The sequence below is a fragment of the Streptomyces sp. NPDC093097 genome (assembly GCF_044754325.1).
Taxonomy (GTDB): Bacteria; Actinomycetota; Actinomycetes; order Streptomycetales; family Streptomycetaceae; genus Streptomyces.
The window spans coordinates 1-55,398 of sequence record NZ_JBIVOW010000029.1 but is presented as its reverse complement, the minus strand read 5'-3'; the positions used below and the strand labels follow the sequence as shown (position 1 = coordinate 55,398).

Genomic DNA, 55,398 nt, shown 5'->3' with positions numbered 1-55,398 from the left:
CGGTGATCCGGGAAGTTGCTGAGGAGACCGGCTGCTCCGCGGTGGTCGAGCGTTTGCTGGGCGTGGACTCCAGGGTGATCCCCGCAGCCGTCGCGCGTGCGGGAATCGAGCACCAGAACGTCGGCATCTTCTATCAGGTGCGTATCACTGGCGGTCAGCTCCGGCCTGAGCCGAGCGGCGAAACCGTTGAGTCGGTTTGGACTCCGATCCCCGAGGTTGCTTGCCTCCGCCGATCATCGCTGGTCGACATCGGCCTCGCCCTGGCGCGGACGGTTCCGGCAACCGGCCACGTCGCTCCTGTCCCAGTTGGCGGCCTGATCCAGCACTGAGGCGCCCCCGACGTCTTTATGGCCCGCTCGGCTGTCGTCTGGCCCAGATGATCGACGGGCCACCTCGGCTGCGGGCATCTGTGTGCAGAGGTCGAGCAGGGCCGCGCATCGTCCGGCCTCGGTGGGAAGTCCGATGTCGCGCAGACGCCGGGCGAGTTGCTTGCTGGTCACGGGCCGACCGGGCATCTGCACCGAGGGGAAGAGCCAGGGTGCGTTGGGCTCGTTCAACATCACCGTGCGTTCGTGGTCGTGGGCGATGTCGACGAGCTGGAGGACCAGGCCGTCGAGGGGCGGTGGCAGCTTCAGCGGGGTCCTGTTGAGGCGGAGGGCGACGCCGTTCTCGTCGTGGATGACGTGCGCCGTGGTCAGGCGGCATGTCCTCGCAGGGAACTGGCCATAGAGCAGGACCATCAGCCCGGCGACGCGGTCCCTGGTCTCGATGGAGTCGTCGTTCAAGAGCCGCCGGGCGGTCGCCCAGCGTTCGTCGGCGTCGAGCGGGCGGTGGAAGATCCGCCGCGGCCGGGCCGGGATGCTGATCTCGGAGGCGAACTTGCCGCGGACCGCCCATCGGATGAACGGCCTTGCCGCGTAAGGGCCTTGGTTTTTCTCCGAAGTGAGCCAGAGGTCGACGAGGGGCTGTCGGCAGGTCGCCAGGGTCTCCCCTTGGTCCTTGATCCAGGCCAGGAAGGTGACGGCCTTGGCAATCTGCATCTGGGCGATGTCGCTGGTGTTGGCGGAGATCGGCTTGCCGCGGGCCCGCCGACGGATGTGGGCGATGCGGTCCCAGCGGGCGTAAGCGATGATCAGGCGGCGGTCTTCGGGATCTTCGATGGCCGCAGTCTTGTGCTCGATCCATCGCTCCAGCCGGACCATGTACTCATCGCGGACCGGCAGGACTGCCATGTCCTTCTGGCTGGTCATGCGGGCGTCCAGAGCCTCGTGGGTGAGCTCGCATGTCCCGGCGGCCAGGTCCGTGACCAGACGGGTGGCCGTGGGGGATTCCCGCAGATAGAGCAGGGTCCTGCGGGGGGTGAGATTCAACAGGGCATCGGCGACCTTGTTGAGCTCGGGACGGTGCTTGCCGTCCGGCGGCATCAGCAGCAACCGCAGTTGGCGGTCGGCGGCGCATCGCCGGCAGAGACCGAAGTGGAACAGTCGCTCGACCGCGCCGCACTGCTTGCAGGGCTTGTGTGCCTCCGGGGCCCTCTCCCAGCAGTTCTCGCAGATGGGCCCGCGTGCTGTCCGGGCGACGACGCGCGAGGGGCGTCCGCAGTCGGTGCAGGGAAGACCGGCTCCTGTCCGGGCAGATCCCACCTGGCGGCGCCTGCGACGCCAAGACGCTCGCCCGCGAGGCCGGGATCTCCCGCGCGTCTCTCTATCGAACCTGGAGCCACCTCAAGGACGAGTTCGAACAGCGGCGGGCGGCCGCCAGGGCGGCGGGCCAGCAGCCCGATCCGAAAGAAGTCCGGATCGCCCGACTGCGTGAGCTCAACCAGCGGCTCACCGGAATACTCGCCCGCACCAACACCGAGTTCACCGTTCTCAAGGAGCATCACCGGCTGCTGCTGTCCGTCCTGGCGACCAAGGACGACGAACTTGAACGGTTCCGGCGCGAGCTGAGTACGTTCGCCGGTAGGCATGCCGTCCCCGCTCACAACCACGAGCCGGGGGACGACGCTCGTGGCGTCGTCCCCCTGGCCCGCCGCTGATGTCACACCAGCGTGATCAGCAAGGCCGAGACCAGCAGCGCAGTCTGGTGAAGAGCCTGATCAGTGAGATACATGCCGTTCATCCCGGCCGCCTTCAGCTCCGCGAAGTCCGGGGAACCGGTGTGCTGCAACAGCCAGCGCACCGGCCACCGGCGATCGAGGAACGCGTGCGTCACGACCGAGACGGCGAGCCCCGCCGCCAGGCCGGTGAAGGACATCTGAAGCGGCAGGACGGCCCAGACCAGAGCCAGCATCACAGCCATGACCAGGTGGTACTGGGCAACGTGCTCCAGGCAAGCACCCCAGCCCCGCCGCGGGCTCGCGCCGTCGGCGACCTCGGCCGCCGACGGCGCCCCCTTGTTCGCGGCCTGACGGTCGCTCTGACCGAACACGTGGTCCGCGAGGTTGTGGCCCACCGCGAGGACGGCCCACACTGCGCCGAACGTCGCCAGGGTGGCGACCTGATCCAGGTTCGTCATCGTGCCCCCTCGTCCTCGGCGCCTTTGCGGATCGCGCGGGCCATTCCCTCGAAGGCATCGAGCGCGCGGGAGTCGAAGCGTCCGTGCCGGCCCTGGATGTCCTTGCCGAGTTGGTCGTAGAGGTGGGCCGCTTTGCGGTAACTGCCCTGCTCTTCGGCTCGCGCGGCGTCAGCCATCCGGCGCTCAATCTCTGCTTCTGTGAGGTCCTGGTGGCTCATCGAGGTCATCGACGACCTTCCTTCCAGCAGTCGGGGCAGAGGTCACGTCCGGGACGAGGTCGCCGCCACCCGCGCTCGTCCCGGAGCAGGCGGCGCAGTTCGGAGTGGTTCTCGACGCGCACGGGCCAACTGCCCTCGGACCCGCAGCGTCCGTCGCTCTCGGTGGGCTTGTCCGCGTCGCAGCGGATCACCAGATATGCGTCAGCCGTCACTGCGGGTCTCCTCGTCGGGATCGGCGACGCCGGCGCACTTGCGGCACAAGTAGCGGCTGTCCGGGCCGAAGACGGGCTTGGTCACGCTCAGGGTGGTGGGGGTGAGGTCCCCGCACTCCTGGCACGGCTCGCCGAGCATGTTCAGCAGACGAGTCAGCTGCCCAGCGAACATCTTCCGCTCGTGCGGAAGCAGATCGGCGATGATCCGGCGCGCCTTCGGGAAGTCGTCGTCCATGACGGCGAACAGGGCGGACGTCTCCGCGAAAGTGGTGACGGATTCATGGGTGGCGTTCATGGCAGGGCTCGCTTCCGTGTCACAGGTGGGGTTCATCAGACGTTGGCGATCAGCCAACTGCCACCGGCAAGGGTGAACTTCACGTCGACGCTCGACGACCGCGACACCGCTGCCTGGCCCGCGGTTCGTCCTGGACGACAACTTCGTGCTGCGCACCGAGACACTGGGGAAGGTGGACACGGCCTTCGCCGCGTTAACCCAGTAGTCGCCGACCGCGCTGGCGGCGCGGGTCAGCCCGAGCAGGGCGGCGAAGACGGCGGGACGGTGCATGCTGGGGTCTCCTGATCTCGAATTCGGGTAGGGAGCGGGGTGGCCGGTCCTTTGCCGATGCGCGGCCACCCGGCGGGCCGACCCCGGCTACGCCTGCCGGGGTCGGGTCGTTCAGAACGGGGGTTCGTCCGGCCAGGCGGGGACGGGCAAGAGCCGGACGCGCAGCTCTGGCCGGTTCGCCCAGCAGCCGCACGCCTCCATCTCCGGGTTCGCGCCGCCGACCCACCAGCCGCCTGCGCCTTGGCAGTCGGGGCAGGAGCGGCAGGGCTGGGGCGTCAGATTGATGCGGTGCCGGTCGGCGTACAGCCGCCAGTGGCCGGCCCGGAGCGCGACGGCGGCCGTCGCCGCGGCGAGCGGGACGGCTGCGGCGACCAGCAGGGCGGCACGGAGACGGCAGGCGGTCGCCTGGCGGGATGGCCGCGGCAGTTGGCTGCCGCCGACCGTGATGGCCCGGATCAGCAGGTTCTTGGGGCGGTCCGGTTCGGTGAAGGCGGCGAAGGGGGTGGTGCTCATGGGTGGTAGTCCTCTCGGTTCAGGCTGCAAGCAGGTGCTTGGCTGGGGGCGCGATGTAGGAGGCGTGGTCGGCGGGCGTGCCGTCGAAGCACTCCAGGCAGGACCCCAAGGTCTTGAGCGGGAGGCAGTGGAAGTAGCGCCGGCCACAGGGGCCGGGGCACGTCTGGCGTGCTGCCATCGCTTTGTCGAGCGCGGCTTCCTTCGCGGGGGTCATCGGGAGCTTCGGCTTCGCCAGGTCGATCCCGTATAGCCACGCGAAGCGCCGGCCGCCACGGCATTCGATCCGGGCGACGGGCTCTTGGCCGCCAGGGCGCAGTCCCATCTCCCGCAGCTGGCGGCGGGTGGCGAGGTTTTCGTGCCCGGCTTGCTTCCACTGGAAGACCGGTAAGGAGCCGTCGCCGGGGTCATGCGGGTCGACGTCGACTAGGTCCTGCGGCGCTGAGGCGGCGGGTAGCGGGGTCCGGGGCGCAGCGAGCGGAAGTTCTTCGGCGGGGTGTCGGGGCCGGGTTGGGCCGGGATGTGGATTTCGGGCCGGATGGCGGGGGCGGCGTTGTGGTTGATCACGAGGGGGCGCCGGGTCAGGCCGCGCAGGGCGAGGACGGAGGCGAGGGTGGTGATGCCGGTGGCGACGATGCGTCCGTCGGCCAGGGCGGTGTGCTGGTGAAGAGGTTGTGTTCTGAGCGTGCGATATCCGGTATGAATGCGGCCAGGTTTCCGGGAGTTGCTTCGTGTGCCGTCGCCATGAGCGTTGCCGATAAGTTCCCGAGTCACTCATGGCGGTCGGACCGCTTCGCGAGGCTTGTCATACTTTTCGCATGGAGATGCAAGCGATGGAGGAAGCGCGGCGTTGGCTCGCCGAGCGGGGCGTTGTCGAGGTCGGTGACGGGTGGGTCGACATCGAGGCGGAGCGTCCGCTCACCGCGAATGAGATCGCGCACTCCTGGGCTGGCGAGGTGTTCAGCGATGAGGGTCTGGGCGGGGCCGAGCAGGTGCGACTGGCCTTCGGGATGCTGGATCTCCTCGACGACTACTGGGTGACGTCCGAGATCCGGTTCGCGGACCAAGGGTCGGAGGGGCCTCTGCCCGCCGACGTTCTGTGGGACGGCTATCGCCGACGGCTGGAGGCGGATCGGGATCCGGAGGCCATCACCTACTCGCTCTGGGTCGACTGGTTTGAGGATCACGACACCAGCGCGACGGCTTTCGCCGAGGTGCTTGGGAACGACATCGACCACATTGTGGCGGAGGCATCGGACAGCCTGCTTCGCCGTGCCGGACGAGTTCTGGCCTGCTCAGGCCCCGTGCCCTGGCCCGTTAAGCAGAAGGTGTACGGCGCAGTCGTGCGGCTCCCCGCACTGCATAGACCTCTGTTCAAGGGCCTGCTGGCCAGCTACCACGATGCCTACGGCGACCTGGAGCCGGCAGCCGCGCTGGCTCTGCTCGCGCAACTGGAACTCCCAGCGAACACCCCGTATCTCGCGGAACTCCGGTCCGTGGTCGCCGCGGGGCACGTGAACCACCACCGCAACGTCCACGCCTGGGACGAAGCGGTGCGGGCGTCGACAGACTGAAGATGACCGTCTCCGCCCGCTGTTGGTTGTTGCGGGGTGTGTCGTTGGAGGGCATGGCGGCGGGTTCTCCTTGGTGGGTGGTGAAGGGTGTGGTGCTGGCCGGGTGGCCTGTCCCGTGCCCGACCGGGCGGGTTCGGGCACGAGGCAGGTGGCCCGGAGGGGTTAGAGGCCGCGGGCGTCGGCGTGTTGGGCGGCTTGGCCGAGCATGCGAATGGGGATGCGGCCTGCGCCGAAGGCGTCGTTGAAGGCCGGCACGGAGTCGACGTCGTCGCCGAACTGGCGACGGATAGCGTCCAGTAGCACGTCGAGGGCACTGTCCTCGAGGCGTTGGTCGCCATGGGCTTCGAGGTGGATCGCGCCGAGCAGGCAGCGTGCGCCGTTGTGGTTGGTCAGGACGTTCGTGCACCAGCCGTCGGTGAGCAGGCGTCGGTGGGCGCGCTGTAGTAGGGCGGCGATGGGCGTTGGGGGCTCGTCCGGAGGCTGTGGTGGGAGTCGGCGTGGGGCGGGGGTGGGGGTGGTGTCGAGGTCGTTGGGTTCGGGGTCGGTGGTGAGGTGTGCGGTGTTGACGGCGTAGGCGAGGGCGGCGTGGTCCAGGGCGACGGTCATCGCCGCGTCGGTGAGGGTGAGGCGGTCGTCGAGGGACAGTTCCGGTGGTGTGGTGGCCGTGTTGGGGGTGGGGTGGTCGAGTGCGGGGGAGGTCGGGGTGTGGGGCATCGGGGCTCCTACGGGAACGTGCACGGGCGCGGGTTATGCGTTGCTGAGTTTCTTGATGGCGTCCAGGGCCTGGGCGGCGGTGCTGACGGTCGGCGTCGAGCCGGCGGCCTTGCGGCGGCGGGTGGGTTTGGCGTCGCCGTCCTCGTCGTCGAGTACGGGGCCGAATTCGCCCGGGCGGGGCGGTTCGGTCCAGTCGAACCACAGGTCCCGGGCCTCCAGTTCGCGGATTTCGTGGTCGGTGAGGTGCTCGACGACGTCAGGGAAGCAGTCGTCGATGCCGGCCTTGAAGTCCATGTAGAGGGTGCGCAGGACGTCGGGCTGCTTGCTTTCGACGATCCAGCCGGCGCCGCCGGTGTTGGAGTCGGCGGGCGGCTCGGGCTCGCCGCGCATCACCCGCTCGATCCGCCCTTCCTCCGCCGGGGAGAAGGAGCGGGGCAGAGGCTCGGGGATGTGCTCGGGCGGGACGCCGAGCGCCTTGAACATGTCGGTGATCTTCTTCGGTGCCACCTTCAGCACCACCGGGATGCAGTTCTCGCGCAGGTTCTCGCAGAGCAGCTGCGTGAAGCCGTCCTGGACGTAGATGGACTGGCCGGCGACCTTGATGCCGATGGCGTACTTGCGGCCCTTGACCGACACCCGCTCGGCCAGGTCCATGATCTCCGCGCCGTACAGGCCGTGCCGGGCGGCGGAGAGGAACTCGTCGAGGTAGGCGCTCAGCAGCGAGTAGGGGCAGCCGACTGCGTCGCCGGACCACTCGTGGACCTGGCCGTCGTCCCACGGCATCTCGCCGCGGATCTCCATCAGCGCGTCCAGGGCTCGCAGCAGCCGGATCATGTAGAGCGCGCCGACGCCGTAGCGGTCGACGTGCCGACCGAGCGCGGCGGTCTTCTCGTCCGGGGCCTCGGTGGCCAGCCACACCGCCGCTCCGTAGTTGGCGTCGGCGGCGACGTGCAGGGCCATCAGCTGCGTCTTTCCGCCGCCGGAGGGGGCGACGAAGATGCCGTGGGCGGCGCCGCGGTCGGTGTAGACGCGGTTGCGGGCGGGCTGGCCGTTGCCCAGGTAGCCGGTCACCCACCGGCCTTGGGCGTCGGGGGTGAGCAGTTCACGGGTGGCGGGGAAGACCTGCGCGAGGGGGCTGGAGTCCCACAGGGAGACTAGGACCTTGCTGCTGCCGTCGAGGGTGACGAACACCCGCCCTTCGTCGTACTTGGTCTTCAGCGCGGCGGCCAACGCGTGCAGGTTGACCTGCGGTTCACCGGCTTCGTCCGGGACCCGGGCGATGTAGTGGGTGACCCGGCGCTCATCGTCACGGACCTTGTCGACGAACTCGCTGCCAGCGATCGGGCCGCGCGCCGCGCCGATCTTGTCGGCCCACCACTGGTGGGGGGTGGGGCTCTTGCGGCGCTTCTCGCCCGCGTCGGGGGTCACGTGCGCCTGCTTCCAGCCCGGGCCGCTCTCGCGGCCGTACTGCCGCGCCACCGCCTCGATGCGGACGTCGGAGACCTCAACGGCGAAGACGGCCGCGACGTCGTCGTCGGTCAGGCCGGTGATGGGCCGCCCGGGCTGGGCGGCGCGCAGCAGCACGGTCAGGTCGTGGGGCATGCCCGGGTGGGGGGAGGCCGTGACCACCACGGTGTCGCCGGGGCTGCCGCGGTGCTCCCACAGGCGGCGGACCTCGCGGGTGAACGCGTTGGCGCCGTCGTCGGGCTGGACCACGGGCTGCGGTGCGAGGGCAAGCCGCGGCTCGGGAGACGGGGCGGGGGTCGGGGCGGCGACGGCGGGGCGGTGGTGGCGGCGGGCGTGCCGGGAGAATGGCAGCACCACGCAGCCGAGCGCGGCCCAGGCGGTGGCCAGCACAGCGTCCAGGCCCCAGCCGGTGGTGTTCTTGGACGCGACGTCGACGGCGGCCGCCAGCAGCAGCGGGGAGCAGCGCAGGATCTTGCGGCCGGCGCCCAGCTCACCGTTCTTGGCGGCCATGACCGTGCCGACGGCAGCGCCGGCGCCCGCCAGCACGACGACGGTGTTGATGGGGCTGTCCGGGGCGAGGTTCGGGGCCGCGGCGAGGACCGGCGCGGCCAGGGTGTAGGCGAGGCGTTCGAGCACGACACTGCGCGGCGTGGTCACCGGTGTCACTCCTTCGGAAACTGATGAGGGCGGCCCCGCTGGTGTGCGGGGCCGCCCGGTGAGGGGGGAGAGGGTGGTGGGCAGGTCAGCGGATCAAGAAGCCGGCCTTCGGGGTCTTCTCGGGGCGGTCACGGACTTCGTCGAGCGGCCCGTACATGCGGGCGTGGCCGGCCCTGGCGCTCTCGGCGCTGTTCGAGAGGTCACTGACCATCTGCTGGAGCCTGAAGAGCTCTTGAGATGCGCCGCCCAGTGCGACCGACACCACGTCCTGCATGGCCACGAACTTCGGGTCGAGATCGGCGTCGTCGATGTGGCGCGCCAGGGTCTCGGAGCGGTTGGCGTAGTGCTTCATGCGGACCTGGACGGCGGCGAGGTCGGCGACCGCGCTGTCCAGGGCCTTGGCCAGCGTCTTGAGCTTGTGCTGCACGGCCTTGAAGCGGTTCTCGCCGATGAGATTCGCGACCGGGCGGCTCTGGTAGGGCATGAGTTCGCTCATGGTGTTCCTTCCTGCTCAGTCGTGGTGGGCCGCGGACGACGCGTAGGTCACGCCGCCGGCGTCCATGGCGTTGAGGTCTTCGCTGTAGGTACGGGCGACGCTCACGGCCGCCGTCTGGGCGGTCTCCGCGGCGAGGGCGCACTCGCCTGCGGCCCGTTCGGTTTGGGCCTTCGTGCGGCGAGCGTCGTCGGCCATGTCCGCCAGCTGGTTGGTGACCTCGGTTGCGATGTTGTGATGGCCCATCAGGTCGGTCGCCATGTCCTTGAGGGCGCCGACGACCTTGCCCAGCTCGTTGGCCGTGGCCTCGGCGGATTCCTTCACCTCGCTGGCGCCCAGGGCGATGTTGGCGATCTCCACCAGGTACTCGCCGAAGGTGATGTCGGTGCGGTGCTCGGCGGCGAGTCCGGCCTGGCCCGGCTTGCTGGAGGCGCGGGCCTTGCCGACGCGGGCGGCGGGTTGGTCGGACACGGTGTTCTCCTTCGCTGTGGGACGGCTGGTGCCGGGCCGCTGGGTGTGCGGCTCAGGGGCACGCGGGAGCGCCGCGGGCCCGACGATCTCCGCTTCCGGGTAGTCCTCGTCGGCCTGCGCCTGTGGTGGCCGACGCGGCGTGCGGTCCTCGCGGCCGACCCACGTCCACGCCATGTTGGGCGGCACGCTTTTCGCAGCCCCCTCGGCCGTTTTGAAGGTGCCGGGTTCGTCGCGCGGTGTCTCCTGGCGGGCCCATGTGGCTTTCCACCAGTCCCGCAGCCGTTCGCGCTGTGCTCGCCTCTTCGTCCAAAACTCCGACCACGCGTCTTGCCCTGCCTGCCATCCGCGGGGCGGAGTGGTCTCCTCGTATCCGTCGAACGGCGCCTCGTGGCGGGGGTCGTGGGGAGGGTCGAACTGCTGGTACTGGCGGTAGGCGTTGCCAGAGTCGCTCGGCGGGGAGTAGGCGGCGTCCTCCGCGCCGACGCCCGCCTTCTTCTCGGGCCCCTCAGTCGGGCCTCCAGCGGCCTTTCCGGCCTCCTCCGGCCCGTTGCCGCTGGCGGGGGCTTCGCTGGTGTCAGAGGCGCCGTCAGGGTCTTTCTTGGGCGTCTCCTTGGTCTTCCCGCCCTTGTCCTTCGACAGGTTGACCTTCTCCGGGCCCGACGAGGTCGCGGCAGTGGCTTCGACACCTTCCTCAGGCGCCGAGCCGTCCTTGTCCTCGTCCTTGGTCAGGTCGACCTTCGGCTCAGCGGCAGGGGTCTCGTCGTCGGTGGTCTCCTTGGCCTCGTCCCCGGCCTCGCCCTTCTCGCTGTCCTTGGCGGCCTTGGCCTTCGCCGCTTCGTCCTTCTCGGCCTCGCGGCGCTCTCCCCAACGCCGCTGGGCCTCCTGCATCAGCGCTTCGCCGAGCGTCACCCGGCCGGGATCGACGTCCTCACCCTTCGAGCGCGCCTCGCCCGCCTCACGGTCCTTTCGGTCCTTGCGGTCCTGCTTGGCCTGCTCCTTGCGTGCGGCGCGTTCAGCTTTCGCCTTGCGCCGTTCCTCCCACGTGGTCTGCCTGTTCGCGCGGTCCTGGTCGCGGTCTCGGGTGCGGTCGGCGAGGCCCGCGTCCTGGCGGGTACGGCGACGTTCCAGCCGAGCGGCTTGGCGGGCGCTGGCCCGCTCCTGGCGGCCGCGTGCCCATTCGCCGCCCGCCGCGCCGGAGGTGTTGCGCTGCGACGGGCCGTCGCCGCCCTTCGAGCCGCCTTTGCCTCCGCCGCCTGATCCGTTGCCTTTGGTGCCCCCGCCGGATCCGCCGGCTTTCCCTCCGGTGCCGGGTCCGCCGTTCTTGCCGGGGCTCCCCGCTCCCCCGCCCTTACCGGATCCTCCCGAGCCGCCAGAGCCGTCCTGGCGGCCTTTGGGAGCCTTCGGTGACTCCTTGGGCCCAGCAGGGCCCTTGCGTCCGTCAGGTGACCGCTCAGGGCCCTTCCCGCCCCCCTTGCCGGTTCCGGCCCCGGTCGGCCTCGCGCCTGAACGGTCGCCCCGGTCAGTCGAGTTGGGGCCACCGCGACCCTGACCGCCCCGGGGCCCAGCGCCCGTTCCTCCGCCACCGCGCGACGGGCCGGCCCCGCCACCGGACTTGGAGCGGCCCGAGTCCGACCCCAGGCCCGAGGCGCGCGCCCGCTCGGCGTCGGCCTTTCCGCGCGCCGCCGCCTTATCGCCCTTCGCTTTCATCATCGCGGCCTGGAGCTTTCCGTTGTGCTCCATCATCGCGACTTCCTGCGCGGTGCGGCCCTCCAGCAGCGCCGCCTTTCGTGCTACTTCGGCTTCACGGAACGGCACTTCGCTTTCATGAGCCGCCCGCGCCCTTTCCAGTCGAAATTCAAGCCAGTCGCCGAGACGGTCAGCGAGAGAACGCGGCTGCCGATATTCGCCTTCCTCGTATTCGTCGTCATTTTCATCGGTTTCCGGCGCCGTAATGCCTTCGGAGCGCAGCGCTGTCGCCGGGTCCGGGGCAGCCGGAATCGGCGGAAGTTCCATGGTCGTCTCTTCCGGCGCCTCCGGCGGAGCTGAGCGAATGTTCTGCGGCGGCGGATTGGTGTCGGCGTAATCCGGCATCGGCGGCGGCGTGTAGGAATCACCAGCCCAGGGGCCGCGGAGCAGGATGCCGTTCGGGTCGTCCACATCGGACACGGTGCGCCTCCCTTCTGGGACTTGACAGAGCGTGGGGTCTCGTGTGCACGCGTGTGCACGTGCACGTGTGCACGCCGTTACGCGCGCGATGCCCCGCCGGAGCCCGGCGGGGCCTTCGCTGGTGACGTTCAGTCACGCGGGGGGTGGTGTGCGAGGACCTGCTCCGCGTACTGCAGCAGGTCTCTCCAGATCCGTTCGTCGCCCTCCGCGCGCTTGTCCAACGCGGTGCTGAACAGGCGGCAGACCTGAGCGAATCCGACGTAGACGTCGGATCGTTCGGAGCGTTCGGCTTTGGCGTTCTTGGCGATTCGAGATCGCGTGCGGCGGAGCCAGAATTCCATCTGTCCGCGCTCGCCGCGAGATTCGCGGGCTTTGTTCGCCTCTTCCTTCAACCAGTTTCGTCGTCGCTCTTCGGAGCGTTCGACGCTGGTGAGCGGGCGGTTCACGCCGACTCCCTATCGATGGTGTAAATCGACGTGGGACCACTGTAGCCGGTTTTCGGGCTCTGCGCATCCATCTGCGGCGAGTTGGGAACGGACTGGATCATCGGCGAGTTCTTCTTCTGCTGCTTCTCCCGCTCCTTTTCCTTCCGGTCCTTGGCCGTATTAACAACGACCTCGTCGTGAGCGCGGCGCTTATAGGCGCTCTTTTCCAGGCCCGCCGTGAGGTTGTGCAGGTTCTTGAGCACGTTCCCGAGGGCCTTTTCGACGGGCATCGCGCGCAGCCGGGCGTGGTACCAGCGGTCGCCTTCCACGTGCGTGTCGCGCAGGTGGACGCGGGTCTCGTGCGCGAGAGTCTCCAGGTTCTTGCCGATGTCCAGCAGGACGCGCTGAACGTCGGCCAGGTACCGGGCGGTTGCCTCCGGGCTCTGCGCGACGTCACGCAGAGGGTGGTTGTCGGGGGCGGTTGGGCTCTGCGCGGCACCGCGCGGAGCGGGGTTGTGCGGGTCGGTCGCCACGAGGTCCTCCTGGGGGCGTGCTGGATCTGGTGTTCCGGGGGGGGACTGCCTCTGGCAGTCCCAGTGGGGGCCAGCCCTGGCGGTGAGCTGGGCACTCTTGGTGGTGCCGGGTCTGCTCGTCGGGTCTGCTTCCTGGGTCTGCTCGCTGCTGCGGTCCGGCCGCAGAGCTCACTCGTCAGGTCGCTCGCCGACTCACTCGCCGGTCGTTTTGACTGCTGGGTGCTTCCGGCAGTCGCGGCAGCGGTCAGCCTCCGCGGGAGGCTGACCGCCACTGGTGGTGCCGGACAATGGAGTTCAGGTCAGTGCTGGGCGACGGCGCTCCGAGTCCTTGATGCGGTCGTCCGAAGTAGGTGGTGAAGTGGCTGTTGGGAGGCGCCGCACGGGCTGATCTCGGCGCGTGCGGCAGTTGCGATCAGTTCGTGCGGCAGGATGGTGCGGCGTGCGGCGATGCCGCTGCGCGGTTGTGGGCCCGAGGCGGGTTGAGCGCCTCGGGCCCACAGTCGGTTGCGCCAGAAAGCAGCTGCTCAGCGCCCTAGTGGCGAGGTCCGGCGGGGTGGTCGTCCGCGGCCTCGTCGGTGTCGTCCCCGGCCGGGGTCTCCTCGGCTTCCTCGACCTCGTCGCTGAGGCCCTCGTTCTGCATCAGCGTTCCCCATGCGACGCGGACTCGCTTCTCGCCGCCGACGTAGCCGGCCTGGCGGTAGGCGTCCTGGGCCTGGCGGTAGGACAGCGGCGGGTTCTTTGAGTAGCGCAGGTGGCGCAGGACGACCACGAGCTGCTCGTCGGTCAGCCGCACCCCGGTCTGCGGTGTGGGCACGCCCGCCACGGTCGCGACCTCATCGAGCGTGGGCCCGCCCAGGTGTGACGCGTCGTCGTTCGTGACGGCGTCCTGCGTCACGCTCTGCTCCTTCGTGACAGTCCCGTCCGAGACGCTCGGCTCATCCGTGACGGCCGGGGGCGTCACGGAATCCGTGGCCGTCTCGGTAGGGCGTGACGCCTGCGCCACGGTTCGCGGCTTGACCTGCGCGACTCCCCCCGTCACGGGCGCTGAGGCGTCGTGCTCGAAGGCATCTCGGTTGCCGTCCGCTGTCACGGATGGCGTCACAAGTGCGGGCTGGTCGCCGGTCTCCGTGACACCGTCCGTCGTGGACCCGTTACGGGTTTCGCCAGCGCTCACCGCGGGCGTCACGGACGCGGTGAGGGCGGGGGTTGCCGGCACGGCCAACATGGTCACCAGCGCGTCGCCGGCGATCTCCTTGAGACGCTCCCGCTGGTCCGTCACGAGTTCGCCGCCGAGAGCTTCATCGCCCGCGCCGACCTGCTGGGCGACCCTCCAGGACTTCAGTTCAGCCCTCCGGCGCTGCCGCTCACCCGGGTGCTTGGCAGCCCGGGCCCTGAGGTAGGCCAGCTTCTGCAGAGTGGCGGCGTTGCGGCGGCGCTGCTCGCTGTTGACGCCGGTGCAGTAGATCACGATGCGGCGTGCCACGAGGCCAAGGCCCTCGGCGGCCGCGCACATCGCCATCGGTGTCACGGCGTAGATCAGGGCGCCACGGGAGTTCTGGGCCACCACCGCACCTGTCACGGAGGCGACGGCGGGCAGCGCCCACAGCCCCAGCCGGACGATCGCGGGGGACGACTGGCCCAGCAGCGTCAAGCCGACGTAGACCAGGGCCAGGATCAAGGTGGCGCCCTCCCCGGCCGCGACGACGCCCATCGCAGTCGCCGACTGGTGAGTCACCGCCTCGATGTTGGAGTACGTGGCGTAGCCACCGACGGCACCGATGACGACCATCGGCACGGCAGCCGCGCTCAGGATGACGCGCTGGCCGGTGGTCAACGCCTTCTCGGTCGGTTCTGTCATCTCCTCGCCTCTCTAGGAGTAAGTGGATTGGAAGCGCCCGCTTCTGCGGACCTTCGTGCAGCCGGCTCAGGGCCAGTCGTTGTGCGGGTGGTCGGTGGCGATCTCCTGCCAGCGCCGGCGCTCACCGGCGTTGTTGGTCGTCACGCGGGCGACGAAGGCGCAGCCGGGCTGCTGGCAGCGGTAGGTGGAGCTGAATCCGCCATCGAAGGTCATCTCGACGGCCTGGTGGGCGGCCAGGGCCATGCCGATCTGGCAGAGGAGCGCCAGTGGGCTGGGGACGTGGTAGCCGGCGAGCGCTCCCCCGACGCCGACCCCGACAATGAGTGAGACCGTCACGGGCAAGTGCTTCATCAGCGTCTGCATGGAGCGATGGAGCGGCGGAGCTTCGCGGACATGGGTACCTCCGTTGTGTGCGGTGCGAGATGAGCGGCGCAGTTCGTGTGGTCGCGCTCGTAGTCAGGACCGAGGCGGGTCATTGCTGCTCGTCAGGTGGTGGTCCGGGCTGTCCGGTTGCCTGCGACTCGGCCCGCGCCACCGAGGTCGGTGGCGCGGGCCGGGGAGGCAACCGTCGGAGCGGGCGGTCAGGCTGCTGCGGCGAGCCGATCGCGGTAGCCGCGCACATCGGCGTCGGTGAACCCGTGTGCCTGGGCGGCCTGCTGGTACCGGCCGTAGGTGGCGCTCTTGGCGGCGGTGAGGTGGCCGTCGCGCTCGGCGATTTCGCGTAGCGCAAGCGCTACGGCGGCCCAGTGCAGGACGTCGAGCTGTTGGTCGGTCAGCTGGGGTGCGGTGGTGGCGGTTTGCCGGTGGCGGCGGGGCACGGTGTTCTCCTCAGGACGTGAAGTGGCGGGCGGTCGAGCTGGTGGTCAGACCGAGGGGCGGGGGATCGCGCGGCATTTCTCGGCGTGGGCCTGGGCCCACTTGGCGGCGTCGACGCGGGCGGAGGCGAGCGCCCGCTCGGCGGCCGCCTCGGGGCTGTACTCGCAGTCGAGGTAGTAGGCCTCGTAGTCGACGGGCGTGTGCGTGGTGCCGCAGCCGTTGCAGGCCGCGGTGGCGAACCGGGTGTGGTCGGCGAGGCTCATGTCGACGGTCAGGTTCGGGTCACGCAGGGCCTCGCCGGCGACCGTGAGGAAGCGGATGATGACGCCCTCGGGCCAGGTCTCGGTGGCGGTCATGTGCGCGGACTCCCTTGGGGCGCGGGTGGTTAGTCGGTGAGGGCCAGGGCGTGGTGGGCGGTGGTGGTGGGCGCGAGGTCGACGACGACTTCGCCGTTGGTGGTGCGCCGGCCGGTGACGATCAGGCCGTTGATGGCGGCGCAGGCCAGGGCGGGGTCGTCTCGTTCGATGAGGTGCTCGTACGCTTCGTAGTCGGCAGCAGTCCAGTCGCGGTACGGGCCGTGCGTGGAGCGGAAATGGGCGGGCGTCATCGCATCTCCTCGGCGAGAGCGGAGTGTGTGGAGGACGTGGACGGGGTGGCCGGCCTCCCACAGCGCGCTGGCGGCCACCGCGGCGGCCGCCAGCAACGTTCGGGACAGTGGGTGGCCGGGGCCGTGACGATCCGAGGCCCGCTCCGCGAGGTACAGCGCGGCACGAGCCCGGCGTATGTGAGTGGTGATCAGGGTCGATCCAGAGTCGGAAACGGTCGCGGGAGGGCCGTCGTTCAGCCGTTGTGGCCGCAGGCCGTGCAGGTGTACGTGCCGTTGCAGGTGGTCACGGGCTGGCCGCAGTTCCCGCAGAAGCCTCCGCTGATTTCGCTGGACGCGGCCTGATAGGTCCGGCCCTCGCCGAGGATCTCGTCGAGCTGCTTCTGGGAGTAGTCGCGGTCGAGGTCCTCGTTGAGGTCCTCCTCCGTGGCTCCAGTCAGCGGCTCGGCCATGGTGCTGATGCGTGGCATCGGCCAGATCTCGGCCTCCAACCGGTCGAACAGCCCGACGGCAGTCGTGAGGTCGGCGGTCATGCCGCCACCTCCATCGCAGTGCTCGAGGTCCGACGACGAGCCGCACGCTTCAGCTCACGGCGCTGCCCCTCGGACAGACCGCCCCACACACCATGGGTCTGACGCGTGACCAGCGCCCAGTCGAGGCACTGCCGCACCACAGGACAGCGAGCGCACACGGCCTGCGCCTCCCGGATCTGCAGCACGGCCGGGCCGGTGTCGCCGGCGGGGAAGAACAGGTCGGGGTCTTCGTCGCGGCAGGCCGCGCGGTGAAGCCAGTCCATGCCGCTCACCGTCCTGCGCGGACGCGGCGGAGGGCCTCATCCATGTCGGGATCGGAGTCGGATGGGGTGTGGTGTTGTGCGATGCTGTGGATCATCAGGTCCTCCGATGCAGGTCCTGGTACTGACAGCCTCCGGTTGCGCCCGGGGGCTGTCGCTTTGGCTCCCCGGTGGGGGAGTGGCCGCTCCGTACGAACAGGCCACGGCCCTGGTCGCCCTCATCGGGGCGACCAGGGCCGTGGTCGTTGGTCTGGTACGTCTCAGGCTGTGCCCGCGGAACACCGCGGGCGATACGTCTCGCCGAGTTCGGCTTGGCGCTTCGCGTACCCATCGAGGTCCGCGGGCTCCAGCGGGAGAACGGGGCCCTCGGCCGGGGCCTGCCCGTCGGGCCGCTGCATGCGCCGCGCGTCGGTGTCGCGGACCGCGCGCTGCGTCGACGCCCACCCCATCTCCCGCACCAACCAGAGGGTGCGCCCGTCGCCGTCGTCGTCCGCCTGCTGCTGGGAGGCGATCTGGCTGACTGCCGGGGCGGGTTGCACTTTCGGCTTGCGGAGCACGTTAGTCGGGCGGCGGGACAGTGTGTCCTTGTGCGCATCGGCCAGGGTCTGGTGCCACTCGGGCAGCGTCAGGTCGAACTCGACGAGACGGTTGCTGTTACGGCAGCGGATCGGGGGCTCCTCACCGGCCTTGCCGGTGTGGTGCGGGACGAGCTTTTGCTCCCGCCCCTGCATACCGGTGATGGGGCACCAGGTGTTGCAGTTCCGGCAGTGGAGGACCGCCTTCAACGGGTCCCGCAGGTCGATGTCCGACGGCGGGATCTGGGAGAGCTTGATAGCGGGCAGGTGACTGACCCGCTTCGTGTGGGTCCGCCGCGGCCGCTTCTTGGCTGTGGGCATTGCGGTCGTCGCGGGCATCGCAGAGGTGATGGCCATGGGGAACTCCTCACGTGGGAGGGGATGGGGTGGTCGCGGTGTTCTCTCCGCCCTCCAGGCACGCCGGGGACCCGGCGTGCCTGGGGGATGGACAGCGCATAGCGCTGCGACGTGCACGCAGTGGTCGAGAACCCGGGGGATTTGGTGGTGCTATCAACTCCCGGCCACCCCTGAGGGCGGACGAACCACTGCTTCGGGCGCTTGACCTGTTGGTATAGCTAACGCAATCGAGAGATTTAGCGCCCTAAACTTTCGACTACCGAGACCTTAGGGCTCGCCATGGAGTCGCGTCAACCACCTTGAACCCATGCGGTTTAATGGGGTAAACATGACACTCATGAAGGGAGGCTCGCATGGACCAGCTCAACGACGCCCTGTCGGCGGAAAGAGGGCAGCTCGATGCGACTTTCGATGTCGCGTTGGCCAGGTTGAAGGAGTTGGCGGACCCTCTGGAGCGAGCCAGGTCCGCCCACTCCCTGATCGGCCGCGTCCAGGACTACGGCAACGAGTTCCAGGCCGTGCGGAACGAGGCGATGAACGAGGCGCTGCGCGTAGGCCAACTGAACGCCACCCAGTTGGCAGCCGAACTGGGCATCAGCAAGGGGCGTGTCAGCCAGCTAGCCAAGGGGGCGCCCCCGGAACGCCTGTTCCTTGGATCTGGACGGCTGACCGTCGCGCTCGCCGAGAAGCTCGAAGACGGCAAGCTGCAGGACGGCCGCAGCAAGCCCGTTCAGGGACCGGTCATCGCCACCGAAGACGTGCAGACCTACGAGTGCCTGCGCGACCTGGCCGAAGAGGTCGGCCTTGAGGTCACCTTCGAGCGGATCCCCCTCGGGGGAAACGTACGCCTCAACCGAAACAACCTGATTGTCATCTGTGGCCCACGGCTCTCGCCCTTGATCGAGCAGATCCTGGAGAGCGACCCGCATCTGCGGTTCGGCAAGGATGACGACGGCTGGCATCTCGTCGATCGGAACACTGGTCACGTGTTTCGATCCCCTATGGACCATGGTGGGAACGGCGACGTCGCCTACTTCGGCCGACTCCCGCGGCCAGACGGGCAAGGCACCTTTTTGTACGTCGCTGGCATCCACGCCCGCGGCTCTGGCGGGGTTGTGCACTGGCTGACCAGGGAACTCCCCAATATTCACCGTGAGCTGAAGGCGAAGCGTTTCTCGACCCTGATCTCGAGCGAGTTTCACCCTGACACGCTGGAGATTGTCAGTAGCGAGCGCATCACGCCCTTCTACCGCCCGGAAGGGGCATGACGTGCAGGTATCCATCGCATCGGCTCAAGGCGTGGGAAACGCGAACGAGGACGGCGTCTTCGTCAGCCCCGTAGGAGTCGTGGTATTGGACGGCCTGTCCGCGCCCTCGGACCTACCCATGGGATGCGTCCATGGCACCCCATGGTTCGTGCGTCAGCTCGGCACATGCCTGATCAACTTGATTGGTGACGATACGGTGTCCCTTCGCGAAGCGTTGCGAGGCGCCATCTCCGAGATCAATGAGCGACATCGTGACACCTGTGCGCTGAGCCAGGAGGCCGTTCCCGCTTCAACCGTCGTCATAATTCGGGAGCGGGGGCAGGTTCTCGAGCACCTGGTGCTCTCGGACAACGTTCTCGTCCTGGACCTCGGCAGCGAGGGCATCCGAACCATCACCGACAAGCGGGTCGAGGAGGTGGCAGGTGATGAGATGCGCGCCGCGCTTCGGGGGCCGACTGGCACTTCCGAGCACGCCGCTCGAGTCTCCGAGCTCGTCACCGTCCAACGTCGCCTTCGAAACCAGCCTGGCGGCTACTGGGTGGCATCAACCGACCCCGCTGCAGCCGACGAAGCGATCATTGGGGCCACCGACGTTGCCCAAGTACAACAGGCAGCTCTCCTCACCGACGGCGCGAGTCGTCTTGCGGACACCTTCGACCTCCTGAGCTGGGCGCAGCTCCTCGACCTGCTGCGCCTCGAAGGGCCGGCAGCCCTGATCACGCGCACCAGGGAAACCGAACTCGCTGATCCCGTTGGCGAGCGGTGGCCGCGGTTCAAGCGCTCTGACGATGCGACCGCCGCACACGCGACCCACTTTGGAGAGCGGTGATCGCGGCGTGAGCGCTGCCTGCGCACCAGGCGCGTCACACACACTCTGCTGCCTTCCCATGGGCTGGATTGAGGGCGTTGAGTGCGGCATTGAGCGTCGTAGCGTCCCGCTGCCACCTCTTCGGCGCGATGAGCTTCAGCCGCGGTGCGTCTTCTGGGGGGAGGATCTGGCTCTGGCAGTCGATGACGGGGATAAGCCCGAGGTTGTGGCCATGAAGGAGTACAGGTTTTCGCGCGATGAGCGAGCGCAATTCGAGGCGGGCGATGGGGCCGAGAAGGTAGACGCGGCTGCCGGCCCGCTTCTGCTTGCCGACGATTACAAGGCCGTCGAGTGTGTCAACGAGGTTGTCCCAGTCGTACGGGCGGTCGTTGGTGAAGGTGTTGCGGTAGTGGAGGACCTCAACGCCGTCAGGCAGTTCTTCGGTGATCTGTGCAAGCCAGCTGTCCCACTTCGGGCTGTTCATCGTTCTGGGGGCCGCGCTGACGTAGACGCGCGCCCGGGCTCCGTGGGCTCGGCTGGCAGCGATCCGCTCCATCGCCGCAGCGAAGCGGCGTTGTTGCGCAGGCTTGGCGAAGGTGTCCACGTCCAGAGGGTCGGTCAGCGTCGCATGCATGCTGCTCATCATGCCGGTCCAGGTTCCCAGGACTTCGCGAAGGGCCGGGGCCTCTTCGAGCTGGTGCACCGTCAGGAACGGTCTGTGCAAGGCCGACACAGCATGTGGCGGAGTGTCGTTGGGTGCCGTGAGAGGGGTAGTGTGTCTGCGAATAAGATCAATACAGACATGGCTAAGCCCCGCGAGGCTGCACTCCGGGGCACGGCCGCAGACCAGCATAGGAATGGTCTCGACATGAATGAGGGTACCCGTACCTTCTGTCAGACACACAAGGCACCCACCCCCGTAGTAGCGATGACGTGCACGTCGCTCCGGGGCCGGGTGCCTTCTTCATGCTTCCGCGTCGGTCTGGGCGCGGGCACATCTCACCCCTGGTGGGGGTGGAGATGAGATAGGTCCACTGGGCAGCGCCGCTGCCCTGGCCGCTGGTGTTGGCGCACCGTGCGCGGCCTTCGTGTCATCGGACCGGTTTGGCGACCGGGCCGGGGCCTAGATCGATCGGTTGGCGCCGGGTGATCAAGGCGATTTTTCAGGTTCTGCGGAGAACCAAGCACCACCGAGGTGGGGCTTTGTCGTCCCCGTAAAGGAAGACGTCGGTGACATCTTGCACTACGTTCGTGCCTTCTGCCAGCCCACCCATGCCCGAATGGTGCCAAATGGGCAATTCTTACGGTCCCGCTGGTCGGTTTCAGTCAGCGACTGCGGCCTGTTTCGGCCGCCCACCGAGGCAACGTCGGTCAGGCAACAGCCGACTCATTTGCAGTTGCCGGTCACATTCGGGGACTCATCGGTCCCCTCTCTATATGTGACCTGCTCGTACGTCTTTCAGCATCTCTCCGCTGCGCCGGATCGCGTCGCGTCCACCAACCAGCTCGCTGGCAAGTTCCCTTTCGCCCGCCTGGCGGGATTCATGTGCAGGTCCCTACCGGTCCACTCCCGCCTGACGGGAGCGTTCAGCCGTGGCCGCTCCGTCCACAAGGCATCCAAGTCAGGGTGCCGGATGAAGATTTTTTCGGCGCCTGTCACATCTGGCTCCCACGCCGTCCCCTCTCTGCACGTGACCCCCTTCAAGAGACTTGCCCGCCGTGCGGGAGCGCCGGGGCCGTCGGTGCGTCGTTCGGGCATGGGGGTGTTCCTGTGATGGCGCGGGCGGCAGTCGCCGCCGTGATGGTTCCCGCGCCGCGTTCCGGCGATGGGGGCACGGTCGACGTGCTGCCCTGCCTGTATGTGCCGGAGGCGCGGCAGTGGCTGTCGACGACGTCCGGCCGGGTCGCGGGCGAGGGCTACAGCTGGTTGCAGGCGGTGCACTGGGTGGCCGGGTCCGGGCTGTACCGGCCGCGGCGGCACCGGTCGCACGGGCCGCGCAGCTTCGGGCCGACGACCGTGCGGATCGCGCAGCTGCTCGCGGAGCTGTCGCCGTGCCGTCCGGGGATCGAGTACCTGATGCGCCGCACCGGCCTGTCGGAGCGGTCGGTGGAGTATCACCTGGGGATGCTGCGGGAGGCCGGGCTGCTCGCGTGGATCGTCAAGGGCACCCGGGTGTCCGGCGGCCCGGCGCAGGCCAGCGAGTTCGCGCGGATGATCCCGGTGGAGTTCGACGTCGCGCTGGGGATCCGGACGGTGCAGCGGGACGAGGATGCTCCGGCCTACACGCGGGCGGTGTCCGGGATCGCGGAGGCCGGCCGGGAGCCGATGGCGAAGCTGGCGAAGAAGGCGGCCCAGAGGGTGCGCAAGCCGCGCTCGGAGTCGTCGTCGAAGGCCCCGGCGCGGGGTGCCCGCAAGGGTGCTGAGCAAGGGATTGTGACGGCTGTTTCAGGTGAGGTCCGTTGCACCCCAATGCAGGTCGGTACCTCAGCGTCTTCCACTGCGGGTACTACTTCCTTCCCCCCTGAGAGCAAGCTCGCAAGCGGGGTCAGCAAGTCCCCCACCCCGAAGAAGTCCAGCAGCAAGGCCGGCGGTCGCCGGAAGCTCAACGTCGTCGGGCGCCGCTACCAGCTGGCGCGTGAGCTGATCGGCGAGCTGGACTGGCTGCGCGGCTGCTCGGTGCCGCGGATCGCCTGGGTGGCCCGCGGCGTGGCCGACGCCGGCTGGACCACCGCCGACGTCCACGCCTGGCTGGCGTTCCGCGGTGAGGCGGCACAGGTGCGTCGGGCCTCCGGCCTGCTCGCCACCCTGCTCAAGGACGCCACCCAGATCCTCGACACCCCCGCCAAGCGGGAGTCGGCCCGCCAGCAGTGGCGCGCCGGTCAGGAAGCCGCCCGCCGTGAGCGCATCCAGCAGGTCCGCGCCCGGCACGAGCGGTTCGAGGGTGACTGGAAGCGCCCGGACAGCCCCGCCGTCCAGGCGCAGGTTGATGCCGCGTTCGCCGCTGTCCGGGACATCCTCGCGGGCCACTCCGGCTCTGCCCGGGACGAGGGCTTCGGCGAGGAGCAGCCCGCGGTGCACGGCGGCGTGGACGGCCTGGACGAGGTCGAAATCGCACGGTCCCGCGCAGAGGCCAACCAGCGCCTGGCGCTCGGCGACACCGACTTGATCGAGGACGCGGTCGCCTCGATGGGACCGGAGGCCGCCGAACGGCTCTACGGCCGCACGCTGCTGCACAGGGCCAGGCAGCTGGCCGCGGGCTCCCGCAGCACGCTCATGACCATCGGATACCGGTAGGAGGCCGTGATGACCGAGGTGACCACTCCGGCCCACCAGCCCGACGGCGGGGAGCCGTCCGGCGTCGACCTGGCCCGAGTCGCCCTGCACGCCGCGCGGGAGAACGCGAAGAAGCACCGCGGCGACAGCGCCGCCCCCCGTACCCGCCGCAAGGGAGCCGCCGTCCGGCGCGGCGACGGCCGTGACCCGCAGGGCTTCGGTGCGGTGCTGCAGCGGCTGATGGCGGACCGGGCCTGGGACCTACCCGCCGCCGGCGGCAGCCTCCTGGACCGCTGGCCGGACATCGCGGCCGCCATCGCACCGCAACTGCCGCACCACGTCGCCGCCGTCGCCTTCCACGCGGAGACCGGACAGCTGGAATTGCAGCCCACCTCACCCGCCTACGCCACCCAGCTCCGGCTGATCACCCCGCGCATCATCACCGCCGCGAACCAGGAGACGGGCACCACCACCGTGCGCCGGGTGCGCGTCCTGCCCGCCGGCAACCTCCCGACGCCCACCACGACGACGCAGGCCCCCGTCGCCGAGCCCGTGGAGCCCCCCAGGCCGACCGAGCCGGCCCAGCCCTCCGATGGCTTCCGCCAGGCACTCGCCGCGCACCGGGCCGCATGGTCCGGCCGCCCCGCCGACCCTGCGCTCCAAGAGGCCATCGAGCAGCAGACCCTGGCCCTGCGCCGCATGTCGGCGAGGGCCTTCCCTGACACCGAGCCACAGCTCGAGGAGCAGCCGCAGCCCATCGAGGCGAGTCGCGCTCTGCGGCGCGATGAAGCCACCACGACCCGCGCCCAGGCAGTACGCCGGGCCCGGGCCGAGCGTGCTGCCCGGCAAGGTCAGGCCGCGGACGGAGCGATCGGCAGAGCAGCGGGGGCATCACAGCTGGGGCGTACGGCATGAGCAGAGCCGAAGGTGATCTGGTTGGTGAACTCCACTGGTGGCACGATGAGTTAGCAGGACGGGATGGGGGAGTTAGTGCGGGCTGACAAACGGCGGATCCAGACGGCGGTGCTGGGCAGCGCGGATTCGGAAGAGCCGCTGATGCTGCCGATGGAGGCGATCGAGCTGGACGCCTTCCGCCACCGCTACGAGAGCGACACCTTCTGGTGCGGGACCCTGCTCGGCGGCTGCGGCGGCCAGCTGACCACCAAGCTCTACACCGATAGAGCGTGCCACTTCGCCCATCACCCGGATCCGGACGGACTGCCACACGTGTGCGGACGCCACGCCCGCGGTGTGAACAGTGCAGACCACCTGTACGTGAAGTCCGCGGCCGCGGCATGGCTCGCCGACCGCGGCGAGCAGGCCAGCTTCGAGTACGCCCGCCCCGACGGAGCGCCACTCGGCTCCGTCGTCGACGTCCGCTGGCAGCGCGGTGCCCTGAGGGTGCACCTGGACCAGGCCGTGACTCCCGTGTGGGACAACGGCATCGAGCCGGTGCTGGGCATGGCGGTGCAGGTCGACCGCGACACGCTGATCCGCCGCTGGTACGTGCACCGGATCCGCCTGGACAGCGAGGGCACCGCGCGGCGGGTCCGCATCGGCACCGAGGCATTCGCGCGTCCCACCGAGTGGTTCTCCCTGGACGACTGCGAGATGACCGAACGGGGTCTGTCGACACCAGCGGTCGAACGCATCATTCAGGGACGCACCACAGCCCCTCCACCGCGCCGGCCCGCAGCGAAGACCAAGAAGGAACCGGGCGTGAAGGAACGAGCCCAGGTGCTGCTGCGCCAGCTGACGGATGCCCGCAAGGTGGAGTCCGTCGTCGTGGTGAAACGGGTGTGCCGCGACATTGCTGCGCTGACCGGAGTCACTCCGGCGACGCAGGCCGAGCTGGCCGACGCGATGCAGGAGGCGCACCGGTGGCTGAAGAGCCAAGCCGACGTCCGGCGTGAGCTGTTCGCGCGCCTGGACGAAGCCGCCACTGCCCGCAACACCCAGCACACCCGGGAACTGTTGGTCCGCGCCAACGCGACCGCCGCACACGAACGCACCGAGGCCGAGGAACGGATCGTGGGCGCCGCCGCCGACTTCCTGGCCGCTCGTACCCAAGAAGAGAAGGCCCTGGACGCGGAGCGGGACTCCGAAATGGCCGCAGAGAAGATGGCGGCGCTGACAGCTCTCGCAGCATCCCAAACCGTGCGCCGGATCCTTCGCGATCTGCGACGTCTCCCTCGCCGCCATATGTCGAAGGCGACCTTGCACAGCCAGGTACGGTTGCTCGTCGACGCGGCTGCCGAGGCGGGCAAGCACATCACTCCATTCCAGGCGCAGGAGATCGCCCGATGGAAGAGCCGTGCGGGTCTGGGGCAACCTGTCGCGTCTGCTTCGATGGTTCCGGCGCAGTCCCGGGGCAACCGCACGGCGTCGTCGAAGCAGTCGGCGAACTCGGAGACGGTGGCGGCAGAGCAGTCTGCGATCACGGTCGAGGTGTGGGTGTGGAAGGACCGCTACGGTGGCCTGCGCGCCGCCGCCACACAAACCCGCCCGGAAGCGTCCGTACGGTACGTGCCGTTGCCCCATGACGAGGGCCCGCTGCAGCGCCTCTACGGCAACCTCACCCGCATGATCGCCGAACGGGAGACAGCCGACGGCCCCGTGCACACCAACCGAGCCTCCCTGAGCGTGAGGGTATGGGAGACGGACGACGGACAGCTGGCCGCCACTCTTACGCGCCGCAAGGGCGCCACCGTCGTGACCTTGACGTTGCCAGCCGAACTTGAGCCGCTGCGTCAGTTGCACGAGAAGGTGGTGGCGCAGATGAAGGCCCGCAACATAGCTCGACAGTCGTGGGCGAGCCGACGACCACGGTCGTCAGGGAGAGGACGCTGAGCTCCCCGATGCCCAGCCCTCGGGGCTGCGCGCCAGGAGCTCCTCGTCGTAGGGGAGCTGGTGCAGCTCGTGTCCGGCCTCGGTGGAGCACACGATGTCCAAGCCCGACCAGTGGAGAGGCATCACAGCCGACGGAGTTCCACCACTCGGCGAACGCCGGCTAGGGTCCCGGCTCCCACCAGGCGCCGGGGAACGGCACTGGTGGAAGGGCAGTCCACAGCTGCCAGACGGAGTCCAGGTCACACGAGCGGTGCGCGGATCGCACCACCTGCGCTGAGCCCAGACGGGCGTCACCACAGCTACCGCCAGGCCAACGCCGCCAGCAGAAGACAGCCCCAGCGCTCGATCAAGGGCGGCAGCCTGAGCCGCCTGATGCGTCGGCCGAAGCCAAGCACAGCGGACAGGGCCGGCGGCGACTGTGGGGTCGCCGGAGCCGTCAGTGCCCGTCGCTACCCTCCAGTCCTGAGGGGGGACCATGACCGAGACAGGTATCGAGGCGTCCGGCAAAGCCACGCTCCAGCACATCGTTCTACTCCAGGACAAGCAGCGCAGGCTGGCCGCCGCCCAGGAGCAGGCCGAGCAGCAGCTGCTGCACCGGTACGGCAGCGCCCACCGCGCCGGGGAGATCACCATCACCCAACTGCTCGACTTCTTTCAGGAGTACCGGAAGCTAGACATACCGGGGCGATCACATCGTTGGAACGAGAACGTCGATCTGATCTATCAGACCTGCAGTCTCCTGCAGCCGCCGAACGGTCCGGAAGGCACCTGGGTCGGCGAGTGGCCCTGTGGCGACGCCGATCCGTGTCCGCTGCGCGGCGTGGCCGTGGTGTACGTCCTGTTCGGTCAGGACAACGAGCCCTGCTACGTCGGCAGCACCAACCACTTCCGGACCCGCATGGGCAACCACGTCAAGGCAGGCAAGGTCTTCAGCAGGTGGCAGGCGTACCCGTGGCCCACTCGGGAGGCTGCCTACGTCCTCGAGGAGCGGCTGTTGAATGAGCGCATGCCGAACCTGAACCGCCGCAAGGGACGTTGAGCATTCGTCCGAAGTACTGGGCCGGGGGCGCTGTCGCTGCCAGCGTTGGTGGCATTGAGCGGGCCGGGCGGCGGCTCGGAGGGCATTGTCAGTGGTCGCCGATACGGTATGACCGACGCTGAAAGGAGGGCCGGATGAAGACCGAAGTGCTGCGCGCCTACCGCTTCACCCTGGCCCCCTCTCCTGCCCAGGAGCAGAAGCTGCTGCGCTGGTGCGGCAACGCCCGCCTCGCCTTCAACTACGCGCTCGCCACGAAAAAGGCGGCCCACGAGCGGTGGCGGGCCACGGTCGACGAACTGGTCGCCGACGGCGTGCCGGAGGCAGATGCACGGAAGAAGACCAAGGTCCCGATCCCGTCGAAGCCGGCCATCCAGAAGGCGTTCAACGCCGAGCGCGGCGACACCCGGACCGACGTCGAGGGTGTGTGCCCGTGGTGGCACGAGGTCAACACCTACGTCTTCCAGTCCGCGTTCATCGACGCCGACCGGGCCTGGAAGAACTGGCTCGACTCCTTCTCCGGCAAGCGAGCCGGCCGACGGGTGGGGTACCCGCGGTTCAAAAAGCGCGGCCGCGCCCGGGATTCTTTCCGGCTGCACCACGATGTGAAGAAGCCCGGCATCCGGCTGGCCACCCACCGCCGGCTGCGGCTCGGGTCGTTCGGTGAGGTGCGGATGCACGACTCCGGCAAGCGCCTGTTCCGCCAGGTCGCCCGCGGCGAAGCCGTCGTGCAGTCGGTGACCGTCTCCCGCGGCGGGCACCGCTGGTACGCCTCCGTGCTGTGCAAGGTCACCATGGACATCCCCGACCGCCCGACGCGCCGGCAGGCCGAGCGCGGCAAGGTCGGCGTCGACCTGGGCGTGAAGGTCCTCGCCGGGCTCTCCAAGCCCCTCCCCCCTGACGGGCCCGTCAGGGTCAGCGGGGACGGCCTGCTCGTGGACAATCCGCGGCCACTGCGCGCGGCGATGCAGAGGCTGGTGAAGGCTCAACGGGTTCTGTCGCGGAAGGAGAAGGGTTCCAAGGGGCGGGAGAAGGCCCGGCAACGTGTCGGTCGGCTGCACCACCAGGTCGCCGTCCGCCGCAATGCCGTCCTCCATCAGGTCACCAAGGCCCTCGCTACCCGCTTCGCGGTCGTGGCGGTGGAGAACCTCCACGTCGCCGGAATGACGCGCACGGCCCGCGGGACCGTGGAAGCCCCAGGCCGGCGCGTACGGCAAAAGGCCGGCCTGAACCGGGCGATCCTCGACTCCGCCCCCGGCGAGTTGCGTCGGCAACTCGCCTACAAGACTTCCTGGTACGGCTCACAACTGGCGGTCCTTGACCGCTGGTGGCCGTCCAGCAAGAGCTGCTCGGACTGCGGATGGCAAGACACAAGCCTGACCCTGTCCGACAGGATGTTCCACTGCACCAACTGCGGCCTGACGATGGACCGGGACCTCAATGCGGCCCTCAACATCGAACGGCACACCGAAACACCCAACGTCGCCTCTGATAGAGGGGAGACGCAAAACGCCTGTGGAGCATCCGTAAGACTCCCCGGCCCTCGGGCTGGGAAGCAGGACGCAGTGAAGCGGGAAGACGCTGGTCCATCGGGGCCGGCGCCACCTCGGCGGAGCAATCCGCCGACGCTCCCGACCCCAGCCCACGAACAGGTAAAGCTGTTCTGACGCTGCAGGTCACGAAGGGTCCGGCCCACGGGCGCACGGAGCGATCGATGCCTACAACGAACACCGCACCCCTGACCTCGTCCGGCCCACGGGCGCACGGAGCGATCGAAAAGGACCAGACCAACACGGCCACGGCCGCGTGAAGCAGACGTCTGTGCTACCGGACGCCACTACAAGCTCGTATTGCTCGGGGTTCCCTGGCCGGGACGGGGAAGCCCGGCAGCCGACGCTGCGGCGCGATCCGCGCGACCTGTGGCCCGATGGCCTCGTCGCCGAGTGAGGCTATCCCGGCCACAGGACCACCCCGCCGGCCCACCCGACGACTCGTCAAGGTGAACCTGACGGAGCGCCTGCGCGCGATCTTTTGTCAGGGATACCTTGACGGGTATGGCGACCGACACCCCCGCCAGCGCCCTCGCCGCCGGCCCCCGTCACCTCTCCCCCCGGGACGAAGCTCGCGTCACCCTCGCCCGCGCCGCCTGGGCGCTCGCAGGCGAGGCCCACGCCCTCATCCCCGTCGACCCCGACGCTCCCGCCGGCGACCTGCTCCGCCAGGCGCTCGCCTTTCAGAACAAGGCCCAGCGCCTCGTGGAACACGCCGTCGTCGCGGAGCGGGAGCGGGGCACCACCTGGGAACAGATCGCCGGCGCCGCCGGCAACACCAAGCAGGCCGCCCACGAGCGCTGGTCCGGCAACGTGGACGTCTGGGCCCGTCTGGGCCGCGTCACGAACGAAGACGAGCCGACCGCGGGCATCGTCGCCTTCCTCGACAAGCAATACGCCAAGGTCGACCCCGACCGCCCCGACGCGGTCTCCGCCGGCCTGGACGCCACCCGCCATCCCGGCTCCGCCGCCTACGAGGTCGCCCAGCGTACCCGTGGCCAGCAACTGCACGCCCGCCTAGACGAATTGGAGCGCGACAAGCGGCGCAACCACCAGGACTTCGAACGCCTCAGGGGCTCGAGCGACCGGGAGGGCTGGCTCCGGCTGGCCGCCAACCGGACCGCCTCCGCCGACATCAACGACATCCTCGTGCAGGTCTACGAGGAACTGATCACCGCCGAACCGGCGCTGGCCGACGAGCACCGCGCCAATGCCGAGCAGCACCGCAATTACATCGACAGCGCCCGCGGGTACGCCGACCTCGCCCTGCGGAAGGCCGGGGAGCTGTAGCACCCACGCGGCCGACAGTCGCAGTACGCACCCCCGGGGCCCGGACTTCACCGTCTGGGCCCCGTCGCTTTTCCCTCCCGCGGCTCCTTGCGTGGTTAAGGCCGACCACGGTAGGGCCGTCCAGTAGCATCCCGCCGGCCCCGATCCAACTGTCCGCGAACCCTGGGGTACGCGACCCCGCGCAGCGATTCGCGGTCACCGGGAGAAGAAGAAGTACCAGTTCAACGCCGACTTTGAACAGCCGAGCCCAGGGGCCTGTCCTGGGAGCTCTCTCCGTGTGCCGCCCGCACTTCGGGCACCAGCCCGTACGGCGCGGGTCGTCCGAACCGGCAGCGGCGACCGGCCGGCCAGCGGGGCGACCTCGCGGTCCATCTCCCGGCCGGCCGACCACGGGGGAACCTCGCCCCCCGGCACAGCGACCTTCACCCCCATTGTTTCGCTGCCCGGCCGGCGCAGTAGGAGCCATGGCCCAATCACGTTCGAAGCCGTGATCGAAGCCCCAACGTCGGCCTGTGCCGCCTCGATGGCAGGCAAGGTACCAATCCGGTACCTTGCCTGTATGCCCTCGCTGAATGTGTCCTTCACCGACGACGAGATGCACGAGGTCCGCGCAGCCGCCGCGGCCGAAGGCAAATCCCTCAAGCAATACCTCCACGACCTCCCCCTGCGAGAGAAGCACCGCCTGCAGTTCGTCCGCTACGCCGTCACCTGGGGCGAGGACCACCGGACGGAGTTCGACGACGCCTTCCCCGACGAGGTCCCCCCGACCGCCCGCCGCGAAGAGGACCGCGCCGCCTGATGATCCTGCACATCGACGTGCCCTGGCTCCTCGACGTCCAAGAGCAGGCCGTCCCCGAGGACGTGTCAGTCGCCGACTACTCCGCCCTCGTGGCCGCCGTCGCCCGCCACAAGACCCGCATCCCCCGCCCCAGCACCGCCGACCCCGACGCCGCCTGGCGCGCCGCGGCGTTGCTGGACACGCTGGTGCGGCTGCAGCCGCTGCCGTACCGTAACGCGCTCTTCGCCTGCCAGGTCGCCGTCGCCTACATGCACGCCTGCGGCGAAGGCATCGATCCGCCCTACGGAGCCCTGGTCGACCTCGTCCGCGACATCCAGGCCGGCAAAACCACCGTGTATCAAACGGCAGGACGCATCCGGACCTGGCGCATCTGAACGGGCGCGCTGCGGCCGCGGCCCTGGCGCGGGCGCATCGCGCCCGCTTGCCGGCCAGGGAGGAGTCAAGCCCGCATCCAGCCTGTAGGCGGTGGGATGATGTGCCGATGACCACAGTCCCGTCCCCGTCGCCCCGCGACCGCGCACTCGGACGCGGCGTCAGCATCCTCATTCCGCAAACCGGATCCGGTGCCGTACCGGCCGCGGAACAGGCCGCGGCCACGCTGGCAGCGCTGGAGATGGTGCCGACCCAGGCCGGCCTGTTGCAGGCAGCCGCGGTGCTGCTGGAGGAATGGGCCCGCGTCAGCGAGGACGAGGCCGAGCGCGCGGCCGCCGGCACCACCGCAGCTCTGCTGCGCCGCACGCTCGACGGCCGTGAATGACCGTCCGGCTCCTCCGCCCTAGGAAGCCTTCGCTCTGCGGGAGTTCTGCACCGGTGCGGGTGCCAGACCGTGGCGTCAGTGGCCTCGCGGGTCCGATATGATCATGACGCAACTTCACGCCGCGATCAGCGGGCGGGAGTCGTGCGTCTGTGGTCCAAGGAAAGACGTCCACCAACCGGTGGGAAATGCAGGTGCAAGGCCTGCCGGGCGCTCCACCAGAAGGTCCCTTCCTCTCTGCCGAGGAAGGGACCTTCTGCTATGAGGGCTCAAGCCAGCGATGGCGGTACCCGGCCGCCGGGACCCTGTGTCCGTTGCGCGCCCCGGATGCGGTTGGCCTCGACGATGACGATGACGGCGGGGAGGAGTGTTGCCTGACGTCACGCCTTCTGGGGTTGGTCGTTGTAGGTGCGGGCCTGGGCCCTCCACATGGCTGCGTACTCACCGTCCTGTTGGAGAAGGGACTGGTGGGTGCCTTCCTCCAGTAGGTGCCCGCCGTCGAGGACGATGATTCGGTCAGCGGCCCGGGTGGAGCCGAGGCGGTGGGTGATCAGGACGACCGTACGGCCCGTGCTCATGGCCCGGATCCGGTCGTAGACGGCTTCTTCGGTGCGAGGGTCGAGCGCGGAGGTCGGTTCGTCGCAGATCAGGAGCGGGGCGTCGGCCCGGTAGAAGGCGCGTGCGCCGGCCAGGCGTTGCCATTGTCCGCCGGACAGGTCGCGGCCTCCCCAGTGGGAGGGGGCGAGGTTGGTGTCGAGGCCGTCGGGGAGGTGGGCGATGACGTCGTCGGCGCCGGATGCCTTCGCGGCGGCGAGCACCGCCTGGTCGTCGCCGTTGCTGTCGCCTTGGCCGAGGGTGATGTTCTCCCGGGCGGTGACCTGCCAGCGGGCGATGTCCTGCGGCAGCATCGCGAGGCGTGACCATACCTGTTGGGGGTCGGTGGTGGTGAGGTCTACCGCGTCCCAGGTCACGGCGCCGTGGGTGGGGGTGTAGAGGCCGGCGAGGAGTTTGGCGAGGGTGGATTTTCCCGAGCCGTTCGCGCCGACGATCGCCAGGACCTCGCCGCGGCGGATGGTGACGCTCACGTTCTCCAGGGCGGGCCGTTCGCTGCCCGGGTAGCGGAAGGTGACGTTGTCCGCGCGGATGACGGACGGGTCGGCCGGGACCGGCGTCGGCTTGGCGGGGAGCTGGGTGCGGCGGTCGGCGTCGGTGAGGAAGGTCGCCCAGTCGCCGAGGTACAGGCCGGTCTTGTAGGTGGTGTTGATCCCGGTGACCAGGGCGTTGAGCAGGATGCGGCTGGTCTGGACGGCGATGACGGCGGTCCCGGCGGCTGCCAGCGGGACGCGCCCGGCGGTCACCAGCCACAGCAGGGCGCTGTAGACGAGGAGGGTGGCGGTGCCGGCGAGGGCGTCGCCGAGCAGTTGGTAGCGGGCGGTGGTGCGGCCCACTCGGGCGGCGTGGTCCTCCAGGCGCCGGGTGACGGCGGTGAACTGCCCCAGCAGCCATGGGCGCATGGTGCAGGCCCGGACGTCGAGGGCGGTGGGGCGGCCGGAGGTGTTGTAGATCAGGGTGTGGCGCAGGCGGCGGTCGGCGAGCGTGTGCCGCTCGGCGAGGTGGGCGGCGCGGGCGGCGCGGACGGCGGCGGCGCCGCGCGGGAGGACGGCGAGCAGCAGGAGGGGCAGCAGCAGCGGGTCGAGGCCGGTGAGGATTCCGGCCGAGGCGAGGATGCCCAGCAGGGCGGCGGCGACCGAGGTGAGGGCCTCGATCATCAGGTGTGCGTCTTTGGAGGCGCGGTTGGCGGCCTCGCTGTGGTCGCACCATGCCGGGTCGTCGTACGCGGCGAGCGGCACGCGGGTGGCGGCGCCCAGGAACTTAAGCTCGGCGATGGAGTCGATGCGGGGGCCGATCCTGGCGGTGGTGGCCACGGTGGACACGCTGATCAGGGAGCGGGCCATCGCGGTGCCCGTGATCACGGCCAGGGGCGGCCACGCCTGCTGGAGCCGGTCCATCGTGGCGCCCGGCGCGAACAGTGGGGCCAGTGCCCCGCGGGTGGCGTAGAGGCCCACGGCCATCAGTGCGCCGGCGGCGACCTGGAGGACGACCAGGCGGATCAGGGCGGTGCGGTCGGCCGTCCACGCGAGACGGAGCGCGGCCTGGGCGAGGGTGGGCAGGCGGCGGGTGATGGTGAGGAAGCTGCCGGCCAAGGCGTCTTCGTGGCGTTCGGCGCTGACGCTGTACTGCGGGATCGCCTCCGCGCCGCGCGGTCGGCGGCGCGGCCACCAGGGGCCAAGTCGTCGACCGGCGGCGGGTTCTGCGGTTTCTGTCCGGGTGTCGCTGCGGGGCTGTGTGTCTGTCACATCCGGCGCAACGCTTCACTCGTACGAGTGGATGCTGTGGCGATGGGTGGCGAATTTCAGTGCCGAGTGGGACGCGCACATTGCCGCCACCGGCAAGGCCGCCCCGGCGAGGCCAAACGGCGACGCGACCATCGCCGACCTCAAGAAGCGCCTGGTCAAGAATACCCAGGAAAGCACCCTCCTGGAGAACAAGCTCAAATCCGCCCAGACCGCGATCGCCGCCCTCTACCATGACAACGTGGCACTGCGACAGCAGCTGAAACGAGACGTATCAGCTGCCGTGACGCCCATCCGCCCCCGAGGGCCCCGCAGGCATCGTTAGGACTTTCCCGTGCATTTCCATGGCTTGCTCTCTACACGCCCGAGCCCGACTGTCATACCAGCGCAGTAGTTTCAAGGCATGACTGACACGACGGCCGCAGGGCTTAATGAGCTACAGGCTGGCAAGGAAACAGGGCCATGGCTCACCGCGAAATCCCTTGAATCCTGTCTACAGACCGCGGGCCGCTCCTTCGGAGAGGGAGAACTGGCCTATCTGGCGTTTACCTCGCAGATTGAGCATCCGGTCCGCGACCGGGTGGCCTACGCAATGCACCGGCGACTCAAGGGGACGAGGCTGGACGTAGGCCGCGAGTGGACCGGGCTGTTCACGATGGGCAAGAACGGAAAGCCCGCAAAGCGGAACGTGGACCTGGCAGTGGTTGAAAAGCCGACCCGCCGCAGTCATCACATTCCGCAACCACACGGAGTGGTGGAGTTCAAGGCCTTTTATGCGCACGATGCCCACAAGCCTCACCAGTTCAAACACATCGACCGTCAGGTGCGGGACGACGTCGAGAAGTCCGTTGCGTGGTGGTCCAGCATGGGTGAGGTGTTTGCTGTGGTGCTGCTGCCTGAGCTACACCTCGTCAACACGCGACATGTCCCGCACCAGATCATGAGGAAGATCGAAAACAAAGTCATGCGCTACGACCTTCTGTGTGACTCAGGCATGGTCCCCGACGGGCAACCGGTGCAGGAAGTCTCCTCTAGGCTTGCCCTGCTCGGACCGGTGAGCCACGGGGTGATCGACGCGGGAACCGAGAGCGGAGTCCACGTCACTGTGCCGTACGTGATCCTCGGCCCAGTACCGGTCGAGACGTTCGAGAACATGCCCCCGCCCCAGCAGCAGTAGAACGTCGGGCTTCTTCTGAAGAGGCCCTGCCAGCCGCAGGCTTCAGTGCCGTACGCCCGCGTTCAGCGTGTCTCATGAGACACGCTGAACGCGAAGAACACTTTGCCACCGCACAGGCCCGCCGCCGCGACCTCGACGCAGCCGCCGAGACCGCCACCACCGCGATCGACATCGCCGCCATGGTCGAGTCCGGACGCTGCACCACCCTGCTGTCCAACCTCGCCACCGAACTCGAACCCCACCGCGCCGCTCGCCCGGTCGGCGCTGTCCTCAACCGCCTGGGCAGCGACCGCTGCTGCCCCCCGGACGCGCCCAACCCTGACCGTGACGCAGCGGAAGACTGACAGGGGCTCAGGGCTGGACGCCTTCCGCCGTCGGCACGAGCGGGACCCACCACCCCGACCCCACCGGTCAGCCCCGAAACTGCGCCGATGCGTCTCCACCCGCACCTCGCAGAATGATTGCTGCCGGATACGGTCACCCCTCATGGACACGAAGACGGTGCCGCTCGCGTACGTCGCGCGGGGCGCGGTGCTGGTGTTGGCGTGCTCAGTGGCGGCGGTGCACTGGTGGCGATCGCCGTCCAGTGTCGTAGTGATCGTGCTCGCGGTTCTCGCAGCCGCGATCTGGGCAGCGCTCGGAGCTACGACTCTGAGCAACGCAGTATGGGAGGGCATGCTGAGCCAGGACCTCACGTGGTACGCCCACCGCCGACCTGAAGGCCCGGCGGTATCGGACGAGCCACGCAGCAAGGACACCGAGTTCCTGGTCGGGCAGATGCGCACAGTCGAAGAGCGTGTCCAGGACTTCCTTCGCGAGACGGACATGACCCACATCTCGCTCGCGGTGACGGGAGGCTGGCTCGGTCTGTGGCACGAGGCCGCATCAATCCGGTCCGGCACCAGCGGGCACATCGACCTCGGCTACTTCTGGCTGTGGCCAGACCGCAGCACCGTCCTGCCGTACACGCTGGAGCACGAGCTCGCCCACCTGCACCGCAACGACGCCCGCACCCGGCTGGCCATCACGACGGTCCGCACCGCCCTCATCGTGCTGTGCGCCGGTTTCCTACCGCTTTCGCACGCCGCCCTCGCCTTGGTCGCCCTCGCCGCCATCGGGAGCGGCTACCGCTGGTGGGTCGAACTCGCCTGCGACCGCGCGGCCGCACTTCACTGCGGGAGGGACGTCGCAATTGAGACATGGAAGCAGGACCTGGCCGACGCCCGTCAAGTCCCCCTGATCCGCCGGATGCTGTCCGCCGCGCTTGCGCTGCGCAGCCATCCCCCGATGATGCTGCGGCTGTGGTGGGCCCGCTGTACACCGGCGCCGGCGGGAGGCAATCCCAGGTGATCGGCACCGAGCGAGGTGGTGGACCTCGACGTCGGGGCGTGGCGCATCAGAAGAACTTAACAGGGGGTTGAAATTTCAGGGTGGGCTTAAGTAGCATGGTGGGTGTCGGAGGGAGGCACCCCTCCGACACCCCGCCGGGCGGCCAACAGGGGCCTCCCGACACCATCGGAGGGTATCCGTGAACGACGTAAAGATCATCCGCTGCACCACTCCGACCGAGCTGTACCGCCACTACCAGCGCCAGACCGAACCGCAGAACGCCTACATCGAACTCGACCTGCGCGAGGGCACGCTGCTCGCCACCTACAACGCCGAGGTTGGCAACGCCCGGCCGTTCACCGTCCACTACGGCTTCGAACGCCGCTACCCCATCCCGCTTTTGACCGCTGAAGCGGCGAACCGGGTGATGGAGGAGATCGCGCCGATGGCCAGCCGGATGCTCGCCGACTGGGAACAGGACCTGGACGCGCGACAGAGCAACCTGGTGGCCAAGCTCGGCACGGACGCGCAGGCCGCCGAAGCGGAGATCCAGACCCACCTGGGCGGGGACACGGACTGTGGCTTCGCAGGCGACAACCAGGGCTTCGACGCAGGCGACTTGGTGGCCGTGTGGGAGCTGGACGGCGCAGTGAACGGCTGCGAGGCCGACGAGTACGGCATCACCGCCGAGACCACCGACGAGCGCCTGGAAGAGATCGCCACCGAAATCACCCGGGACCTCGCCGCCCTCGGCGAGAGCAAGGTGGCCGTGGTCGACGGCCTGGACGACCACCTGGACGACCTGCGCGAGAAGGCCCGCGAGGAGGACCAACGGGACCTGTGGGTGATCGTCGCCGCCACCGGGGACCTGGTCGACGGAGCGGAGATGACCGAGGTCGATCAGCTGGTCAACGACCACCTGTGGACCCTCCGCGACTTCACCGCCCTGGCGCGCAAGGCCGGCTACGGCCCGGAGAACCCCAACGTCCTGATCTACCTCCAAACCGACGACGAGACGCTGACCCTCCCCAACGCCTTGGAGCGCCTTCGCCTGGACGTCCCCAGCCGCGTCGCCGCCGCCGTGGCCGCCGTCGAACGCCCCGCCGCCTGACCCACACCACCCGCCGCTGACCCGCCGCCCAGCCCTGTTCTCTCCCCTCACCAGGGAAAGAACAGGGCCCACGCACAGAGAGCCGACTTCGATGTCATCCGAACTCCACCAGCGCCTAGCTGCCGCCCAGGCCCGCACCCAGCACGGCAACGCCGAGATCGCCGCCGCCGCAGACGACAGGGCGCACGCCATCGCCGACGAGGTCGCGCGCCGCGGCCGCGGCGGCGCGCGCCAAGTCGCCGAAGAACTCAACATGTCCGAAGCGGCCGTCTCCCAAGCCGTCGCTCGCGCCCGCCGCGCGAAGACCAGCCCGACCCGCACACTTCCACCCGAGACCCTGGAACGGCTACTGACCGCCGAACTGACCACCCTGGAGCCACTGTCCGCCCTCCAGTGGCAAGCCCTGACTTTCATCGTCCGCGGCATCTTCATCGATATCTCCTGGATCGAACAGCCCGGCCAACTCCTGGCCAGCGAGGTCGAGGACGCCGAACTACCCGCCGAAACTGACCCACAGGGGCTCGCCGCAACCTGCCACACATGGACCAGGACGCAGGCGCTCGCGGTGATCGACGCCTGCCAGCGCGACGACATCGCCGATCTACCAGTCGTGGGGTAGACCGTCGCGCGCGTCCCGTCCCCGGGGTTGTGCTGTCGACTGCGCAGTACCCGAAGCTGCCCTCGCGGCAAGCCCCCTTCCCCACCCACGCTCACCGACAACACGACAAGGAGTTCCGTCCGTGCCGCCCTTGACCACCTGGCCACATCAGCGGGACGCCATCGCGGCTGTCACCAGCCAGCTCACCCGCCAGCCGCGGGCCACTCTGATCGCCGCCACCGGAACCGGCAAAACCCATATCGCTGCCCGCATCGCGCACAACCTCGCGCGCAACGGCCGCGCCCTGGCCCTGGTACCGACACTGAACTTACTCGGGCAAACAGCCCGCGCGTGGCAGGACTCCGGACGCCAAGGCCGTGTCATCGGCGTGTGCTCCACCGACGAGGTCACCCACCACGTGGGGAATACGCAGGTGACCACAGCACCGGCCGAACTGGCCGCCCTGGCCATCGGCAACGGCCCGCTAAGCGTCTTCGCCACCTATGCTTCCCTGCCCGTCCTCGTCGCCGCGCACCACGAACACGGCCTGCCGGCATGGGACCTGGCGGTCGTCGACGAAGCGCACCGCACCGCCGGACATCGCGGCAAGCCGTGGGCAGCGATCCACCACGACGCGCAGGTTCCGGCCCGACGCCGCCTCTACCAGACCGCGACGCCGCGGGTGTGGTCCGTCAGCGACACTGACACGCCGCTCGCGGCGATGGACGACACGACCCTGTTCGGTGAGGTCGCCTACCGGCTCGGGCTGGCGGAGGCCATCAAACGCGGTCTCCTGGCCGACTACCAGGTGCTGGTGCCCGCTGTCAGCGACGCAGACATCCACCAAGCCCTCGCCGCGGCACCGACGCGCAGAGATTTCTCCGCCGAGGCACTGCGCAATGCGGCGCTGCAGATCGCTGTCCTGCAAGCTGTCCGCGAAGCCGGGCTGAACCGGGTACTGACGTACCACCAGCGCGTGTCATCCGCCCGGGTGTTCGCCGAGGAGTTGGAGAGGACAGCCCACGCCGCCGGCCTACTGCCGGCCGACGGGCCGCTGTGGGCGCGGTGGACCAGCGGCAAGCACTCAGCACAAGCGCGCACCCGCATGCTCCGGGAATTCTCCGACCACCGCGGCACCGCAGTGATCTCCAACGCAAGGGTCTTCGCAGAAGGCGTGGACATCCCTCAAGCCAAGGCAGTGGTGTTCGCCGACGCCCGGCAATCCGAAATCGACACTGTGCAGGCCATCGGACGGGCCCTGCGCCAGCAGCCGGGCGAGGGGAAGAAGGCCACCATCGTGGTGCCCGTCTACCTCGGCCCCCAGCAGCAGGACTCCGAAACCCTCTTGGAGTCCTCCGCGTACGCGCCCTTGTGGTGGACACTACGAGCGCTGCGCTCCCACGACGACCGGTTCATCGACCGCGTCGCAATGCTGCCACGCGGCAGCGAACGGAACAGGGCCCAGGGTGCCCCCGACACTCCCCCAGTGGACTGGATCCGCGCGCTCGGCTTTCACCCTCAGCCCGTCGAGCGCCTCGCTCTGGCCATCAGCCTGCACGTCGTCTCCCCCAAAAGCACCGAGTGGCGCCGCGGCTACGCCGCAGCACGCCGCTACCACGCCGAACACGGTCACCTAGACGCCGCCCAGGACTACGTCGACGAGCAAGAGTTCGCCCTCGGCAAGTGGCTGTCCTGGCAGCGCCACGTCAAACAGGCCAGGTCCCTGCCTGAGCAACGGCAGGCCGCACTCGACGAACTCGGCATGGTGTGGAGGCCACGGCACGAGCAATGGCAGCGCGGCTACGCCCACGCCCGGGCCCACGCCCGGGCCCACGGCCACCTCGCCATGGCCGCCGACTACGAATCCGATGGCTTCAAACTCGGCGCATGGCTGCGCAACCAGCGCAGCCGCCCCGACGCGGTCACCCCCGAGCACCGGGCCCAGCTGGACGCGCTCGACCCCGACTGGGACGCCCCATGGCCCCTGGCCTGGCGCCGCAACTACGCCGACGCCCGCGCCTTCCACAAGGAACACGGACATCTCCGGGTACCGCGCACCCACAAGACCGCGGACGGGCGCTACCTGGGCGAGTGGCTCCATGTACAGCGCCGCCTGCGGCACGAGCTGACACCCGAACAGGTCCAGCGCCTGGACGCCGTCGGGATGGAGTGGACTCAACCCTCCCCGCACGAAGCCGCTTGGAGAGCCGGACTCACCGCTGCACGGGCCTACCTGGCCGAGTTCGGCAATCTCCAAGTCCCGCAGAAGTACGTCGCCCGTGACGGCTTCCGGCTCGGCACGTGGATTAACAACCAGCGCCGACGACGCGACAAACTTCACCCCGACCGGGTGAAGCTGCTCAACGCCCTCGGCATGATCTGGTGACCGATCTGCGGTAGGCCCGCCCCGTAGGTGAAGGGACCAGAGGGCGCCTTGCTTGCTGATGTTGCGTCACCACAAGGCAGTGGCGGCGTTGTGCCAGGCGTGGACTGGACGCAACTGCTCAAGGAGCTCGCCGACGCGGTGACGGTGCGCAATGATCAGGTGACCGCCCTGCGCATTACCAGTACGCATGTGGCCGAGCTGACCGCACAGGCCATTGTCGCTGGCGCCCCCAGTGCGCCCCTCACTCGCATCCTGGCGAAACTGGAGCCGGTCGTCGCACCAGATCGGCCGCACACGGGAGTGGCCCCCGCCGTCCCCTCGCCGCGCTCGGGCCCCATGCCCCTGCCGTCCGATCCGCCGCTGACACCAGAGGACTACCCCACGATCGTTCGCCAGCTCCTCGATGTCTTCGCGGCACACAACAACCCCCAATGGCTGACCATCACGCAAATCGCCCATCACCTGGAGGACGCCGACCCAGCCGCCTGGGGCCGATGGCAAGGACGTCGTGACCGGTTGGTCATGATCGGCCGCGCCATCGGGGCTGAACTGCGACGAGCCAACATGAAAGTCCCTCACGGACGCCTCGATAGTGCGATCGACCCGAAGCGGCCGACCATCTACAAACTCGCCGACATCGAGCGCACTCTGCAGAAGGGCGGCTGGCGAACACCCGAAGAGGAGACGAGCGTGGAGTGACACGACACGTACATCCGGTCGCTCGCCGACTGGCCGGCAACTGCGCACCACGCGCAGGGCCCCGTTTTGGGAGAGCGCCGAACCCGCCGACGACGGCCTGGAGCGGAACCATGCGGGCCCGTGGCCGGGGGTAAGGCCATAACGACCAAGGCTCCGTCGGGGCCCGCGGTTGCGCGCAATCGGCGCCGTCGGCAGCCAGCGCCGTTCCTCGCTGTTTGTGGTCGACGCGAGTAGTCGGGGCGGGTGAACGGGCCGCGTGGTTCGGCCTCCCGCCTTCGGGACGCCGAGAAGCTGGTATGGCGATGGCATCCAAGTGCGGGAGAGCCGGTTGTGAACGAGCGAGCCGAACGGCTACAGCAGGCCCTGGCCGTGCTTGGCGTTGACTTCTTCGAAGACCCCGATCGGCCGCCTGCCGTGAACGCGCTGGAAATGGCCAACGCTCTGGTCGGCGCGGCTGAGGCCAACGTGATCGGCGCGGAGATCGACCTCATGGACGACGAGGTCGCCACGCAAGCGGAGGCAGTGGCCGACCAGGTGCTGAAAGAGGTTCTTCCCGAGCAGATTTCGCCGCTGCTGGTCCAACAGGTCAGGGCCGAGCGACTGGAGCACTCGCTGACGCGCGCGGTCGGCGTGGAGACGGATCCGGACGACCCGGTGCTCGCTGCTGCGCGCGATGCGGCCGTGCTTGCCACGGTGCTTGTCAGCTACCGGATTTCAGCGGAGCGGCTCGAGGAAGAGCTGCCGGAGGGCTTTCTGGAGCTCGCCGTGACGGCGTTGAGGTCCTGTGCGCAGCGCCTGCAGGGGCTGATGGGATAGGTCAGCCGAGCTCAAGGTACGAGCCCGCGCTTGTCAGCTACCGGCATTCCGACCCTGCGAGGCGTCGCCGGAGCAATTCCTCACTGCGAGCAGCCTCCACGCAAATGACGGTGTGTAGGGTTTCGGTGACCGTCAATGACGAAAGCCTCCACAAGCTCCGCCCGCCCCTGGTAGCGTCAAGACCTCTGGCCCCCTGGTTCCCCCGTCCAGGGGGCCGCCCTATGCCGACATCAGTAGCGGGACGACAGCTCCCGGAACCTGTAGCCGCCGCTGTGTGTATGCCGAGCCCGGCCGCCTGGGTTACACCCGTGCCGACGGACCCCACACCGTCTCCGTCGTTGGCGGTGACCGGCCTCGCGGAGGAGCAAGTTGGTCACGACAGCCGTGTGCCGAGGTCCGTCAGGGCGGGAACCTCAGATCGCCCCTCGGTTCCTCGGCCAGAGACGGCTGCATAGGGTATGCAGGTGTGACTGATGTGCCTGAGCCGGGACAGAGCAGCGACGACCTCACCCGCCTGATTCCGACGGTGATCGCGAACGAAGGAGCCGACCCTGAAATCGTGGCGATCGGCGAGCGGTACTGGGCGCTGGCAGGTTTCGCCCCGGGCTACGACACCCCCCTGTGGTGCGAGAAGACCAACGCCATCGACACCGCCGGCTGGGGCAACCCCATCCACGCGGTAGCCGCAGCCGGCGTCCGCGCCGTCGTTCCCGACCACCACTGCTCCCAGTGCGACGGCCCCCTCAGCCTCACGTCCCGCACCGCGTTCCAGCAACTGTGCAACGGCGAAATACCGGACTGCGTGGACTGCAACGAGTCAGTGCTCCTGACCGCGCGCGCGGTCAGCGACCCCAAACGCAAGGCCAAGCGGGAAGCCCAGCGGGAGGCCGCCGAAGCCAAGGCCGCCGCCCAGCAGGCCCGCGAAGCCGTCCGTACCGCCTGGACACAGACACAGCGCAGCATCCTCACGGAGGAGTACGCGCTCACGCACGACTCCGTGGTGCCGCAAGTACCCGTCAAGGAGATGACCGCGGCGCTGGCCCTCCTGCGTTACGCGCCCTCCACCGCACCGATCAGCGATGTCGGAGCCTGGCTGAACCCACTACATCCGAAGGCCAACGAAACCGCTTCGATGCTCGGCGCGCTCGTCCGCTGCGGCCTGCTGAAAATCCACTCCTCCAGTCCCGCCACGGCGTTCGTCTGGGAACCCGCCTCCTTCGACGAGGCCCTGCGCGCCGCCGACGGCGACCCGGACAGCATCGAAGCACCGGAACTGACCGACCAGTTCTACCCCAGCGCGGCCCGCTTCTACGCCCCCTTCGGCACCAGCCCCGGCACAGGTGCCGAGCAGCTCGACGAGCACCTCGTCGCCACCCTGAATCCCGCGGGCATGACTGCCGGCCAACAAGACGACCTTCTAGCGCTGGCGGAAGAACTTCTGGCCGAGGAAGCTGTGCGGTACTTCCTGAACCGCTTGGAGGTCGTGAACCTGCCCGCGGTCACCGACACGCACCTGGCGCGCCTGCGGGATGCCGCATACAAGGTGGCCCGCAACCGACCGCTCGGAGAGATCTACAACCTCGTGTGGCGTGCCACCCGTGCGGCGGCCGAGGCCGCCCAGAAGACGCCCCGCGCCCCGCGGGTCCATATGAGCACCCACGCGGTCAACCAGTTCGAGGCCCACGCCCAGCGCGCGGCCGCCGAGCCGGACTGGGACATCAAGCCGTTCGAGGAGATCGCGAACCTTGGGCCGGCCGCGATGACCCGGGCCCTGTTCTACAACGTGCTCGACCTGCACCCCATCCAGACCAGCGTGCCGGACATCCAGGAGGCACTGCCCCCAGCGGCCGCTGGGCGGCAAACCGGCGGTGGCGCCGTGGACGGGCCAGCCGATGAACTGAGCATGCTGATCAGATGGGCCAAGAAGTGCCCGCACTCCTGGGAGCCGGCCGACGTCACCCACGCCCTCGACGCACTCTGTGTATCCGCTCCGGGACTTGAAGCAGAGGTCGAGCAGCGAGTCGTTCACCGCGCCGCCCGACGGCTGCGGCACTTCTACGAGCGTCTGGCGCCCGTCGTAGGTGACCGCGAGGCAGCTCTCGCCGTGCTGGCTGCCACCGACCTGCTCTTTCACCCCGTCTACTTCGATGGCGAAAACAGCAGTTCGGGCCAGTACCTCCTCAGCAGGTTCACCACGTCCCTACTGGGCCTTGAGGAAGAAGCGGACGACGGCGAGTAGGCCCGGGGCTGTCATGGCGACGCCCGGGCCCGTGGCGGTCAGTGCGAACCTGCTCGGCATCGGCACCCTGCTCCTGCCGGCGGTCACGGCCTACAGCATCCGTCGGGCTGACCCGCACCTGACCGCCGCGTACCACCCGTAGCCGCCCGCCGGATCGTCGCCTGCGGCGCCGTTGGCAGGGCGGTGGCGTCGCAGCTTCCGCGCCCCGAGCATCGCATCGCCCGTCGATCGCGGAGGAGGTAGTGCGGCAGAAGAAGGCGTTGCATACGGGAGTCGCTCATCAGGTGATTAGGGGCCCCTCTTGCCTTGCATACCCCCAGTGTGCACACTGGGGGTATGCAGGCTATTCCGGGGGTCGTGAACCCGCTGGGTGTCGACGTGTTCGACACTTCCGGCTACGCGCCACTTCATGAGGTGCGTAGCGAGGAGCACCGTGACGCGCTCGCTGCGGACATGCGACAACGAGGTTGGCAGGGCCCGCCGGTGGTGGTTCTGCCCGACTACACCGTTTCACTGACCGGCGTTCACAGGCGTTCCGCTGCCGAGCAGGCGGACTTGGAGGAGGTTCCCGGAGTTTCTCTGGAGGATCTCTTTGAAGCCTGCGAGTTGGACATGTGGGAGCTGGTGAACAGCGACGAGGAGTACATCATGGCCGCCTCGTTCAACAACTTCGTCCGCCTGATCAACGATCACCTGCCCGAAGAAGTCATCGAGGCCTATGGCCTCGACATGCACTGACCAGCCTTCACTGAGGAGATGTTGATGAGCGCTGATCCCACCACCATCGGCTACGAACCTGAGCCGACGGACGTCGCCGCAGAGGTGGCGGCGATCCTGGAAGAGGTCACGGACCCCACCGAACTGTACGCACGTGCCACCGCCGCGCAGGTGCACCACCAGGCCGTTGTCGAAGCCCTTGCCCTCGTCCGGAGCCGGTGCCTGGCCGAGCTCAACACCCCCGACGCCGACGGAGCAAAGTCCAGCTTCGACCAGATCGCCACCGCCACCGGTCTGACCCGCGGCGGCGCACAGAAACTCGTCCAGCGCGGCCGGCCGCTGCTGGACTACCAGTTCCCCACACCGCTGACTCCAGATGACGTCCAACGCTTCCTCGAGTACGGGCTCGCACTGCGTGACGCGAGGACGGCGCAGTAACGCCAGCCTTCCTCAGACCGGTGCAGCCAGCGAAACGAGCAACCGGAGCAGTGCGCCAGCGGGCCGGCCACGTCAATGCCGGCGCCGGGCGCAAGCGCTCCGACGATGGGAGGGAACCGGGTGAAGGAGCATCGCCTCTACCAGAGGGAAGCCGTCGCGGCGGTGGCAGGCGGCCTCGCGGCCGGTGGTACGGGTCAGCTGCACGCGGCATGCGGGACCGGCAAGACGTTCATGTGTGAGCAGGCAGCGGCAGCTCTGCTGTCTCGCGGCGGGGTGGTAGCGATCTGTGTGCCCTCGCTGCTGCTGGTGGCTCAGACTCTCGACCACTGGCGCACTGCGCACGGTGAGCAGTTGGATGCCCTGGCGGTGTGTTCCGACGACACCGTTGCCGATGAGGTCGTGGACCTCGCCGCCGTCGCACGGGTGGTGAAGACGACCACGCAGCCGGAGGAGATCGCGACCTGGCTCGGCCAGTGCCGGGCCGAGGAACTGCGGTTGATCGTCTCCACCTACCTCTCGGCCCCGCGGCTTGCCGAAGCGGTCCGCACAGTCGGCCATCCTCTGGACTTTCTGATCCTCGATGAGGCACACCACCTCTCGGGGACTCCTCGCGAGGAGACCCGCCAACTCGTCGAGGACCGCGCGTTCCTGCCCAGCATCCGCCGTCTCTACACGACGGCCACCCCACGCTCGGGCGGCGGCAGAGCGGGGGCCCTGTCGATGGACGACACCGCGGTGTTCGGGCCGGTTCTGTACTCCTACCCCTTCGCCCAGGCCATCGCCGAGGGGTACCTGGAGGACTACCGGCTCATGGTGATCGGCGTCCGTGACTCCGAGTGCCGCACACTGCTGACGGACCGCCAAGCCGAGTATGTGCCCGGGCTCGGCCTGCCGTCCTTGCAGACGCTCGCCGCGCAGGTTGCCCTCGGCCGCGCCTTCGAGCACCACCACATGCGCCGAGTTCTGACCTTCCACCCGCGCATCGAAGCCTCCCGGGACTTCGCCCACACCCTGCCCGCAACGTTACGCCGCCACGCCCACCACGTCCCCTGCCCCTACACCGGGCACGTGGACGGCACGATGGACCATGCCCAGCGAGAACGGGTCCTCGACGGGCTGCGCACCCTGGACGGCAGTCCCTGGGCCGTGGTCTCCAACTCGCGCTGCCTGGGCGAAGGCGTCGACGTGCCGGCCGTGGACGGAGTGTTGTTCGCGCACCCCAAACGATCCGCGGTAGACGTAGTCCAAGCCGTTGGCCGTGCGCTGCGCAAACACCCCGATACCCCCGGCCACTCCACCGTCATCGTCCCGATCGTCCTGCCGGAGGAGGACGAGGAGATCGGCGACCTTGACGCCGGTGACTACGAGGTCTTGTGGCAGGTCGTACGGGCCCTGCGCGCCCACGACGAGGCCCTCGGCCTCGCACTGGACCACACACCAGCCGGCTACCAAGGCCAGCCCGCAGACCTGCCGGAGAAGATCACGGTCATCCTGCCCGACGGCACCACCGAGAAGGTGCTGGAGCAGATCAAGGTCATGATGGTGCGGCAGAGCCGCAACCCCTGGTGGGAGGGGTACGCCCACGCCCGGGCCTTCCACGCCGCCCACGGGCATCTGAAGATCCCGATGAACTACGTCAACGAGCACGGCTACCGGTTGTGGCGCTGGTACCAGGACTGCCTCAAACACCGTCGCCGCGGCTGGATGGGCTCCGACCGCATCGCCGCCCTCGACGACCTGCAAATCATCTGGGACCCGCACGCCGCCTCCTGGGCACACCACCTCGAACAGGCCCGCCACTTCCACGCCTGCCACGGACACCTGCTTATCCCCCAAGACCACCAGACCAACGACGGCATCAAGCTGGGACGGTGGCTCAACCGGCAGCGCACCGCCTACAAACGAAACACCCTCCACCCCGACCGCCAGGCCGCTCTCGAAGAGCTCGGCATCGTCTGGGACACCCGGGCCGACAACTGGCAGCGCACCCTCGCCGCCGCGCGTGCCTACCGCGACCACCACGGCCACCTTGACGTCCCCTACGAATACGTCGCCGACAATGGCGTTGCTCTGGGCAAAGCCCTCTCGAACGCCCGCACCCAGCTCCACCGCGGCACCCTGACCGCCGACCGCGTCGAGACGCTCACCAGCCTCGGCATGCTCTGGCAGCCCCAACGCAGCCGAGCCCGGGACGCCTTCGACGCCTTCCACGCGGCCTGCCGCCGTCACCTTGACACCGGCGGACAGGAGTTGCTGGCCCTGCCGAATGACTACCGCATGCCCGACGGCTACCCGCTCGGTGCACGCATCGCCTACTACCGCAACCGCAAGACCGCCCTGCCCCCAGACCAAGAACAACAGTTCCATGCCCTGGGCCTGGCGGCCCTGAAGCCTGATGCCGCATGGGAACGCAACCTTGCGGCCCTCACCGCCTTCGCGCAGCGCGAGGGCCACCTGAAAGTGCCCAACGGCCACCACGAAAACGGAGTGAACCTGGCCTCGTTGCTGTCCAGGCTCCGTACCGCCCGCACCCGCGGCACCCTGCCCACCGACCGCGCGCAGACGCTGGAGGACCTCGGCATCGACTGGAATCCGTCCACCACCATCTGGGCCGACTTCCTTGCCGCCTGCCGCACCTACATCGCCGGCAACGGCCCCATGCCGACCACGTTGCCCAACGGCTTCACCACCCCTGACGGATACGCCCTGGCACAGCGTCTGGACTACTACCGGCAGCGAGCAGGCAGCGGCCAGCTCACCCCCGAACAGGTCCAGCAAATGCTCGACCTGGGGATCCGCCCCAGCATCCCTCGACGCCGCACCCCCGCCAGCAACAGCCGTTCCACAGCGCGCCAGTGACCCGCGCACAGCCGCGGCCGTGCTCTCACTCAGCGCTATCGCGTGCAGCACCACGGTGCACACTAAAGACACCATCTACGCGGCCCGGCGCCCGCAGGGGTATGCACGGCGATATCCGCAGACGTGCAAGACGTTCACTCGCATCAGCGCCGCCCGTCGGAGGGCTCAGCCCTCATACAAAGGCAAAGGCCGAGCCCACTTGCTCCTTCTCGTGAGCGCGAGAAGGTGGGCCCGGCCACGTCCCTGTCAGCACATTGATGCGAGACGAGGTCCCATCGTACCTAGGTGTGGTGTCGTAGGAGGTTGGTTGCACGAAGTCCTCGAAGGTGAGCTGCTGGGGGAGGGCGTTGAACGGTTCCGGCGGCTGGTCGAGGCTGACGAGGTAGTCACTGTCGGCGGTCCGGCTGATCGGCCGCTTCCCGCCAAGGCGGCGTATGGCCGCTCGTGGTTGTAGTAGTTGAGGAAGTCGGCGAGTGCGGCGGCGTACGTGCTCGGAGGTGTAGTCGCGGACGTGGGCCGGCCGCTTCAGCGACACCTCCAGCGACTGGAGTGACCAGCATGACAACAGGCAGTGAGCGGTTCCGCATGTGTCACCGATCCGGCAGCGCCCTCTATCCCATCGGCTCCACGCTCCAGCAGATGCTCGGACGTGGCCGGCGACCAGGCCGCTCGCGGAACTGCTGGCAGCGTTGGCCCCGTTCGTCGCCGCCCTCGCCCCTGGGCTTTCCCCGGCGCTCTACAAGGCGCTGTACCGCCTGCATGTCGCGCACTCGCGTGGCCACGAGCAGGAGGAGCCCCTTGCCAGGCTCGCCTCCATGAACCCCGAGCGGGTAAAGAACCCGGACACGGACGGCGGCCGTCGGCTCCGGACCGCCCTCCGCGGCATCCGCCCAGGGGAGCAGGCAGCGGCCAGCTCACCCCCGAACAAGTCCAGCAAATGCTCGACCTGGGGATCCACCCCAGCATCCCTCGACGCCGCACCCCCGCCAGCAACAGCCGTTCCACAGCGCGCCAGTGACCCGCGCACAGCCGCGGCCGTGCTCTCACTCAGCGCTATCGCGTGCAGCACCACGGCGTACACCCTGGCCACACTGGTCCAGTGACACGGACACGACCACACCCGAAGCTGCCCACCCTTACGCAGTTCTTGCTCGCACCGCGCATGATGCGCCGCATCGCCCTCTTCCAAATCGATAACGGCCTGGACTTCCAGGAAGCCCGCCACTGGGAGCTCGCCCAGTTCCTCTACCGCTGGCACCTTGAGCGCCTGTACGGGGCCGACTGGAAGCGCGCAGCGCCGTCGGCCGAGGTCGCCCTCGCCACCAGGACGTCGTTTCATCCTCGCAATGTGCCTGAAGGCCCCGCCCGCGACATCGTCCGCAGTGTGCTCTCGATGGGAGGCTACGAAATGCCGCCGCCATACCGTCCTGACCGCCAGGACTGACTGCTCAAGCGGGCGCGCCAGCGCTTCCGCCGAACCCCGCTGCGGAAGCGAGCCCACAGCATTCCAGGCCGGGGTCGAATGGGTCCTGCTGCGCATCGAGAACACCGCAGCCGGTCTGGCCGAAGGGCGACCACATCCGAATTTCAGGCCCTAGGCTGATCTCCTACCCAGTCCCTTGGTCGCCTGGAGGAGCGCGTGCACGACACCGGCACCAAACCCCTCGAATCCCGGGAGACCTTCGACGACTGGTCCCTGCTGGTCGTCTGTCCACGTGTCACGGTAGCGCCACGATGACGCCGCCGCGCACACCTTCCGTCCAGCACGGCACACTCACTTTGGGGCGCCAACTCGGTCACGGCGGCCAGGGCGCGGTGTACGAGGTGCCCAACAAGAAGATCAACGCGGCCGACGGCGGCGGCTGGGACGTGGTCTACAAGGAGTACAGCGCCGCCGTCCTGCCGGACCTCGACGCCGCCGCGCTCGCGTCACACGTCGGCCTGCTCGGCGAGCTGAGCGCCGACGAGGGCCGGTGGCTGTGCGACAAGACCGCCTGGCCCGCGGCCGTGGTCGAACGGGGCGGCCACGCCTGCGGGTTCCTCATGCGCGCCGTACCCGACCGCTTCCGCTTCACCTTGTGGAGCCTGACCGAGAGGACCGCCGGCACACAGCGCCTCGCGAACCTGGAGTACCTGCTCAACGACGACTCCTACGTCGCCGGCATCGGCCTGGCCATCAGCGAACGCGACCGGCTCCTGATCCTGGCCGACCTAGCGGCCACGCTCGCCCGGCTCCACCGTATCGGCATCACGGTCGGCGACCTCTCCCCGAAGAACCTGCTGTTCACCATCGACCCGAAGCCCGAGTGCTTCCTCATCGACGGCGGCGCGATGCGCCTTCGGGGCACCAGCGTGCTTCCTCAGGCCGAGACGCCCGACTGGCAGATACCCACGGGCGAGGAGAAGGCGACCCGTGCCAGCGACGTCTACAAGCTAGCCCTGCTCGCCGTCCGGCTCGTTGCCCGCGATCAGATCGCCACCGACCCCGCTGCCCTGGCCGTTCTCAGTCCAGCACTCGGCGACCTGGCCCGCACCAGCCTCAACCCCGACCCGACCCGCAGGCCAACACCGTCCGCCTGGGCCGAACAACTCACCACGACCGCCGCGGACGCGGTAGGCACCTCAGGTCTGGCGCCGGCTCACCGGGTACGGGCTTCGGGCGCCCCGGCGAAATCGGCCCCCTCAGCGACGCGCATGGGTTCGACCAACGCAGTCCCCGCAGCCAGTTGGGGGCTCATCTTGGTGGTCCTCGCGGTGGCACTGGCCTCAGTGCGGGCGCACGTCAGCGCGGCCGACGTCTCGGACTTCTTCGTGGCCCTGCTGCCCTGGACACTCTTCGCCCTCGGGCTCTGGGTCCTCGCTGTACACGTGCGCGCGGCCCTCGCGCGGCGGCACGCCCGCGAGCGGGTGCCCGTTTGGCGGTGGTGCGTCCGGTCGCTCGCGCCGCCCGCGCCGTGGACCGGCGAAGAGCGGGACCGGCGCCGCGCTGCCGCCGAAAGGGCCTTAGACGAGGCGCTGTTGATGGTCGACCTGCGGGTGGCGGCCGAGTCGCCGAGCAAGGGTGGGGGCAGGGGGGCGACTGATGTCTGACCAGGAGACGCCGCCCACAGGGACGCCCGCCTGGATGGTGCCGTCCTTCCCTGCAGCTGACGAGGCGCGGAAGTGGCAGAAGATCGACCCGGACCACCTCGCGTGGCGGCGGGACCTCGTCGAGCGCCAACTGCGCCGGGAGCGTTTCGACCAGTGGGTGGGGTATGGGTTCCGGCTGCTTGCGCACGTGATCGTGGTGGGGTTCGGCGTGGCCTTCGTCTGGCTGGGGTTCTACGCTGTGGACCACAAGGCGTCGATGCAGGTCGTGCCCATGATCGGCGGCGGGATCGCCGGGCTTGCGGGCGCCGTGCTCGCGGTGCGGAACCGGAAGGAGTGACGGCATGGCCAGCAGCGTCGCCAGGCGCTGCGAGTCACCGTGCGGCTTGAGCAGCGATGCCTTGCCGTCAATCCCGTACCGCGACAACTCCGCCAGCCGTCGCGGCGGTATCGCGGACACGTCCACCTCCGCCATCCCGAAGAGGGCGATCTCCTCCGCCCTCTCCAGCGCCCACTTCATCTGGGGCCCGGAGATCCGCACCGGACCCCGGCGCAGCCTGTCCAACTCCGACACCCGGGCACCGGGGCACCGTCAGCAGGGAGTCGAGCACCGCCCGCTGACCGGTACTCAGCAGACCGTAGAGGGTGTCCCACAGCCGCTGGTTCGCCGCCTCCCGCACGGCGTCCAGCCGGGCCAGCGTCGTCACCCCGGGCAGCAGCACCCGCCGCTCCACCGCACCGCCCCGGCTGCCTCGTAGTCCAGCGCCGGGCAGGCCGACTGTGTCCTTTTGCAGCCGGGCGCTACCCGGCAGAATGGCTCTCCGCACAGACGATCAAGGGGGAAATCATGGAGCTAGAGCCCACCGAACTGTCCGAGGCGATCAGAGCGGTACGCGGGGGACTGGCGGCCGCGCAGCGTGACGGGGACGGATCCCCAGTCCGGTTCACGGTCAAGGAGATCGTGCTGGATCTGGGCATCGAGCTTCGGCACACCGCGTCGGTCGGCGGCGGGGTGAAGGCGTTCGTGGTCGCCGCTGACGCGAAGGGCGAGCGGGCGAAGACGGCCACGCACCGCATGACGGTCACCCTGGCTGTGGCGCCGGATGACGAGGGCAGCGATCTGCTGATCGGTGACTTGGGTGGGGGCCGCGGCGGGCCGGTGGACGGCCTGCGGTAAAGGGGGCGCGCGATGGCGGGGGGAGCGGTTCTGCGGGCCGTCGAAGTCAGCAACCAGCACAAGGGCTCGTACGGAACCGGCGTCCTGATCGCGCCCGGCCTAGTGCTCACCGCCCATCACGTGGCCCTGCCGGGGCGAGACAGCGTCGTCGCTGTCCGGGACACGTCGAGCGTCGGCTTCACCGAGGCGGCGGTGGTGTGGGAGAACGCCGAACTGGACGCGGTGCTGCTGCAGGCCGACCGCACCTGCGTCGGAGCCGGCATGGGCGTCGTGCGCTGGGGCGAACTGGTCTGTGACTACCCGGGCCGCCGACCCGTGTGCTCGATGACGGGCTTCCCCAACGCGATGCGCCGCCGGGTCTCCGCGCGTTCCGAGCAGTGCCTCGACGACCTGAAGACGGCGGAGGGGACCATCGCCCCGCACACCGGATCCCGCTCGAAGCTGTACGCACTCGAAGTCGACGGCGCCGTGCCGACCGACGTGAAGAACTGGCAGGGGCTGTCCGGGGCTGGGGTCTTCTGCAACGGCGTACTGATCGGACTCGCCCGCCTGGTCGACCGCCGGTGGGACCGCATCCTCATGGCGCTGCCGCTCTCACACCTGCTGGCCGCCGACGGCTTCACCCACACCGTCGCTGCACACACCGCCATGCCCCCGCGCCTCCAGCCCGCCGACCTACGGCCGCTGATGGACAACGCACCCGACCCGACGCTGTCCTCCACCTACCTGCTCGATCCGCGCTCCCAGGTCACCGACCTCACCGGTGTGAGCGAACTCGTCCAACGCATCGAGCAGTGGTGCAAGGTCACCGACCGCATCGACGTCGCCGCCGTGACCGGCCTGGGCGGAACCGGCAAATCCCGCCTCGTCACCGAGGTCCTGCACCGCCTCACCACAGATCCTGGCAACCAGCGGCCGTGGAGCGGGGGCTTCCTCGCCGACCACCCCAGCCACACCGACTACCAGGTCCTTGCCGCCGCCAGCTACCCGCTGCTCCTGGCGGTCGACCTCGCGGAAACTCGCCGATCCCAGATCCGCAGCCTCATGGCGGCCCTGGCCGACTCACACGACGGCGCCGCAGTCCGTGTCCTGCTCCTGGCCCGCGGCCACGACACCTGGTGGCCGAAGCTGCGCCGCCAGCTGCGAACCCTCCACGTCGGCCCGGTCAGCGAAGTCTTCGCCCTCTCGTCCGACGACGCGCTGAACGGCCACAACCCGGAGGACATTTACGTAGAGGCGAAAGCGGCCTTCGCCCGCCGCATACGCCTGCTCCAGCAGGCCGGGCACGGCGACGACACCTGGCCGGACAGCGTCGTCGCCGACGCACCGCGTCTCTACGGCGCCGGCATCGAGCGCGCCGCGCGGCAGCCGGTGATCTACCACCACATTGCCGCCCTCGCCGATGTGCTCGCCCACGCCAACCCCGAGTTCGCCCTGAAGGATCACCCCATGGAGGTCCTGCTCGCCAACGAAGTGGAGTACGTACGGCGCATCGCCGAAGCCCGCCTGCCCGAAGGCACCGTCGACGACAAGCTGCTCCGCACCCTGGTCACCGCGCAGTTCCTCGCCGGTGCGCGGACCACGCAGGACGGCCGGGCCGCTGTCCGGGCCGGCTTCGACATCCACCACCGCGGCTACGGGATCACCGCCCCTCCCGACGCACGCCAACTGGCCGCGCTCGACGACGTCCTGACCGCCGCCTACCCGGCCACCGACGGAGCCCACTGGGGCGCTGTCGGCGAACCCCTGGCCGCCGCCTGGCTTGCCGAGGTCGAGACCGACAGCGGTGAGGAGTTCATCGAAACCTTCCTACAGCACGACTCCCTCGGCACCGAGCAGCGCCACCAGACCCTCAGCATCGTCGCCCGCACCGCCCAGGACCAGCCCGGCCTCGCCGCCGGCGCCCATCGGGCCGTCGCTGCCGACCCGGAACAGCTGCTGCCGCTCGCGGCCCAGACCGTCACCGCTGAACTCGGCACCGACCACGCCCGCCAGTGGCTCGCCGGCCTCGAACACGCCGTCGCCGACCGCGCCGCGGCCCCAGACGCCGACCCCGACACCTACCAGTGGGCCAGCAGCCTCATCAGCGAAGCCCAGGAACGGACCACCGCCGACCGATACGACCTGGAAGAGCTGATCGGCGCGCCCCTCACCCAGGAAACCGACGCTCCAAACCAGCCAGCCCCGGATGTCCCCTCCAACGACTCGCCCTTTGTCCTGGTGAAACCACAGGTGAACCGGCTCACCCGCCTTGTCGTCACCTTCCTCGGCGTCTGCCACCTGGTCCTGGTTGCGGCCGTCCCCTCTGCCGTCGCTCTCACCACACCCGCCTCTGGCAACGACGGATGGCTTCTGTGGCTCTTCGTCCCTATCAACATGGGCCTGCACCTGACCATCGCGAGCGCCTTCGGAACTCGCCATCTCGGCGCGCTCGCGTTCTCCTGGATCGCGCCGCTCTTCACCATCGGACTGACGACCTTGAACGGACTCGCACTCGACCGGCGCTGGCCTGCGGACTGGCCCCCGCCCTGGCTCCTGTGGCCGCCCCTCTTCGCCTTCGGCCTCACAGCTCTGACCTTCGCCTGGCGCTTCTGGTTCGGTCAGCTCCAGGACACCCGACGGTCAGCCACCTCCCAGGACCTGCCGGGGTAACGACTTTGTCGTCCAGCGCCGTACCGCCGTGGCAGAGTCAGCGAGCGAACGCCTCGGTCAGGCTGATGCGGTAGCCGTTCTCTTCCATCAGCACGACGATGACGCCGAACGGGTCGGGATGGTCCAGTTCGATCGGGGCGAAGGAGAAGTTCACCGCGGCCTGGATGGGCGGCACCAGTTCGCCGCCGGGCTGTGGCACGGGGCCGGCCTCCAGCCGGGGGCGACCGATGACCAGCCCTCGGGACTGCGGGACAGGAGCTGCTCGCCGTAGGGGATCACCACACAAAGGCAGCGTGACGCATGACACATGACGCGATGTCATGCAACGGGCCAGTCGTAACCGTGTACGCAGCGAGGGGGCCCACATACGGGCCCCGGGGACGTAACCCGCTGAGACCGTTCCGGCCACCGAACCGTAACAGTTCGACGGCCGAGGGACGTCGATCACACCCCAGGAGGAAAGTTGATCAGGAAATTAGGGACCGCCGCAGCACTGGCAGGTGCGCTAGTTGTTCTGTCCGGGGAGGTTGTGGACAGTGAGCCAGGTCTCGGCCGTGGGATCTTGAACGGGTGAGGGCCTTCCGGGTTCGGTGTGGATTGCGACA

At 69.1% G+C, this 55,398-nt stretch carries 57 protein-coding genes and 2 pseudogenes (1 of these 59 only partly in view); 33 read left to right on the top strand and 26 right to left on the bottom strand.

The window, feature by feature from the left end:
* On the top strand, window positions 1-329 hold the 3' portion of the coding sequence (locus tag ACIQE0_RS34535) for an NUDIX hydrolase (RefSeq protein ID WP_402339329.1). It extends 181 nt beyond the left edge of the window; only the last 329 of its 510 coding nucleotides appear in the window; its start codon lies off the left edge, out of view; its stop codon occupies window positions 327-329.
* Here ACIQE0_RS34535 and ACIQE0_RS34530 read toward each other — a convergent pair.
* On the bottom strand, window positions 234-1,424 hold the full coding sequence (locus tag ACIQE0_RS34530; protein WP_402339327.1) for a hypothetical protein: 1,191 nt from the start codon (window positions 1,422-1,424) through the stop codon (window positions 234-236). The genes ACIQE0_RS34535 and ACIQE0_RS34530 overlap by 96 nt on opposite strands.
* Window positions 1,425-1,564: 140 nt before the next feature.
* Between ACIQE0_RS34530 and ACIQE0_RS34525 the strand changes: the two genes are divergently transcribed.
* Window positions 1,565-2,038, top strand: a complete 474-nt coding sequence (locus ACIQE0_RS34525) for a hypothetical protein (protein ID WP_402339325.1) — start codon at window positions 1,565-1,567, stop codon at window positions 2,036-2,038.
* Window positions 2,039-2,040: 2 nt separating this feature from the next.
* Here the strand turns inward: ACIQE0_RS34525 and ACIQE0_RS34520 are convergent, their stop codons facing one another.
* The 7 genes and pseudogenes from ACIQE0_RS34520 to ACIQE0_RS34490 form a co-directional block, all read right to left on the bottom strand.
* The gene (locus ACIQE0_RS34520; RefSeq protein ID WP_402339323.1) at window positions 2,041-2,517 is read right to left on the bottom strand and encodes a hypothetical protein; all 477 of its coding nucleotides are present in this window, start codon (window positions 2,515-2,517) and stop codon (window positions 2,041-2,043) included.
* Window positions 2,514-2,744, bottom strand: coding sequence for a hypothetical protein (locus ACIQE0_RS34515; protein WP_402339321.1), 231 nt, complete (start codon window positions 2,742-2,744; stop codon window positions 2,514-2,516). Before ACIQE0_RS34515 ends, ACIQE0_RS34520 begins: the two co-directional genes overlap by 4 nt.
* A complete protein-coding gene (locus ACIQE0_RS34510; RefSeq protein ID WP_402339319.1) occupies window positions 2,741-2,947 on the bottom strand; it encodes a hypothetical protein in 207 nt (68 codons plus the stop codon). Before ACIQE0_RS34510 ends, ACIQE0_RS34515 begins: the two co-directional genes overlap by 4 nt.
* The gene (locus tag ACIQE0_RS34505; protein ID WP_402339317.1) at window positions 2,937-3,512 is read right to left on the bottom strand and encodes a hypothetical protein; all 576 of its coding nucleotides are present in this window, start codon (window positions 3,510-3,512) and stop codon (window positions 2,937-2,939) included. Before ACIQE0_RS34505 ends, ACIQE0_RS34510 begins: the two co-directional genes overlap by 11 nt.
* Window positions 3,513-3,623: 111 nt before the next feature.
* Window positions 3,624-4,025 (bottom strand): hypothetical protein, encoded by a 402-nt coding sequence (locus ACIQE0_RS34500; protein WP_402339315.1) that lies wholly within the window; start codon window positions 4,023-4,025, stop codon window positions 3,624-3,626.
* Between the two features lie 19 nt (window positions 4,026-4,044).
* Window positions 4,045-4,401, bottom strand: a pseudogene (locus ACIQE0_RS34495) (RRQRL motif-containing zinc-binding protein); the annotation flags it as partial.
* 47 nt (window positions 4,402-4,448) lie between these two features.
* Window positions 4,449-4,796 carry a hypothetical protein gene (locus ACIQE0_RS34490; protein ID WP_402339414.1) on the bottom strand — a complete coding sequence of 116 codons (348 nt, stop codon included), beginning with the start codon at window positions 4,794-4,796 and terminating at the stop codon, window positions 4,449-4,451.
* A 44-nt stretch (window positions 4,797-4,840) separates the two neighbouring features.
* Between ACIQE0_RS34490 and ACIQE0_RS34485 the strand changes: the two genes are divergently transcribed.
* Window positions 4,841-5,596, top strand: a complete 756-nt coding sequence (locus ACIQE0_RS34485) for a hypothetical protein (RefSeq protein ID WP_402339313.1) — start codon at window positions 4,841-4,843, stop codon at window positions 5,594-5,596.
* A 162-nt stretch (window positions 5,597-5,758) separates the two neighbouring features.
* Here the strand turns inward: ACIQE0_RS34485 and ACIQE0_RS34480 are convergent, their stop codons facing one another.
* The 14 genes from ACIQE0_RS34480 to ACIQE0_RS34415 form a co-directional block, all read right to left on the bottom strand.
* Window positions 5,759-6,310 carry a hypothetical protein gene (locus ACIQE0_RS34480; protein ID WP_402339311.1) on the bottom strand — a complete coding sequence of 184 codons (552 nt, stop codon included), beginning with the start codon at window positions 6,308-6,310 and terminating at the stop codon, window positions 5,759-5,761.
* A 33-nt stretch (window positions 6,311-6,343) separates the two neighbouring features.
* Window positions 6,344-8,434: a chromosome segregation protein ParM gene (locus ACIQE0_RS34475; RefSeq protein WP_402339309.1), complete on the bottom strand. Its 2,091-nt coding sequence runs from the start codon at window positions 8,432-8,434 to the stop codon at window positions 6,344-6,346.
* 85 nt (window positions 8,435-8,519) lie between these two features.
* Window positions 8,520-8,930 carry a conjugal transfer protein TraB gene (locus ACIQE0_RS34470; protein WP_402339307.1) on the bottom strand — a complete coding sequence of 137 codons (411 nt, stop codon included), beginning with the start codon at window positions 8,928-8,930 and terminating at the stop codon, window positions 8,520-8,522.
* Between the two features lie 15 nt (window positions 8,931-8,945).
* Entirely contained in the window at window positions 8,946-11,564 is a 2,619-nt protein-coding gene (locus ACIQE0_RS34465) for an ATP/GTP-binding protein (RefSeq protein WP_402339305.1), read from the bottom strand.
* A gap of 128 nt (window positions 11,565-11,692) precedes the next feature.
* Window positions 11,693-12,010 (bottom strand): hypothetical protein, encoded by a 318-nt coding sequence (locus tag ACIQE0_RS34460; RefSeq protein WP_402339303.1) that lies wholly within the window; start codon window positions 12,008-12,010, stop codon window positions 11,693-11,695.
* Entirely contained in the window at window positions 12,007-12,522 is a 516-nt protein-coding gene (locus ACIQE0_RS34455; RefSeq protein ID WP_402339301.1) for a hypothetical protein, read from the bottom strand. The genes ACIQE0_RS34460 and ACIQE0_RS34455 overlap by 4 nt, the downstream gene beginning before the upstream one ends.
* A gap of 532 nt (window positions 12,523-13,054) precedes the next feature.
* Window positions 13,055-14,380, bottom strand: coding sequence for a hypothetical protein (locus tag ACIQE0_RS34450; RefSeq protein WP_402339300.1), 1,326 nt, complete (start codon window positions 14,378-14,380; stop codon window positions 13,055-13,057).
* A gap of 66 nt (window positions 14,381-14,446) precedes the next feature.
* Window positions 14,447-14,716, bottom strand: coding sequence for a hypothetical protein (locus tag ACIQE0_RS34445; protein ID WP_402339298.1), 270 nt, complete (start codon window positions 14,714-14,716; stop codon window positions 14,447-14,449).
* Window positions 14,717-14,961: 245 nt separating this feature from the next.
* The gene (locus ACIQE0_RS34440; protein ID WP_402339296.1) at window positions 14,962-15,198 is read right to left on the bottom strand and encodes a hypothetical protein; all 237 of its coding nucleotides are present in this window, start codon (window positions 15,196-15,198) and stop codon (window positions 14,962-14,964) included.
* Between the two features lie 45 nt (window positions 15,199-15,243).
* Window positions 15,244-15,552, bottom strand: a complete 309-nt coding sequence (locus tag ACIQE0_RS34435; protein WP_402339294.1) for a hypothetical protein — start codon at window positions 15,550-15,552, stop codon at window positions 15,244-15,246.
* Between the two features lie 29 nt (window positions 15,553-15,581).
* Window positions 15,582-15,803, bottom strand: a complete 222-nt coding sequence (locus ACIQE0_RS34430; RefSeq protein WP_402339292.1) for a hypothetical protein — start codon at window positions 15,801-15,803, stop codon at window positions 15,582-15,584.
* Window positions 15,804-16,036: 233 nt separating this feature from the next.
* Window positions 16,037-16,333 (bottom strand): hypothetical protein, encoded by a 297-nt coding sequence (locus tag ACIQE0_RS34425; RefSeq protein ID WP_402339290.1) that lies wholly within the window; start codon window positions 16,331-16,333, stop codon window positions 16,037-16,039.
* Window positions 16,330-16,596, bottom strand: coding sequence for a WhiB family transcriptional regulator (locus ACIQE0_RS34420; RefSeq protein WP_402339288.1), 267 nt, complete (start codon window positions 16,594-16,596; stop codon window positions 16,330-16,332). The genes ACIQE0_RS34425 and ACIQE0_RS34420 overlap by 4 nt, the downstream gene beginning before the upstream one ends.
* A gap of 257 nt (window positions 16,597-16,853) precedes the next feature.
* On the bottom strand, window positions 16,854-17,525 hold the full coding sequence (locus ACIQE0_RS34415) for a hypothetical protein (RefSeq protein ID WP_402339286.1): 672 nt from the start codon (window positions 17,523-17,525) through the stop codon (window positions 16,854-16,856).
* Window positions 17,526-17,878: 353 nt separating this feature from the next.
* On the opposite strand from ACIQE0_RS34415, the gene ACIQE0_RS34410 reads away from it, so the two are divergent.
* Both ACIQE0_RS34410 and ACIQE0_RS34405 read left to right on the top strand, forming a co-directional pair.
* Window positions 17,879-18,793, top strand: coding sequence for a sigma-70 family RNA polymerase sigma factor (locus ACIQE0_RS34410; protein ID WP_402339284.1), 915 nt, complete (start codon window positions 17,879-17,881; stop codon window positions 18,791-18,793).
* A 1-nt stretch (window position 18,794) separates the two neighbouring features.
* A complete protein-coding gene (locus tag ACIQE0_RS34405) occupies window positions 18,795-19,622 on the top strand; it encodes a hypothetical protein (RefSeq protein WP_402339282.1) in 828 nt (275 codons plus the stop codon).
* A gap of 34 nt (window positions 19,623-19,656) precedes the next feature.
* Here ACIQE0_RS34405 and ACIQE0_RS34400 read toward each other — a convergent pair whose 3' ends face one another.
* Entirely contained in the window at window positions 19,657-20,235 is a 579-nt protein-coding gene (locus ACIQE0_RS34400) for a hypothetical protein (RefSeq protein ID WP_402339280.1), read from the bottom strand.
* A 1,140-nt stretch (window positions 20,236-21,375) separates the two neighbouring features.
* Here ACIQE0_RS34400 and ACIQE0_RS34395 point away from each other — a divergent pair.
* The 9 genes from ACIQE0_RS34395 (at window position 21,376) to ACIQE0_RS34355 (ending at window position 31,157) form a co-directional block, all read left to right on the top strand.
* Window positions 21,376-22,896 carry a transcriptional regulator gene (locus ACIQE0_RS34395; protein ID WP_402339278.1) on the top strand — a complete coding sequence of 507 codons (1,521 nt, stop codon included), beginning with the start codon at window positions 21,376-21,378 and terminating at the stop codon, window positions 22,894-22,896.
* A gap of 9 nt (window positions 22,897-22,905) precedes the next feature.
* The gene (locus ACIQE0_RS34390; protein ID WP_402339276.1) at window positions 22,906-23,790 is read left to right on the top strand and encodes a DciA family protein; all 885 of its coding nucleotides are present in this window, start codon (window positions 22,906-22,908) and stop codon (window positions 23,788-23,790) included.
* Between the two features lie 108 nt (window positions 23,791-23,898).
* Complete coding sequence (locus ACIQE0_RS34385; RefSeq protein WP_402339274.1) at window positions 23,899-25,725, top strand: hypothetical protein; 1,827 nt, start codon at window positions 23,899-23,901, stop codon at window positions 25,723-25,725.
* Between the two features lie 475 nt (window positions 25,726-26,200).
* Window positions 26,201-26,764 carry a GIY-YIG nuclease family protein gene (locus ACIQE0_RS34380; protein WP_402339272.1) on the top strand — a complete coding sequence of 188 codons (564 nt, stop codon included), beginning with the start codon at window positions 26,201-26,203 and terminating at the stop codon, window positions 26,762-26,764.
* 134 nt (window positions 26,765-26,898) lie between these two features.
* Window positions 26,899-28,428: an RNA-guided endonuclease InsQ/TnpB family protein gene (locus tag ACIQE0_RS34375; protein WP_402339270.1), complete on the top strand. Its 1,530-nt coding sequence runs from the start codon at window positions 26,899-26,901 to the stop codon at window positions 28,426-28,428.
* A 387-nt stretch (window positions 28,429-28,815) separates the two neighbouring features.
* Entirely contained in the window at window positions 28,816-29,601 is a 786-nt protein-coding gene (locus tag ACIQE0_RS34370; RefSeq protein ID WP_402339268.1) for a hypothetical protein, read from the top strand.
* 559 nt (window positions 29,602-30,160) lie between these two features.
* Window positions 30,161-30,400, top strand: a complete 240-nt coding sequence (locus ACIQE0_RS34365; RefSeq protein WP_402339267.1) for a hypothetical protein — start codon at window positions 30,161-30,163, stop codon at window positions 30,398-30,400.
* Entirely contained in the window at window positions 30,400-30,774 is a 375-nt protein-coding gene (locus ACIQE0_RS34360; RefSeq protein WP_402339265.1) for a toxin Doc, read from the top strand. Before ACIQE0_RS34365 ends, ACIQE0_RS34360 begins: the two co-directional genes overlap by 1 nt.
* Before the next feature lie 107 nt (window positions 30,775-30,881).
* On the top strand, window positions 30,882-31,157 hold the full coding sequence (locus ACIQE0_RS34355) for a hypothetical protein (protein ID WP_402339263.1): 276 nt from the start codon (window positions 30,882-30,884) through the stop codon (window positions 31,155-31,157).
* Window positions 31,158-31,534: 377 nt separating this feature from the next.
* Here the strand turns inward: ACIQE0_RS34355 and ACIQE0_RS34350 are convergent, their stop codons facing one another.
* A complete protein-coding gene (locus tag ACIQE0_RS34350) occupies window positions 31,535-33,358 on the bottom strand; it encodes an ABC transporter ATP-binding protein (RefSeq protein ID WP_402339261.1) in 1,824 nt (607 codons plus the stop codon).
* Between ACIQE0_RS34350 and ACIQE0_RS34345 the strand changes: the two genes are divergently transcribed.
* From ACIQE0_RS34345 to ACIQE0_RS34265, 17 genes are all read left to right on the top strand, one after another.
* Window positions 33,336-33,833, top strand: a complete 498-nt coding sequence (locus ACIQE0_RS34345; protein ID WP_402339259.1) for a hypothetical protein — start codon at window positions 33,336-33,338, stop codon at window positions 33,831-33,833. The two genes, ACIQE0_RS34350 and ACIQE0_RS34345, sit on opposite strands and share 23 nt — an antisense overlap.
* Window positions 33,834-33,911: 78 nt before the next feature.
* The gene (locus tag ACIQE0_RS34340; RefSeq protein WP_402339257.1) at window positions 33,912-34,685 is read left to right on the top strand and encodes a hypothetical protein; all 774 of its coding nucleotides are present in this window, start codon (window positions 33,912-33,914) and stop codon (window positions 34,683-34,685) included.
* Window positions 34,686-34,759: 74 nt separating this feature from the next.
* Window positions 34,760-35,029, top strand: coding sequence for a hypothetical protein (locus ACIQE0_RS34335; RefSeq protein ID WP_402339255.1), 270 nt, complete (start codon window positions 34,760-34,762; stop codon window positions 35,027-35,029).
* Window positions 35,030-35,171: 142 nt separating this feature from the next.
* On the top strand, window positions 35,172-36,035 hold the full coding sequence (locus tag ACIQE0_RS34330) for a hypothetical protein (protein ID WP_402339253.1): 864 nt from the start codon (window positions 35,172-35,174) through the stop codon (window positions 36,033-36,035).
* Window positions 36,036-36,213: 178 nt separating this feature from the next.
* Window positions 36,214-37,125 carry a hypothetical protein gene (locus ACIQE0_RS34325; RefSeq protein WP_402339251.1) on the top strand — a complete coding sequence of 304 codons (912 nt, stop codon included), beginning with the start codon at window positions 36,214-36,216 and terminating at the stop codon, window positions 37,123-37,125.
* 91 nt (window positions 37,126-37,216) lie between these two features.
* Window positions 37,217-37,744: a hypothetical protein gene (locus tag ACIQE0_RS34320; RefSeq protein WP_402339249.1), complete on the top strand. Its 528-nt coding sequence runs from the start codon at window positions 37,217-37,219 to the stop codon at window positions 37,742-37,744.
* 121 nt (window positions 37,745-37,865) lie between these two features.
* Window positions 37,866-40,109, top strand: a complete 2,244-nt coding sequence (locus ACIQE0_RS34315) for a Helicase associated domain protein (protein ID WP_402339248.1) — start codon at window positions 37,866-37,868, stop codon at window positions 40,107-40,109.
* Window positions 40,110-40,208: 99 nt separating this feature from the next.
* Entirely contained in the window at window positions 40,209-40,808 is a 600-nt protein-coding gene (locus tag ACIQE0_RS34310) for a hypothetical protein (RefSeq protein ID WP_402339413.1), read from the top strand.
* 330 nt (window positions 40,809-41,138) lie between these two features.
* Window positions 41,139-41,624, top strand: a complete 486-nt coding sequence (locus ACIQE0_RS34305) for a hypothetical protein (RefSeq protein ID WP_402339246.1) — start codon at window positions 41,139-41,141, stop codon at window positions 41,622-41,624.
* A gap of 466 nt (window positions 41,625-42,090) precedes the next feature.
* On the top strand, window positions 42,091-43,863 hold the full coding sequence (locus ACIQE0_RS34300; protein WP_402339244.1) for a hypothetical protein: 1,773 nt from the start codon (window positions 42,091-42,093) through the stop codon (window positions 43,861-43,863).
* 13 nt (window positions 43,864-43,876) lie between these two features.
* Window positions 43,877-44,005, top strand: a complete 129-nt coding sequence (locus tag ACIQE0_RS34295; protein WP_402339242.1) for a hypothetical protein — start codon at window positions 43,877-43,879, stop codon at window positions 44,003-44,005.
* Between the two features lie 194 nt (window positions 44,006-44,199).
* On the top strand, window positions 44,200-44,601 hold the full coding sequence (locus ACIQE0_RS34290; protein ID WP_402339240.1) for a hypothetical protein: 402 nt from the start codon (window positions 44,200-44,202) through the stop codon (window positions 44,599-44,601).
* Between the two features lie 24 nt (window positions 44,602-44,625).
* Entirely contained in the window at window positions 44,626-45,018 is a 393-nt protein-coding gene (locus tag ACIQE0_RS34285) for a hypothetical protein (RefSeq protein WP_402339238.1), read from the top strand.
* Between the two features lie 120 nt (window positions 45,019-45,138).
* Window positions 45,139-47,877: a Helicase associated domain protein gene (locus tag ACIQE0_RS34280; RefSeq protein ID WP_402339236.1), complete on the top strand. Its 2,739-nt coding sequence runs from the start codon at window positions 45,139-45,141 to the stop codon at window positions 47,875-47,877.
* Between the two features lie 1,147 nt (window positions 47,878-49,024).
* Window positions 49,025-49,321, top strand: a complete 297-nt coding sequence (locus ACIQE0_RS34275) for a hypothetical protein (protein ID WP_402339234.1) — start codon at window positions 49,025-49,027, stop codon at window positions 49,319-49,321.
* Between the two features lie 290 nt (window positions 49,322-49,611).
* Entirely contained in the window at window positions 49,612-50,967 is a 1,356-nt protein-coding gene (locus ACIQE0_RS34270; RefSeq protein ID WP_402339232.1) for a hypothetical protein, read from the top strand.
* Window positions 50,960-51,304 (top strand): hypothetical protein, encoded by a 345-nt coding sequence (locus ACIQE0_RS34265; protein ID WP_402339230.1) that lies wholly within the window; start codon window positions 50,960-50,962, stop codon window positions 51,302-51,304. The genes ACIQE0_RS34270 and ACIQE0_RS34265 overlap by 8 nt, the downstream gene beginning before the upstream one ends.
* A gap of 6 nt (window positions 51,305-51,310) precedes the next feature.
* Here ACIQE0_RS34265 and ACIQE0_RS34260 read toward each other — a convergent pair.
* Window positions 51,311-51,701, bottom strand: a pseudogene (locus ACIQE0_RS34260) (Tn3 family transposase); the annotation flags it as partial.
* 110 nt (window positions 51,702-51,811) lie between these two features.
* On the opposite strand from ACIQE0_RS34260, the gene ACIQE0_RS34255 reads away from it, so the two are divergent.
* Window positions 51,812-52,141 carry a trypco2 family protein gene (locus ACIQE0_RS34255; RefSeq protein WP_402339228.1) on the top strand — a complete coding sequence of 110 codons (330 nt, stop codon included), beginning with the start codon at window positions 51,812-51,814 and terminating at the stop codon, window positions 52,139-52,141.
* A 12-nt stretch (window positions 52,142-52,153) separates the two neighbouring features.
* A complete protein-coding gene (locus ACIQE0_RS34250) occupies window positions 52,154-54,793 on the top strand; it encodes a trypsin-like peptidase domain-containing protein (protein ID WP_402339227.1) in 2,640 nt (879 codons plus the stop codon).
* A gap of 37 nt (window positions 54,794-54,830) precedes the next feature.
* Here the strand turns inward: ACIQE0_RS34250 and ACIQE0_RS34245 are convergent, their stop codons facing one another.
* Entirely contained in the window at window positions 54,831-54,992 is a 162-nt protein-coding gene (locus tag ACIQE0_RS34245) for a hypothetical protein (protein WP_402339225.1), read from the bottom strand.
* Window positions 54,993-55,398: the final 406 nt, after the last annotated feature.

What these genes read in the sequence shown, in the direction of transcription:
- ACIQE0_RS34530 (WP_402339327.1), bottom strand. Translation starts at nt 1,424, where the DNA reads ATGCCGCCGGACGGCAAGCACCGTCCCGAGCTCAACAAGGTCGCCGAT.
- ACIQE0_RS34520 (WP_402339323.1), bottom strand. Translation starts at nt 2,517, where the DNA reads ATGACGAACCTGGATCAGGTCGCCACCCTGGCGACGTTCGGCGCAGTG.
- ACIQE0_RS34515 (WP_402339321.1), bottom strand. Translation starts at nt 2,744, where the DNA reads ATGACCTCGATGAGCCACCAGGACCTCACAGAAGCAGAGATTGAGCGC.
- ACIQE0_RS34505 (WP_402339317.1), bottom strand. Translation starts at nt 3,512, where the DNA reads ATGCACCGTCCCGCCGTCTTCGCCGCCCTGCTCGGGCTGACCCGCGCC.
- ACIQE0_RS34500 (WP_402339315.1), bottom strand. Translation starts at nt 4,025, where the DNA reads ATGAGCACCACCCCCTTCGCCGCCTTCACCGAACCGGACCGCCCCAAG.
- ACIQE0_RS34485 (WP_402339313.1), top strand. Translation starts at nt 4,841, where the DNA reads ATGGAGATGCAAGCGATGGAGGAAGCGCGGCGTTGGCTCGCCGAGCGG.
- ACIQE0_RS34480 (WP_402339311.1), bottom strand. Translation starts at nt 6,310, where the DNA reads ATGCCCCACACCCCGACCTCCCCCGCACTCGACCACCCCACCCCCAAC.
- ACIQE0_RS34470 (WP_402339307.1), bottom strand. Translation starts at nt 8,930, where the DNA reads ATGAGCGAACTCATGCCCTACCAGAGCCGCCCGGTCGCGAATCTCATC.
- ACIQE0_RS34450 (WP_402339300.1), bottom strand. Translation starts at nt 14,380, where the DNA reads ATGACAGAACCGACCGAGAAGGCGTTGACCACCGGCCAGCGCGTCATC.
- ACIQE0_RS34435 (WP_402339294.1), bottom strand. Translation starts at nt 15,552, where the DNA reads ATGACCGCCACCGAGACCTGGCCCGAGGGCGTCATCATCCGCTTCCTC.
- ACIQE0_RS34430 (WP_402339292.1), bottom strand. Translation starts at nt 15,803, where the DNA reads ATGACGCCCGCCCATTTCCGCTCCACGCACGGCCCGTACCGCGACTGG.
- ACIQE0_RS34425 (WP_402339290.1), bottom strand. Translation starts at nt 16,333, where the DNA reads ATGACCGCCGACCTCACGACTGCCGTCGGGCTGTTCGACCGGTTGGAG.
- ACIQE0_RS34420 (WP_402339288.1), bottom strand. Translation starts at nt 16,596, where the DNA reads ATGGACTGGCTTCACCGCGCGGCCTGCCGCGACGAAGACCCCGACCTG.
- ACIQE0_RS34415 (WP_402339286.1), bottom strand. Translation starts at nt 17,525, where the DNA reads ATGGCCATCACCTCTGCGATGCCCGCGACGACCGCAATGCCCACAGCC.
- ACIQE0_RS34410 (WP_402339284.1), top strand. Translation starts at nt 17,879, where the DNA reads ATGGACCAGCTCAACGACGCCCTGTCGGCGGAAAGAGGGCAGCTCGAT.
- ACIQE0_RS34400 (WP_402339280.1), bottom strand. Translation starts at nt 20,235, where the DNA reads ATGCATGCGACGCTGACCGACCCTCTGGACGTGGACACCTTCGCCAAG.
- ACIQE0_RS34395 (WP_402339278.1), top strand. Translation starts at nt 21,376, where the DNA reads ATGGCGCGGGCGGCAGTCGCCGCCGTGATGGTTCCCGCGCCGCGTTCC.
- ACIQE0_RS34390 (WP_402339276.1), top strand. Translation starts at nt 22,906, where the DNA reads ATGACCGAGGTGACCACTCCGGCCCACCAGCCCGACGGCGGGGAGCCG.
- ACIQE0_RS34380 (WP_402339272.1), top strand. Translation starts at nt 26,201, where the DNA reads ATGACCGAGACAGGTATCGAGGCGTCCGGCAAAGCCACGCTCCAGCAC.
- ACIQE0_RS34375 (WP_402339270.1), top strand. Translation starts at nt 26,899, where the DNA reads ATGAAGACCGAAGTGCTGCGCGCCTACCGCTTCACCCTGGCCCCCTCT.
- ACIQE0_RS34370 (WP_402339268.1), top strand. Translation starts at nt 28,816, where the DNA reads ATGGCGACCGACACCCCCGCCAGCGCCCTCGCCGCCGGCCCCCGTCAC.
- ACIQE0_RS34365 (WP_402339267.1), top strand. Translation starts at nt 30,161, where the DNA reads ATGCCCTCGCTGAATGTGTCCTTCACCGACGACGAGATGCACGAGGTC.
- ACIQE0_RS34360 (WP_402339265.1), top strand. Translation starts at nt 30,400, where the DNA reads ATGATCCTGCACATCGACGTGCCCTGGCTCCTCGACGTCCAAGAGCAG.
- ACIQE0_RS34355 (WP_402339263.1), top strand. Translation starts at nt 30,882, where the DNA reads ATGACCACAGTCCCGTCCCCGTCGCCCCGCGACCGCGCACTCGGACGC.
- ACIQE0_RS34345 (WP_402339259.1), top strand. Translation starts at nt 33,336, where the DNA reads ATGGTGAGGAAGCTGCCGGCCAAGGCGTCTTCGTGGCGTTCGGCGCTG.
- ACIQE0_RS34340 (WP_402339257.1), top strand. Translation starts at nt 33,912, where the DNA reads ATGACTGACACGACGGCCGCAGGGCTTAATGAGCTACAGGCTGGCAAG.
- ACIQE0_RS34335 (WP_402339255.1), top strand. Translation starts at nt 34,760, where the DNA reads ATGAGACACGCTGAACGCGAAGAACACTTTGCCACCGCACAGGCCCGC.
- ACIQE0_RS34330 (WP_402339253.1), top strand. Translation starts at nt 35,172, where the DNA reads ATGGACACGAAGACGGTGCCGCTCGCGTACGTCGCGCGGGGCGCGGTG.
- ACIQE0_RS34320 (WP_402339249.1), top strand. Translation starts at nt 37,217, where the DNA reads ATGTCATCCGAACTCCACCAGCGCCTAGCTGCCGCCCAGGCCCGCACC.
- ACIQE0_RS34295 (WP_402339242.1), top strand. Translation starts at nt 43,877, where the DNA reads ATGGCGACGCCCGGGCCCGTGGCGGTCAGTGCGAACCTGCTCGGCATC.
- ACIQE0_RS34290 (WP_402339240.1), top strand. Translation starts at nt 44,200, where the DNA reads ATGCAGGCTATTCCGGGGGTCGTGAACCCGCTGGGTGTCGACGTGTTC.
- ACIQE0_RS34285 (WP_402339238.1), top strand. Translation starts at nt 44,626, where the DNA reads ATGAGCGCTGATCCCACCACCATCGGCTACGAACCTGAGCCGACGGAC.
- ACIQE0_RS34270 (WP_402339232.1), top strand. Translation starts at nt 49,612, where the DNA reads ATGACGCCGCCGCGCACACCTTCCGTCCAGCACGGCACACTCACTTTG.
- ACIQE0_RS34265 (WP_402339230.1), top strand. Translation starts at nt 50,960, where the DNA reads ATGTCTGACCAGGAGACGCCGCCCACAGGGACGCCCGCCTGGATGGTG.
- ACIQE0_RS34255 (WP_402339228.1), top strand. Translation starts at nt 51,812, where the DNA reads ATGGAGCTAGAGCCCACCGAACTGTCCGAGGCGATCAGAGCGGTACGC.
- ACIQE0_RS34250 (WP_402339227.1), top strand. Translation starts at nt 52,154, where the DNA reads ATGGCGGGGGGAGCGGTTCTGCGGGCCGTCGAAGTCAGCAACCAGCAC.